60 protein-coding genes and 1 rRNA gene (1 of these 61 running past the window's edge) are annotated in these 57,671 nt (G+C 40.7%); 8 read left to right on the forward strand and 53 right to left on the reverse strand.

Features of this window, described 5'->3' with window-relative positions:
* The 15 genes from AYJ08_RS18940 to AYJ08_RS19010 form a co-directional block, all read right to left on the reverse strand.
* Positions 1 to 152, reverse strand: a 16S ribosomal RNA gene (locus AYJ08_RS18940); the annotation flags it as partial.
* Positions 153 to 609: 457 nt separating this feature from the next.
* Positions 610 to 2,136 (reverse strand): lysine--tRNA ligase, encoded by a 1,527-nt coding sequence (lysS, locus tag AYJ08_RS18945; protein WP_064019008.1) that lies wholly within the window; start codon positions 2,134 to 2,136, stop codon positions 610 to 612.
* A gap of 93 nt (positions 2,137 to 2,229) precedes the next feature.
* The gene (greA, locus tag AYJ08_RS18950; RefSeq protein WP_031412449.1) at positions 2,230 to 2,706 is read right to left on the reverse strand and encodes a transcription elongation factor GreA; all 477 of its coding nucleotides are present in this window, start codon (positions 2,704 to 2,706) and stop codon (positions 2,230 to 2,232) included.
* Between the two features lie 216 nt (positions 2,707 to 2,922).
* The gene (dusB, locus tag AYJ08_RS18955) at positions 2,923 to 3,951 is read right to left on the reverse strand and encodes a tRNA dihydrouridine synthase DusB (protein ID WP_064019009.1); all 1,029 of its coding nucleotides are present in this window, start codon (positions 3,949 to 3,951) and stop codon (positions 2,923 to 2,925) included.
* Between the two features lie 32 nt (positions 3,952 to 3,983).
* A complete protein-coding gene (locus tag AYJ08_RS18960; RefSeq protein WP_003343511.1) occupies positions 3,984 to 4,205 on the reverse strand; it encodes a helix-turn-helix domain-containing protein in 222 nt (73 codons plus the stop codon).
* Entirely contained in the window at positions 4,157 to 4,687 is a 531-nt protein-coding gene (gene folK / locus AYJ08_RS18965) for a 2-amino-4-hydroxy-6-hydroxymethyldihydropteridine diphosphokinase (protein WP_064019010.1), read from the reverse strand. The genes AYJ08_RS18960 and folK overlap by 49 nt, the downstream gene beginning before the upstream one ends.
* A 1-nt stretch (position 4,688) precedes the next feature.
* The gene (gene folB, locus AYJ08_RS18970; protein WP_064019011.1) at positions 4,689 to 5,054 is read right to left on the reverse strand and encodes a dihydroneopterin aldolase; all 366 of its coding nucleotides are present in this window, start codon (positions 5,052 to 5,054) and stop codon (positions 4,689 to 4,691) included.
* Entirely contained in the window at positions 5,047 to 5,910 is an 864-nt protein-coding gene (gene folP, locus AYJ08_RS18975) for a dihydropteroate synthase (protein ID WP_064019012.1), read from the reverse strand. The genes folB and folP overlap by 8 nt, the downstream gene beginning before the upstream one ends.
* A gap of 42 nt (positions 5,911 to 5,952) precedes the next feature.
* A complete protein-coding gene (pabC, locus tag AYJ08_RS18980) occupies positions 5,953 to 6,798 on the reverse strand; it encodes an aminodeoxychorismate lyase (RefSeq protein ID WP_064019013.1) in 846 nt (281 codons plus the stop codon).
* Positions 6,799 to 6,967: 169 nt separating this feature from the next.
* Positions 6,968 to 7,558 carry an aminodeoxychorismate/anthranilate synthase component II gene (gene pabA, locus AYJ08_RS18985; protein WP_003343507.1) on the reverse strand — a complete coding sequence of 197 codons (591 nt, stop codon included), beginning with the start codon at positions 7,556 to 7,558 and terminating at the stop codon, positions 6,968 to 6,970.
* Between the two features lie 456 nt (positions 7,559 to 8,014).
* Positions 8,015 to 8,947, reverse strand: a complete 933-nt coding sequence (gene cysK, locus AYJ08_RS18990; protein ID WP_064019014.1) for a cysteine synthase A — start codon at positions 8,945 to 8,947, stop codon at positions 8,015 to 8,017.
* A 77-nt stretch (positions 8,948 to 9,024) separates the two neighbouring features.
* Positions 9,025 to 9,918 carry a peptidyl-prolyl cis-trans isomerase gene (locus AYJ08_RS18995; RefSeq protein WP_064019015.1) on the reverse strand — a complete coding sequence of 298 codons (894 nt, stop codon included), beginning with the start codon at positions 9,916 to 9,918 and terminating at the stop codon, positions 9,025 to 9,027.
* A 122-nt stretch (positions 9,919 to 10,040) separates the two neighbouring features.
* A complete protein-coding gene (gene hslO, locus AYJ08_RS19000) occupies positions 10,041 to 10,919 on the reverse strand; it encodes an Hsp33 family molecular chaperone HslO (RefSeq protein WP_064019016.1) in 879 nt (292 codons plus the stop codon).
* 220 nt (positions 10,920 to 11,139) lie between these two features.
* The gene (locus AYJ08_RS19005) at positions 11,140 to 11,457 is read right to left on the reverse strand and encodes a winged helix-turn-helix transcriptional regulator (protein ID WP_003333851.1); all 318 of its coding nucleotides are present in this window, start codon (positions 11,455 to 11,457) and stop codon (positions 11,140 to 11,142) included.
* A 357-nt stretch (positions 11,458 to 11,814) separates the two neighbouring features.
* Complete coding sequence (locus tag AYJ08_RS19010) at positions 11,815 to 12,756, reverse strand: sigma-70 family RNA polymerase sigma factor (RefSeq protein WP_031412460.1); 942 nt, start codon at positions 12,754 to 12,756, stop codon at positions 11,815 to 11,817.
* Between the two features lie 687 nt (positions 12,757 to 13,443).
* Here AYJ08_RS19010 and AYJ08_RS19015 point away from each other — a divergent pair.
* Together AYJ08_RS19015 and AYJ08_RS19020 are read left to right on the forward strand one after the other, a co-directional pair.
* Complete coding sequence (locus AYJ08_RS19015) at positions 13,444 to 13,974, forward strand: RNA polymerase sigma factor (RefSeq protein ID WP_031412464.1); 531 nt, start codon at positions 13,444 to 13,446, stop codon at positions 13,972 to 13,974.
* Positions 13,964 to 15,298 carry a YjgB family protein gene (locus AYJ08_RS19020; RefSeq protein ID WP_064019017.1) on the forward strand — a complete coding sequence of 445 codons (1,335 nt, stop codon included), beginning with the start codon at positions 13,964 to 13,966 and terminating at the stop codon, positions 15,296 to 15,298. Before AYJ08_RS19015 ends, AYJ08_RS19020 begins: the two co-directional genes overlap by 11 nt.
* A gap of 544 nt (positions 15,299 to 15,842) precedes the next feature.
* On the opposite strand, the gene AYJ08_RS19025 is transcribed toward AYJ08_RS19020, so the two are convergent.
* From AYJ08_RS19025 to AYJ08_RS19080, 12 genes are all read right to left on the reverse strand, one after another.
* Positions 15,843 to 16,637: a hypothetical protein gene (locus AYJ08_RS19025; protein ID WP_064019018.1), complete on the reverse strand. Its 795-nt coding sequence runs from the start codon at positions 16,635 to 16,637 to the stop codon at positions 15,843 to 15,845.
* Between the two features lie 129 nt (positions 16,638 to 16,766).
* Positions 16,767 to 17,045: a hypothetical protein gene (locus tag AYJ08_RS19030; RefSeq protein WP_064019019.1), complete on the reverse strand. Its 279-nt coding sequence runs from the start codon at positions 17,043 to 17,045 to the stop codon at positions 16,767 to 16,769.
* A gap of 122 nt (positions 17,046 to 17,167) precedes the next feature.
* Positions 17,168 to 17,797, reverse strand: coding sequence for a DUF4046 domain-containing protein (locus AYJ08_RS19035; RefSeq protein WP_064019020.1), 630 nt, complete (start codon positions 17,795 to 17,797; stop codon positions 17,168 to 17,170).
* Positions 17,798 to 17,892: 95 nt separating this feature from the next.
* Positions 17,893 to 18,297: a hypothetical protein gene (locus tag AYJ08_RS19040; protein ID WP_231929175.1), complete on the reverse strand. Its 405-nt coding sequence runs from the start codon at positions 18,295 to 18,297 to the stop codon at positions 17,893 to 17,895.
* A gap of 116 nt (positions 18,298 to 18,413) precedes the next feature.
* Positions 18,414 to 18,836, reverse strand: coding sequence for a TadE/TadG family type IV pilus assembly protein (locus AYJ08_RS19045; RefSeq protein ID WP_081873094.1), 423 nt, complete (start codon positions 18,834 to 18,836; stop codon positions 18,414 to 18,416).
* Positions 18,826 to 19,311: an A24 family peptidase gene (locus AYJ08_RS19050; protein WP_064019021.1), complete on the reverse strand. Its 486-nt coding sequence runs from the start codon at positions 19,309 to 19,311 to the stop codon at positions 18,826 to 18,828. The genes AYJ08_RS19045 and AYJ08_RS19050 overlap by 11 nt, the downstream gene beginning before the upstream one ends.
* Positions 19,308 to 19,484, reverse strand: coding sequence for a Flp family type IVb pilin (locus tag AYJ08_RS19055; protein ID WP_003333862.1), 177 nt, complete (start codon positions 19,482 to 19,484; stop codon positions 19,308 to 19,310). The genes AYJ08_RS19050 and AYJ08_RS19055 overlap by 4 nt, the downstream gene beginning before the upstream one ends.
* A 72-nt stretch (positions 19,485 to 19,556) precedes the next feature.
* Complete coding sequence (locus AYJ08_RS19060; RefSeq protein ID WP_064019022.1) at positions 19,557 to 20,462, reverse strand: type II secretion system F family protein; 906 nt, start codon at positions 20,460 to 20,462, stop codon at positions 19,557 to 19,559.
* A gap of 12 nt (positions 20,463 to 20,474) precedes the next feature.
* Positions 20,475 to 21,386 carry a type II secretion system F family protein gene (locus tag AYJ08_RS19065; RefSeq protein WP_064019023.1) on the reverse strand — a complete coding sequence of 304 codons (912 nt, stop codon included), beginning with the start codon at positions 21,384 to 21,386 and terminating at the stop codon, positions 20,475 to 20,477.
* 17 nt (positions 21,387 to 21,403) lie between these two features.
* On the reverse strand, positions 21,404 to 22,900 hold the full coding sequence (locus AYJ08_RS19070) for a TadA family conjugal transfer-associated ATPase (RefSeq protein ID WP_064019024.1): 1,497 nt from the start codon (positions 22,898 to 22,900) through the stop codon (positions 21,404 to 21,406).
* Positions 22,897 to 24,312: a CpaE/TadZ family protein gene (locus tag AYJ08_RS19075; RefSeq protein WP_064019025.1), complete on the reverse strand. Its 1,416-nt coding sequence runs from the start codon at positions 24,310 to 24,312 to the stop codon at positions 22,897 to 22,899. The genes AYJ08_RS19070 and AYJ08_RS19075 overlap by 4 nt, the downstream gene beginning before the upstream one ends.
* Position 24,313: 1 nt before the next feature.
* Complete coding sequence (locus tag AYJ08_RS19080) at positions 24,314 to 25,054, reverse strand: CpaB family protein (RefSeq protein WP_064019089.1); 741 nt, start codon at positions 25,052 to 25,054, stop codon at positions 24,314 to 24,316.
* A gap of 349 nt (positions 25,055 to 25,403) precedes the next feature.
* Here AYJ08_RS19080 and AYJ08_RS19085 point away from each other — a divergent pair, with 349 nt between their 5' ends.
* From AYJ08_RS19085 to AYJ08_RS24115, 3 genes are all read left to right on the forward strand, one after another.
* The gene (locus tag AYJ08_RS19085) at positions 25,404 to 25,742 is read left to right on the forward strand and encodes a hypothetical protein (protein WP_231929176.1); all 339 of its coding nucleotides are present in this window, start codon (positions 25,404 to 25,406) and stop codon (positions 25,740 to 25,742) included.
* Positions 25,743 to 26,119: 377 nt separating this feature from the next.
* The gene (locus tag AYJ08_RS19090) at positions 26,120 to 26,755 is read left to right on the forward strand and encodes a hypothetical protein (protein ID WP_064019027.1); all 636 of its coding nucleotides are present in this window, start codon (positions 26,120 to 26,122) and stop codon (positions 26,753 to 26,755) included.
* 601 nt (positions 26,756 to 27,356) lie between these two features.
* Positions 27,357 to 27,512 (forward strand): hypothetical protein, encoded by a 156-nt coding sequence (locus tag AYJ08_RS24115; protein ID WP_197490756.1) that lies wholly within the window; start codon positions 27,357 to 27,359, stop codon positions 27,510 to 27,512.
* A gap of 329 nt (positions 27,513 to 27,841) precedes the next feature.
* Here the strand turns inward: AYJ08_RS24115 and cls are convergent, their stop codons facing one another.
* On the reverse strand, positions 27,842 to 29,257 hold the full coding sequence (gene cls / locus AYJ08_RS19095; RefSeq protein ID WP_064019028.1) for a cardiolipin synthase: 1,416 nt from the start codon (positions 29,255 to 29,257) through the stop codon (positions 27,842 to 27,844).
* A 299-nt stretch (positions 29,258 to 29,556) separates the two neighbouring features.
* A complete protein-coding gene (locus AYJ08_RS19100) occupies positions 29,557 to 30,150 on the reverse strand; it encodes a class I SAM-dependent methyltransferase (protein WP_064019029.1) in 594 nt (197 codons plus the stop codon).
* 438 nt (positions 30,151 to 30,588) lie between these two features.
* Here AYJ08_RS19100 and AYJ08_RS19105 point away from each other — a divergent pair, with 438 nt between their 5' ends.
* Positions 30,589 to 31,218: a DUF3885 domain-containing protein gene (locus tag AYJ08_RS19105; protein WP_064019030.1), complete on the forward strand. Its 630-nt coding sequence runs from the start codon at positions 30,589 to 30,591 to the stop codon at positions 31,216 to 31,218.
* 138 nt (positions 31,219 to 31,356) lie between these two features.
* On the opposite strand, the gene AYJ08_RS19110 is transcribed toward AYJ08_RS19105, so the two are convergent.
* The 7 genes from AYJ08_RS19110 to AYJ08_RS19140 all read right to left on the reverse strand — a co-directional run bounded on the left by AYJ08_RS19110 (position 31,357) and on the right by AYJ08_RS19140 (position 38,916).
* A complete protein-coding gene (locus AYJ08_RS19110; RefSeq protein ID WP_064019031.1) occupies positions 31,357 to 32,121 on the reverse strand; it encodes a type III pantothenate kinase in 765 nt (254 codons plus the stop codon).
* A gap of 40 nt (positions 32,122 to 32,161) precedes the next feature.
* Complete coding sequence (gene nadC / locus AYJ08_RS19115; RefSeq protein WP_064019032.1) at positions 32,162 to 33,010, reverse strand: carboxylating nicotinate-nucleotide diphosphorylase; 849 nt, start codon at positions 33,008 to 33,010, stop codon at positions 32,162 to 32,164.
* Positions 32,997 to 34,622, reverse strand: coding sequence for an L-aspartate oxidase (gene nadB, locus AYJ08_RS19120; protein ID WP_064019033.1), 1,626 nt, complete (start codon positions 34,620 to 34,622; stop codon positions 32,997 to 32,999). The genes nadC and nadB overlap by 14 nt, the downstream gene beginning before the upstream one ends.
* A gap of 267 nt (positions 34,623 to 34,889) precedes the next feature.
* On the reverse strand, positions 34,890 to 36,518 hold the full coding sequence (locus AYJ08_RS19125) for a hypothetical protein (protein WP_064019034.1): 1,629 nt from the start codon (positions 36,516 to 36,518) through the stop codon (positions 34,890 to 34,892).
* Between the two features lie 303 nt (positions 36,519 to 36,821).
* A complete protein-coding gene (locus AYJ08_RS19130) occupies positions 36,822 to 37,247 on the reverse strand; it encodes a Fur family transcriptional regulator (protein WP_018672296.1) in 426 nt (141 codons plus the stop codon).
* Between the two features lie 20 nt (positions 37,248 to 37,267).
* Positions 37,268 to 38,107, reverse strand: coding sequence for a metal ABC transporter permease (locus AYJ08_RS19135; RefSeq protein ID WP_064019035.1), 840 nt, complete (start codon positions 38,105 to 38,107; stop codon positions 37,268 to 37,270).
* Between the two features lie 35 nt (positions 38,108 to 38,142).
* Positions 38,143 to 38,916, reverse strand: a complete 774-nt coding sequence (locus AYJ08_RS19140; RefSeq protein ID WP_064019036.1) for a metal ABC transporter ATP-binding protein — start codon at positions 38,914 to 38,916, stop codon at positions 38,143 to 38,145.
* A 178-nt stretch (positions 38,917 to 39,094) separates the two neighbouring features.
* Between AYJ08_RS19140 and AYJ08_RS19145 the strand changes: the two genes are divergently transcribed.
* Positions 39,095 to 39,463, forward strand: a complete 369-nt coding sequence (locus AYJ08_RS19145; RefSeq protein ID WP_003333879.1) for an ArsR/SmtB family transcription factor — start codon at positions 39,095 to 39,097, stop codon at positions 39,461 to 39,463.
* A gap of 57 nt (positions 39,464 to 39,520) precedes the next feature.
* Here AYJ08_RS19145 and AYJ08_RS19150 read toward each other — a convergent pair whose 3' ends face one another.
* On the reverse strand, positions 39,521 to 40,507 hold the full coding sequence (locus AYJ08_RS19150) for a metal ABC transporter substrate-binding protein (protein ID WP_064019037.1): 987 nt from the start codon (positions 40,505 to 40,507) through the stop codon (positions 39,521 to 39,523).
* A 208-nt stretch (positions 40,508 to 40,715) separates the two neighbouring features.
* Between AYJ08_RS19150 and AYJ08_RS19155 the strand changes: the two genes are divergently transcribed.
* Positions 40,716 to 41,246 carry a PCYCGC motif-containing (lipo)protein gene (locus AYJ08_RS19155; protein ID WP_064019038.1) on the forward strand — a complete coding sequence of 177 codons (531 nt, stop codon included), beginning with the start codon at positions 40,716 to 40,718 and terminating at the stop codon, positions 41,244 to 41,246.
* A 162-nt stretch (positions 41,247 to 41,408) separates the two neighbouring features.
* Here AYJ08_RS19155 and nadA read toward each other — a convergent pair whose 3' ends face one another.
* From nadA to AYJ08_RS19235, 16 genes are all read right to left on the reverse strand, one after another.
* The gene (gene nadA / locus AYJ08_RS19160; protein WP_064019039.1) at positions 41,409 to 42,353 is read right to left on the reverse strand and encodes a quinolinate synthase NadA; all 945 of its coding nucleotides are present in this window, start codon (positions 42,351 to 42,353) and stop codon (positions 41,409 to 41,411) included.
* 101 nt (positions 42,354 to 42,454) lie between these two features.
* On the reverse strand, positions 42,455 to 43,351 hold the full coding sequence (locus AYJ08_RS19165) for a Cof-type HAD-IIB family hydrolase (protein WP_064019040.1): 897 nt from the start codon (positions 43,349 to 43,351) through the stop codon (positions 42,455 to 42,457).
* Positions 43,352 to 43,420: 69 nt separating this feature from the next.
* Positions 43,421 to 45,409: an ATP-dependent zinc metalloprotease FtsH gene (gene ftsH, locus AYJ08_RS19170; protein WP_064019041.1), complete on the reverse strand. Its 1,989-nt coding sequence runs from the start codon at positions 45,407 to 45,409 to the stop codon at positions 43,421 to 43,423.
* 82 nt (positions 45,410 to 45,491) lie between these two features.
* On the reverse strand, positions 45,492 to 46,031 hold the full coding sequence (gene hpt / locus AYJ08_RS19175; RefSeq protein WP_064019042.1) for a hypoxanthine phosphoribosyltransferase: 540 nt from the start codon (positions 46,029 to 46,031) through the stop codon (positions 45,492 to 45,494).
* A gap of 13 nt (positions 46,032 to 46,044) precedes the next feature.
* The gene (gene tilS, locus AYJ08_RS19180) at positions 46,045 to 47,475 is read right to left on the reverse strand and encodes a tRNA lysidine(34) synthetase TilS (protein WP_064019043.1); all 1,431 of its coding nucleotides are present in this window, start codon (positions 47,473 to 47,475) and stop codon (positions 46,045 to 46,047) included.
* Positions 47,438 to 47,902 carry a threonine/serine exporter family protein gene (locus AYJ08_RS19185; protein ID WP_064019044.1) on the reverse strand — a complete coding sequence of 155 codons (465 nt, stop codon included), beginning with the start codon at positions 47,900 to 47,902 and terminating at the stop codon, positions 47,438 to 47,440. The genes tilS and AYJ08_RS19185 overlap by 38 nt, the downstream gene beginning before the upstream one ends.
* A gap of 16 nt (positions 47,903 to 47,918) precedes the next feature.
* Positions 47,919 to 48,671 carry a threonine/serine exporter family protein gene (locus tag AYJ08_RS19190; RefSeq protein ID WP_003333889.1) on the reverse strand — a complete coding sequence of 251 codons (753 nt, stop codon included), beginning with the start codon at positions 48,669 to 48,671 and terminating at the stop codon, positions 47,919 to 47,921.
* A gap of 13 nt (positions 48,672 to 48,684) precedes the next feature.
* Complete coding sequence (locus AYJ08_RS19195) at positions 48,685 to 49,644, reverse strand: serine/threonine protein kinase (RefSeq protein WP_064019045.1); 960 nt, start codon at positions 49,642 to 49,644, stop codon at positions 48,685 to 48,687.
* Entirely contained in the window at positions 49,604 to 50,410 is an 807-nt protein-coding gene (locus tag AYJ08_RS19200) for a VWA domain-containing protein (RefSeq protein ID WP_081873095.1), read from the reverse strand. The genes AYJ08_RS19195 and AYJ08_RS19200 overlap by 41 nt, the downstream gene beginning before the upstream one ends.
* 29 nt (positions 50,411 to 50,439) lie before the next feature.
* Positions 50,440 to 52,917 carry a stage II sporulation protein E gene (gene spoIIE / locus AYJ08_RS19205; protein ID WP_064019046.1) on the reverse strand — a complete coding sequence of 826 codons (2,478 nt, stop codon included), beginning with the start codon at positions 52,915 to 52,917 and terminating at the stop codon, positions 50,440 to 50,442.
* Positions 52,918 to 53,316: 399 nt separating this feature from the next.
* Positions 53,317 to 53,628: an FtsB family cell division protein gene (locus tag AYJ08_RS19210; RefSeq protein WP_031412507.1), complete on the reverse strand. Its 312-nt coding sequence runs from the start codon at positions 53,626 to 53,628 to the stop codon at positions 53,317 to 53,319.
* A gap of 26 nt (positions 53,629 to 53,654) precedes the next feature.
* The gene (gene yabQ / locus AYJ08_RS19215) at positions 53,655 to 54,224 is read right to left on the reverse strand and encodes a spore cortex biosynthesis protein YabQ (RefSeq protein ID WP_064019047.1); all 570 of its coding nucleotides are present in this window, start codon (positions 54,222 to 54,224) and stop codon (positions 53,655 to 53,657) included.
* Positions 54,221 to 54,505 (reverse strand): sporulation protein YabP, encoded by a 285-nt coding sequence (gene yabP / locus AYJ08_RS19220; protein WP_018672314.1) that lies wholly within the window; start codon positions 54,503 to 54,505, stop codon positions 54,221 to 54,223. The genes yabQ and yabP overlap by 4 nt, the downstream gene beginning before the upstream one ends.
* Before the next feature lie 110 nt (positions 54,506 to 54,615).
* Complete coding sequence (locus tag AYJ08_RS19225) at positions 54,616 to 54,909, reverse strand: RNA-binding S4 domain-containing protein (RefSeq protein ID WP_003333896.1); 294 nt, start codon at positions 54,907 to 54,909, stop codon at positions 54,616 to 54,618.
* Between the two features lie 26 nt (positions 54,910 to 54,935).
* On the reverse strand, positions 54,936 to 56,402 hold the full coding sequence (gene yabN / locus AYJ08_RS19230; RefSeq protein ID WP_064019048.1) for a bifunctional methyltransferase/pyrophosphohydrolase YabN: 1,467 nt from the start codon (positions 56,400 to 56,402) through the stop codon (positions 54,936 to 54,938).
* A 29-nt stretch (positions 56,403 to 56,431) separates the two neighbouring features.
* Positions 56,432 to 57,671, reverse strand: the 3' portion of a protein-coding gene (locus tag AYJ08_RS19235) for a putative polysaccharide biosynthesis protein (protein ID WP_064019049.1). Its footprint extends 410 nt past the window's final position; the window shows 1,240 of its 1,650 coding nt (coding positions 411-1,650); its start codon lies off the right edge, out of view — the gene reads right to left on this strand; the stop codon is at positions 56,432 to 56,434.

Below are 57,671 nucleotides of genomic sequence, written 5' to 3' on the forward strand. Positions count from 1 at the left end.
ATAAGTTTCCCTATGTTATCCCAGTCTTACAGGCAGGTTGCCTACGTGTTACTCACCCGTCCGCCGCTAGGGTCCGAAGACCCTCGCTCGACTTGCATGTATTAGGCACGCCGCCAGCGTTCGTCCTGAGCCAGGATCAAACTCTCCATTAAAGTAGTTCTTGATCAAAGCTTCAAAACTTGCTTGGCTAGTGTTTCTATCAAACATTTTACTGTTCAGTTTTCAAAGAACAACAACTTTTTCATCTTATCAAAACCTTCTTAATTTGTCAACTGTTTTTTAACAGCGACTCAATCATCATAACACATTCAGTTTTGAAAAGCAATACTTTTTCTCATCCTCATCGTTTTGTTTCATCTGCTCGGTGAGGACATAAATTAATATAGCATATCTCTCTCACATAAATCAATACTTTTTTTAAATTTATTTTAAAAAGTTTAGTTTAAATGAAAATAGATCCTATCTCTATAGTATTTACAGCTTTATTAGTCTATCACACCTTACTATTAATGCAACAATAAACAACAATTTAATAGAAAGAAAAAGCAACTAAGGGAACCACTTAGCCTTAGTTGCTTTTTATTCACCAAAAGTCAAATTAGATCCCGCTTAAGCTTTACCCTTATCTCTCATATGAGGGAATAAGAGCACATCACGAATAGACGGTGCATCTGTCAAGAGCATAACTAGACGATCGATACCAATTCCTAGTCCCCCAGTTGGCGGCATGCCGTACTCAAGCGCTTCGATGAAATCGTCGTCCATTTCATGAGCTTCATCATTACCAGCAGCTTTCTCTAGCAGTTGCGCTTCAAAACGCTGACGCTGGTCAATTGGATCATTAAGCTCCGTAAATGCATTCGCGTGCTCACGAGCGACAATAAACAGCTCGAAACGATCTGTAAAGCGTGGATCTTCCTCGTTTTTCTTAGCCAACGGAGAAATTTCTACAGGATGTCCATATACAAAGGTAGGTTGAATTAATGTTTCTTCGATTTTTTGTTCAAAGAATTCATTAACAACATGTCCAAAGGTATGATGAGCTTCTACAGTAATCCCATGCTCTTTAGCCAAAGCACGTGCTTCCTCATCGCTCATGTGCTTCCAGAAGTCTACTCCTGTATGCTCTTTTACCAAATCCACCATGTGTACTCGTCTCCATTGCGGAGTCAAATCTACCTCATGGCCTTGGTACTGGATCTTCGTGGTGCCCAGCACGGTTTGTGCAATATGCGCAATCATTTCTTCTGTTAACTTCATAATATCATTGTAATCAGCATAAGCTTCATACAGTTCAATCATTGTAAATTCAGGATTGTGTCGTGTAGAGATACCTTCATTACGATATACGCGACCGATCTCATACACTTTTTCCATACCGCCAACAATCAGACGTTTTAAATGTAACTCAATCGCAATACGCATAAACAATTGCATGTCTAATGCATTGTGATGAGTGATAAAAGGACGAGCAGATGCTCCCCCGGCAATGGAGTGCAAAGTAGGTGTTTCTACTTCTAAATATCCTAGGTTATCCAAATAACGTCTCATTTCAGTTAGAATACGGCTACGTGCGATAAATGTTTTACGTACTTCTGGATTCACAATCAAATCCACGTAACGCTTTCGATAGCGTGTCTCGATATCTTTTAGGCCATGGAATTTCTCCGGTAATGGACGAAGAGATTTGCTTAGGAAAACTAAGCTTTTCGCTTTGACACTTAACTCGCCTGTTTTTGTTTTAAATAAAGAACCAGTAAGACCGATAATGTCCCCGATATCACTTAAATCAAAAACGTTATATAGGTCGTCGCCAACTGTATCTTTTCGCACATAAATTTGAATTTGACCAGAGCGATCCAATAGTTGCGCAAAACTTGCCTTACCCATTTTACGCTTTGCCATTAAACGACCGGCGATAGTAACTTCGTGATTCGCTTCTTCAAGTTCTTCTTTCGTTTTGTCTGTGAAGCTAGCTGTAATATCCGAAGCAAAATCCTTCTGTTCAAATTTCTTTCCAAACGGATCAATGCCCCATTCACGTAATTGATCCATTTTGTCATGGCGAACTTGCAGCAATTCGTGTAGTTCTTGCTCAGTTCCTTGCTCTTGTTGTAGGTCTTCTTCTCTTGCCATTCCTTCTTCACTCCTAACAGAACGCTCTGTTAAAGCCCATTGAATAGGACTAGGGCGTACCATCAAAAGATTGGTACGCCATTTAACGTGAGCTTATCGATTAATTTCAAGTACTTCGTATTGAATAACGCCCGCTGGAACATTTACATCTACTGTAGATCCTTTTGCTTTTCCAAGCAAGGCTTGACCCACAGGAGATTCGTTTGAGATTTTATTGTTTAATGGATCAGATTCAGCAGAACCAACGATAGTGTAGTCTACTATGTCTCCAAATTCAAGATCTTTTAGACGAACAGTTGAGCCAACACTTACCACATTGGTATCAACATCTTCGTTAGTAATAATGCGAGCATTGCGCAACATTTTTTCTAGAGTGAGAATGCGACCTTCAATGAACGCTTGCTCATTTTTAGCTTCTTCATACTCAGAGTTCTCACTAATATCTCCATAGCTAATGGCCTCTTTAATACGCGCAGCAACTTCTTTACGCTTAACGGTTTTTAAATCTTCTAATTCTTGCTCAAGCTTGGCAAGGCCTTCAGGTGTAAGAATGACTTCTTTTTCAGACATCTTCGTATTCCCCCGTTTATCAATTTTTAATCCCGTTATCAAAAAGTACACAGGATTATATGTAGATCACCCACTTAATATACTAGGGGTAATCGTTTTCTTTTTGTAATACAGTGGGTCATAGGGAAAGCTGCCAGATCATGATCTGGCAGCTTCAAGTACATAATACGATGAATTATAGGATATGAGAAATACGTTGTCAATGTTTGATTTCCATTATAAGGCAGAGATTTTTACAGACCCTTCTTTTTCCATCTCTGTATCATCAAACGCTCCGCTTTCTACCCAATCTACGTACTCATGCAATAAGCGATACAATTCTTCTTCTGTTTCAACAGAATTTATCAGGTTTTTCGTTTGAGTGGCACCTTTTAAGCCTTTTAAGTACCACGCAGCGTGTTTGCGCATCTCAAGTATGCCAACTCTTGGTCCTTTTAATGCAACTAAACGTTTAGCATGCAGCAAACAGATATTTACCTTATCACGAGCAGTAGGTTCATCCAGTAATTCACCTGTGGTTAGATATTGGATCGTCCGATAAAGCATCCAAGGATTCCCTAGAGCCGCACGACCGATCATAACCCCGTCGCAGCCTGTTGTATCTAGCATACGTTTGGCATCCTCTGGTGATGCTACGTCACCATTACCGATAACCGGAATATTAACTACCTCTTTAACTCGGCGAATCCATTCCCAATCAGCGTGACCCTTGTACATCTGAACACGGGTACGAGCATGCACAGAAACTGCCTTACCACCAGCACGCTCTACCGCCTGTGCATTATCTAAAACATATAGATGATCCTCGTCCCAGCCCAAGCGCATTTTGACTGTTACCGGTTTGTCCACAGCATCTACTACCGCTGACACCACTTCATAAATTTTTTCCGGATCTAATAACAAACGAGCCCCTGCATCACAGCTAACAATCTTAGGGACAGGACACCCCATGTTAATGTCGATAATATCGGCATTGGTGTTTTGGTCAACGTAACGAGCCGCTCCCACCAACGTCTCCTTATCACCGCCGAAAATTTGCAGACTCAACGGTTTTTCACGTTCATCTACGTATAGCATATCTAACGTTTTTTTGTTGCCATGCATAATCGCCTTGTCACTAACCATCTCAGCACAGACCAGACCTGTGCCAAATTCTTTAGCAATCAAGCGAAAAGCAGGATTACATACTCCTGCCATTGGTGCTAGGACAACATTGTTTTTTAATTCGATGTTTCCGATTTTCATATATAAAACCTCCTTAAGCGAAGGAACGCTGCCTACTTTTCATTCCCTTTATTTATAGCACATAATTCCTCATATTCAACTTGTAAAGTGTTGGCTATCTTCCGTAACACCAGTTCAGTCGGTGGTTTTGTTCCTCGCTCCAAGGTACCCACAAACGATAATGATACACCCATCTCACTGGCTAATTGCTGTTGTGTAAAGCCTTTTAATTTGCGGAACGCTCTGATTCGGCTCCCCAATCTAATGTCCCCCATACCTGTACCCCCTGCGTTTCTATACATTGATGGATTGCTTCTTCTATGGATAAATCTGTTCCCGGTATAACTCCATGCCATACCTCTTGAAGAGGAATTAGTACAAAAGCACGATGAATCATTTCTGGATGAGGAATGACCAAATTCGGCAACGCTACTTCTTCCTCTCCAAAAAGCAATAGATCAATATCAATATTGCGCGGCCCCCAGCGCTCAAGACGAACTCTCCCTAATTTTTGCTCAATCGATAAGGCTGTCTGCAATAGCTCGAGGGGCGTTAAGCTTGTCTCAATTTCAATCACCATATTTAAAAAGGCAGGCTGATTCATATAGCCCACTGGATCAGTCTCATAAACAGAAGAAAGGCGATACACTTGAATGAAATCATGTGCATGTAACTCGGTGATGGCACCTTTAAGCATAGCTTCTCGCTCTCCCTGATTAGATCCAAGGGCAATATATACTTTTGTAAGATTGCCCATGCTAGTTACTTCCCTTCTTCCTAATCATCTCAATTGCAACTGACTGGTAATGCCCTGCTATAGGAGGGTCTGGTTTTGTTACTTTTACTTTGACTTCATCTAAAGGAAAATCGCTCAATAAACCATCGCAAATCTGCACCGTCAATTTTTCCACTAACTGATAACGCTCTCCTTCAACGATAGCCTTCACTCTTTCGTAAATATCCGCATAATTAACGGTATATTCTAGCTGATCCGTATCAGCAGCCTTTTGTAAATCAAGTGAGAGCTCCAAATCAACATAGAACCTTTGACCTAGCCTAGCCTCTTCTTGAAAAACACCATGGTAACCATAAAAAGCCATACCATTAAAATAGATTTTATCCATTGTAACGCGCCCCTTTTTTTATAGCGTCCATCATCATTGCTGTTCGTTTTATGGCCTTAACATCGTGCACGCGCATGATATGACAACCTTTCTCAATGCCTAACGCTACCGTAGCTATTGTACCCTCTAGACGTTCATCCACAGGTAAATCAAGAACCTTACCAATCATAGATTTTCGTGAGGTTCCCAGCAAGACAGGGTAGCCAAGGGCCACTAAATCATCCAACCGACGCATAGCTTCTAAATTTTGCTGCAATGTTTTTGCAAAACCAATACCCGGATCAAGCACGATCATCTCTTCTGACACGCCTGCTGCTAAAGCTAGCTGAATAGATTCCTGTAAATCCTTTATGTAGTCAGGGAAGAAATCCTGGTATTCCATCTGCTCTCGATTGTGCATTAGGATAATCGGCACATTCCATCTAGCAGCTACAGCGGCCATTTCGGAGTCTTTTTTTGCACCCCACACGTCATTAATAATATGGGCTCCTGCCCGCAATGCTTCGTCGGCAACGCGAGCTTTATAGGTATCAACAGAGATCGGTACATCTATATCGCGGGAGAGGCGCTCGATAATCGGAATAATTCGCTCTAATTCTTGTTCCGCACTAACAAGCTGAGAACCTGGCCGTGTCGACTCTCCCCCTACATCGATGATATCCGCTCCATCCTTTACAAGCCTTTCAGCATGCCGCATAGCGTCATCTAGCTGGTTGTAACGTCCTCCATCTGAAAAAGAGTCAGGAGTAACGTTAAGGATTCCCATAATTAATGTTCTTTCGTGTAACGGCAGATTATATGTACCACATGATAGTGATGTAAATTTAGTCTGAGGGCGCTCATGATCATGTTTCATCTTATTCGAACTCCTTTTTATATTGTGGAAAGCATAACATAATCAGTTGGACAATTCTACCAATCGCCTGTAGGCTTCATGCAACTTTTGGGTAAGCCTTCCATAGACGTATGGAACTTCTACATTCTCAACAGTCGATACCGGTACGATCTCCTGAATCGAGTTGGTTACGAACACCTCATCAGCTTTTAATAATTCCTCCAGGGGATAAAGACCTTCCTCCACATTAAGACCACCTGTATGTGCAATGGTTAGGACAGCATTTCGGGTAATTCCTGCTAACAGATTAGTGTCAACGGAAGGCGTATATACGATATTGTCCTTGACCCAGAAAACGTTGCTTACAACCCCTTCACAGATATAACCTTCTTTCGTCAAAAATAGACCTTCTATATTCGGTGCGCCTCCTATTTCTTGTTTACCAAGGGCACAGTTTAAATAATTATGAGACTTAAAACGTAGGTTTCCTTCCTGAGTCTGCCTTGGAAAGGAGATTACTTTCAACCTTTTCGCAATAGGAGGATGTGCGATCGGCATTACAGATTTGACAAAAATATAAAGCGATGGCTGCTCATATACACCACTATGCAAGCCAACACCTTCCGCTCCTCCAGTAACACTAATTCGTACATAAGCATCCTCTAGCTCATTCTTCTCCAGAGTAGCCTGCACAGCACGATATATTTCACTACGCTCCCACTTGTGACGAATGCATAAATCAGTCATTCCATTTTCCAAACGCAGCATATGCTCATTCCAAAAGCATGGTTTTCCTTGATATATTCGAATGGTCTCAAATAGACCGATACCATATAAAAAGCCATGATCCATGGCTGAAACTACCGCTTGTTGATCGGGTACAATTTTATCATTAACAAACACCCACATCCGCTTAATCTCCTAGCTATAAGACGTTTATCTCTCTTCTGTAGCACATAAAATCATAGTATCATAACTAAAACTTTCCTCGAACCACTCTCGCTGTGATTTTGGTTTATTCCTTTCCTGAAAAAACCACCTGCAATCATTTTTGCAAGTGGCTTTGAAGTAAGGTTCATTATTTGATAGGTTGAGTCTCTTTTGCATAAGCCGTCAAAAAGTTTTTCAACATTTGCTTTCCATATTGAGTAATAATTGATTCAGGATGAAATTGAACACCTTCGATAGGTAGCTCTCTATGACGAATCGCCATTATCTCCCCTTCAGGTGTACGAGCTGTAATTTCTAATTCTTCCGGAATTGATTCTTCCTGGATCACCAGCGAATGGTAGCGCGCAGCTTGGAATGGGGAAGGTATGGATGCAAAAATGGTCTTACCATCATGCAATACCTCCGAGGTTTTTCCATGCATAAGACGATCTGCTCGCACTATTTTCCCGCCAAATACTTGCCCTATTGATTGATGACCAAGGCATACGCCAAAAATCGGAATTTTACCTGCAAAATGACGAACGACATCCATACTAATCCCAGCTTCATTCGGTGTGCAAGGACCTGGCGAAATCATCAGGTAATCTGGATTCATATTTTCGATTTCCTCTAGCGTGATTTTGTCGTTACGAAATACCCGTAACTCCTCACCCAGTTCCCCAACAAATTGTACTAGGTTGTACGTAAAGGAATCATAGTTATCAATCATAATAATCATACTCGGCTCTCCTCTCGGCACTTCAGCCTCTCATTCTCAAATTCTTCACTCAGCTCAACTACTTTCCACAAGACCTCTGCTCTCTTTCCACTACTCATAGCACTCTTTCCACTTAATCAAGAATAATCATGCCTGATACCTATAACAGCTTGGATACGGCCTGCTTTGAGCTTTATTAATGCGTGTATGGACAGAAGCGTTTCTTTCTCAAGTCAATTGGTCAAAAGCAATAGGTCTTGATATATCATAACATACAGACTTGGTGGCTGTAAGTCATGATTTGGAAGCTTTTGTAAAATTGTTTCCGAATTCACTCATTTCATAACAACGATTCATGGGCCTTCAATAAAGATAGCAGCTCCTGCACTATTTGATTCTATAACAACAAAAAGAAGTGGCCCTCAACGCGTGCGAACCACTTCCATAGCATTATTTGCTGAAAAGCCTGAAGCAATATTAATCCTCAAAATGATAAAGTGGCGTAGACAAATAGCGTTCACCATTGCTAGGAATAATAACTACAACTTTTTTTCCTTTTCCTAAACGACTCGCTACATCGAGAGCCGCTGAAATAGCCGCACCTGAAGAAATTCCACCTAGAATTCCTTCTTCCCGAGCCACACGACGAGCTGTCTCAAAAGCAGCTTCATTTTCAATAGGAAGAATTTCATCATAGATAGACGTATCCAAAATCTCCGGTACGAATCCAGCACCAATTCCTTGAATCTTATGAGGCCCTGGTTTGCCTCCAGACAAAACCGGGGAGGCCTGAGGTTCCACCCCATAAATTTTTACCTCTGGGTATTCCTCTTTCAGCACCTGACCCACGCCTGTAATAGTACCGCCTGTACCGATACCAGCAATAAAAGCGTCAATACCACCGATCTCTTTTCCCTGTTCAAGCAACTCTTTTGCTGTAGTTTCTCGATGTACCTTAGGATTGGCTTTATTATTAAATTGCTGCGGGATAAAATAGTTGGGGTTCTCGCGAGCAAGTTCTTCTGCTTTACGAATCGCTCCTCCCATTCCTTCCGCTCCTGGGGTCAAGATTAATTCCGCTCCATACGCGCGTAGCAAATTACGTCTTTCCATACTCATGGTATCTGGCATAACCAAGATAGCACGATATCCCTTCGCTGCAGCCACCATCGCTAATCCGATCCCTGTGTTACCGCTAGTTGGTTCAATTATGGTATCGCCAAGCTTCAATTTACCTTCCGCTTCGGCTGTTTCAATCATAGAAAGTGCGATACGATCTTTCACACTGCTACCGGGGTTAAAGAACTCCAGCTTTAAATAGATATCAGCCATGTCTTCCGTTACGACACGATTGAGTTTGACTAATGGCGTATTTCCAATCAGTTCTGTAATAGATTGTGCAACCCGCATGTTTTTGTCCCCCTCAAGTAATCACCGAGTAATTTGCTAGGATTTGTAGGTATTATAACAAATCATATTCATTAGCGTCAACGATATGTTAAGTCCTTCACTTCTACTTTAGTCGTTTTGCGTAAACGATTTAAAATTTCATCAAATGACTCCGCTTTAGCAATCGCCATGTCCTCAAAAACCTTTTCCTTCGACTGTTCAAAGGTTGGAACCACTTCTTGCTTCCGTTCCGTTATATGCAATAATGCATAACCATCTTCAACAGGAATGGGAGCAGATACTTCCTTGATTTTCATATCCTGAAGAGCGAACTGTTCATTTTCCGTTAAAGAGTCGTCCTTTAAAACAACGATCCCCATATCTCCACCATTGGGAGCTGTGTGAGCGTCTATGGAGCGCTCTTTAGCCAATGTAATAAAATCTGCTCCCTTTGATAGCTCCTGGAATAAATTTTGAGCTTCGGCTTCAGTTTTTACTAACAAGCGATAGAGATGTACGGTGGTCGGTTGAATATAATCGGATTGGTGTTGCTGGAAATAAGCTCGTAGCTCATCATCACTGATTGTTACATTCTTAGTAGCGAGCTTTTTCAACAATAATTGATAGCGAACCTCCTGCTCCATTTGGGCCGGAGTCTGTCCCAATCGATCCTGCACCTCACTAGGAATATCACCCTCATGCGGGAAATGACTTCTTATCCTTTGAATCTCTTCCTGAACTCGCTGATCAGAAACAGTAATTTGTAGACGATTTGCTTCCTGGAAGACGAGCTGGTGATCAATCATTCGATCCAACATCTGCTTTCCATAGCGCTCTTTTAATTGTGAGATTAGCGCTTGTTCTGTAACGTTTTCATCTCCTACCTTAGCTACCGCCGCCAGACCTGCACCTTTGTACCAAGCACCCGATACAACAGCTAACAACAAGATGAGCGCACCAATCAAGCTCCACAAAAACCGAACGTTACGCATCCATTTCTCTCCATTTCATTGAAATTCTATAATATTAGGGCAAGAAAAAAACGGTAGTTGACGTGTCGTTAGCAATCGCACATGTCTCATGCTCTAGTCTCCACCGTTTTGTCTCTTATTCTTTATTTATCCAAATCATTAATGATTTCCTGCAAATCATCATAGTCGAACTGGTAAAGTTCATTGCAAAAATGGCAGTGAACCTCAGCTCCGCCCTCTTCTCTTTGCATACTCATTAATTCTGCCTTACCTAAGCTAGCTAATGTATTGCCCACTTTTTCAGCAGAACACCCACAATTAAAGGTAAGATCCAGCTTACTATGAATAGTAGGGTTATCCAATACCTTAGCAATTAATTCTTCCGGTGTAATACCTTCTGCAATTAAGCGTGATACCTGCGGCAATTTACTAATTTTCTCTTCAATTTTCGCGATATCCTCTTCAGGAGTACCTGGAAGTAATTGCAGAATGAATCCACCTGATCCAAAAATGGAATGATCTTCAGGGTTAACCAGCACACCTACAGCTACAGCCGACGGAGTCTGCTCTGATACCACAAAATAATAACTAAAATCCTCACCAATCTCACCGGAAACAATCGGCACACTGCCTTGATAAGGTTCTCGAAGACCTAAATCCTTTGTTACGTATAAAAACCCATCTGTACCTACTGCACGTCGAACGTCTAGCTTACCTAGTTCATTTAGCTCAAAGTGAACCTTTGGATTTGTTGCATACGCCCGCAATTCACCATGGGCATTAGCCTCCGCAAAAATGCTGCCGATCGGACCGCCGCCATTAATCTTGACTGAAATACGTTCGTCCCCTTTAAGCATAGCACCCATCATAGCTGTTACTGTAAGCGTTCGCCCTAAAGCTGCACTAGCAGTGTTCAGCATACCGTGTCTTTTTCTAATGTCTTCTACAATTCCTGTCGTGCGGGCAGCAAATGCTCGAACATTCCCATTAAAACCCGTTGCTCTTACTAAATAGTCACTCATACGCGTCCTCCTTGCATATCCTCTATTCCTCTTAGTTCAGTGTGCCTCGTGTGCTCATTACGCATTCGCTAGTCTTAGCACTCTCTGGTTACCGTCGTCTGACTGTAGGTAATTGATTGCACCAAAGTATTTCTCTTGTTTTTATAACTTTGATCCAATCAATTAGCTATTCATGAACAACAAAACTCCCGCGTATGAGGCAGGAGTCCTCCATCCAGTCTTATTTAGAATGTACCCATGATTCGGCCCAAGTTTGCACAGCATCCATGACAGTTTTTAACCCTCTTCCTTTATCTGTCAATTCATATTCAATACGCACAGGGGTTTCAGGATAAACATTCCGCGTTAAAACACCAGCTAGTTCTAACTCCTTAAATCTTTCCGCCAACATCCGATCACTCATACCGGGTATGACTTCAGATATATCTTTAAAGCGCTTAGGCCCTGTCATCAATACACAAATAATTAACCCCGTCCAGCGTTTTCCCAACAATTCAAAAGCAGTCTCAAGCTTTGGGCACAATTGGTGGTCACTCATCTTTATCACTCCCTTATAGTTATTTTACCATAGCTACTTGACAAAAATAAGTTTTCAGAAGTGGAGATACCTTTCAAAGTGTAGTTTTCCCGCTTTCTAATAAAAAAATGGGCTACTTGCCTACTCACTTATTTACTTTCTTCATATAAATAGTATAATGCCTTCTGCCTATAAGACAAACCTTTGGGGGTTAACTCCACTAAATAATAGAATTTTCAGTTTATTTAACTTAAAAGAAGTTACACAGACGTAAGAAAAATAGACAATAAAAAGGAGCATGATCATGCTTCTTAGCATGTAGCTCCTTTGACCTCCAATTATGGGGACAATGAATGAATTATGTTCTTTTGACATACCTTAGGAAAGGTACTCCATCAAGTTGCGTGAACATTTCTGTTTGCGCAATCGCTCAATCGTAGTCGCTTCAATTTGACGTATACGCTCGCGGGTAAGACCAAACATCTTGCCTACTTCCTCTAACGTATAAACCTGATCATCATACAGTCCAAAGCGCATCGCAATGATTTCTTGCGAACGTGGACTTAATACGGATAAAGCATCAAAGACCTGGTCTCTTAGATCAACTCGTTCAATCCAGTCGTCTAATGAGCTTTCTTTGTCATCAACAATTTCAGCGTAGCTTAGCAATTCTTCGTCATCTTCCATGTGGAGCACGACAGGTTGCTCATCGATTGATTCCATTTTAATGCGAAGAGCATACTCGATGGTATCCATTTTTTCCAAGGGAATATTTAAATAGTTTGCAATCTCATGTCGTTCAGGATTGCGGTTTAGCAAATGAGCCAATTGCATTACTTTCTTTTGATAGAGACGTATTTGCTCATGCATGTGTACAGGTATGCGAATAAGACGGCCTTTGTCACTGATAGCACGTGTGATGGCTTGTGAAATCCACCAATGCGAATAGTGATATAAACGGACGCCTCTTGTAATATCAAATTTTTCTATTGCGGTAAATAACCCAATTGTTCCTTCTTGAATCAGATCAAGGAACGGCATTCCCTTTTTTAAATGACGAAGTGCAGTGTTTACGACATAACGAAGATAAGCACGTACTAGAATCTCGCGAGCTTCTAAATCACCATCACGCTGATACTGAATCAAATATTGCATTTCTTCATCTTTATCCAACATAGGTGTTGCTGCTACGCCCTCCAAAAACAATAACGCGGAAGTATCTGATCGTAAAGATTTAGGAACAACAATTGATAATTCGTTCTCGACTTCACGCCAACGCCGGGCACAATCTTGGAAAGAGGTGTGACTCATAGTGGTCATGTGCAACCCTCACTTCATCGGAAATAGAAATATTCAGTTATCTCCTGTTGACACATTAAAACATATTGTATAATCCTTATGTTAACAGAATATCAGGAAAAAGGTGAACAAAATTTTTGAAAGAACTAGAACTTTTTACATCTAGTTATTAATTCCTTAATTATGCTATACCTTTCATGATATACATACGCACTGGCAGTAAGTTTATCGTACGTAAGAGATAACGTTCACATTACTACTTACCGGAAAATGTTTTGTAGCGAATCATTAGTACAGCGGTATCGTACTAGTGTATTTTTTATGCCAACTGATCCTCTGTTAATCAGTGTACACCAATTTTACCTTGTACCAACCCTCTAAGTTAAAAACTTTTTGAATTAACTCGCTACTAATATTGACTCCTCAACCCCCAAAAAAGTTGCATTTTTTCCTATATGTAATATCTGGATGCCCATTTGTTGGCTACTTATAAGAAAATAAATGAAACGAGCGAAAAAAGTGTAAGCAGGCTATGATCGTCTCGTCTATTTACATACCCAGTATTTTTGAGGGTTCAGGTAATGCAAGTAAAGTTGAGGATTGGCTTTTTGGCTTTTTGGCTTTTTTGATTTGTTATGTCGAACATTCAACTGATTTTACATCTAGGACTATCTGAGGGTAATTCTTTTAAAAGAGGTGTCACACAAATTGACTAGGCGCGAACACATTGAGGAGTGGTTTGTTCGTTATAGTGACGATATATATAAGTTTTTAGTTTACTATACGCGTAACCGCGATGTAGAAGATTTGGTGCAGGAAGTTTTCATGAAAGCTATTAGAGGATATGAAAAATATGAAGGAAGAGCCCAACCTAAAACCTGGCTTTTTTCAATTGCACGCAATACAGCAATTGATCATGAACGAAAGAAACGCTACTTGAGTTGGCTACCAGATACCTGGTTAAAACAAATCAAGTCACCTGATGGAACACCTGAAGAGATTGTAGGTAAACAGGAAGAAAATCAATTGCTCTATGCCGCTGTACAGCGATTAAAGCCTTCCTATCGGGAGGTTGTGATCTTACGCGGCATAAAGGGGTTATCCCCTAGTGAAACCGCAGAAATTCTACAATGGAGCGAAAGCAAAGTAAATACAACCTTGCATCGTGCTTTAAAAACATTGCAAAGAAGCTTAGGCAAGGAAACTGATGTAGATGGGGTGATCAATCGTGTCATCTAATAAATTTTCAAACCTAGATGAGCAATCGAATCAAACATTAAAGCATCTGCAAACACTCCCAGATCATAAGCTGGATGCTACAAGCAAACAACACATGCTGGCTCATTTACTAAGAGAAGAGAAAAAAGAGGTACACAGAACTGATCTGTCTACTTATTTTACTTGGATCAGTAAAGGAATTGTGTGCAGTTCATTAATTCTAGCTACCTTCTGGTTAGGAAATGCGTGGGTGCAAAAGGATCAGCCAATCAATTCAAACAAAAGTCTAGTATCTGCAACTATAAGTGATTATAAGGAGTCACGTAATACTGATTTACGCAATAATGATCCACTCAATTCTTTACATGATAGCAAGACAAGTGTGGAAAAAAATATCCAAACAGTGACTCCGGCTCAAAACAAGCTTTTAGTAAATGTAATGGAGCGAGCCAGAAGCGGCAAAGTGATAAATGCAGATATTGCTGTAAAAACATCATTAGCCGATGACATAAAAAAAATATGGGGTGAATCAAAAGAGCCGGATCAGGTACGATTTGGTCTACCTACTACTCATTACCCTGAGAAGTCATTAGCATTTGCTTACAATAAAGGCGAGCAGCTAGTAGAAATCATTTCAACAGACACTCGATTAAAGGCTCTAAATAAAGAACAAGTGGAACAGGTTCTTGGGAAGCCCCAATTTGTCCAGCAGTTCACAGATCAACTGAAATACAGCTATCCTGCTGGCGGAGACTATCAATTAGTATTTTATTTTACCCCAATCAGCATCAATAATGGTTCGAACACAACTGAACCATCTGCTAGGAATCATGATGTATCTCTGCAAATCGAACATGTAAGTGTCGTCTATCCAGACGGCCGTAAAAACCTCATGCTTGGAGATAATATTGATTTCTTACAAAGAATAAATGAATCCGCTTCTAAAGGATTGCTAGTAGAAGACTTTGTAGTGGGACGAACCACTAAGGAGCAAATAGAGCAACGCTGGGGTAAAGCTGACAAAATGGATACCCCCTATAAAACTACCTATGCAATCTATCGCAAGCACGGTACTGTCGTAGGTTATGATTCTAAAGGTCTACTGATCGAAATCCGAAGCTTTGATCTTCGCTTACAAGACATACATCTAACGGAGGTCAAAACAGCATTGGGCGAAAAATTAAAAGGATACTTTAATAGAAACAAAGAACAGATCTTCACGTACCCGTTAAATAGTGAGTTCCAGCTTCAAGTGGTTATATCTCCTGTAGCAAATAAGAATACTGACCCATTAGTAGATCATATAAATGTCATACACAAGCAATCCGAGAGCTGGGAAACATAAAATCTTGAATAAACCATGGTAAATAGGGATTTTAAATAGAACAATGCTTGGTTTGTTATGACTTTGCCTGGGATAGGAATCAGGCAAAGTCATTTTTGCTTTCTTGATGCCTTTTCATTAGCCTTTATTTATTAGATCGGGTATCTTAATTTTTATCTTCAGTTTAGAAGATTACACCACCTTACTTTTACCCAACTTAAAGCTTCTAAACTGCTGGTGGGGAATGCTTGCGGTTATTGAAAAAGAAGGATAGAGGGCAGATAACATCTGAACTTTCTTTTTTTGTTTTCTTTTTATCGATTAATTCTTAGAGAAAAGTAGCTCTCCTTTTCGAGGTTTACTACCTGATTAGATACGTAATGAAACTATAGCCTGCTGAAGGATATACTAATAATAACAATTACTTCTAATGTTACTTCAATTGCTTTTATCAGGGAGTATGTATTAATTTCTGTTTCATGTAGAAGCCATGGCTTTGATTCAAGCTGACGTAGTGGAATTTTCCACTCTAACTCTCTAAATATTTCGAGAAATCGTCTGGTTTTCATCTAGTTTGACTTGATAAATTATTTTCTAATCGATTATTCTCCTTCTTGTCACACTGATTTTTCCGATCTTTAGCTTCTATATAATTAAGGAATTTCGATACCATTCCATTAATCTCTAGGTGATTGCGATAGTAATAAAAAATCTTACGTATACGCTCTCTTTCTTTCCGATTTAGAGCTGGCTTCATTTGTTTAATTTGATCGATGAGCCTACTTAGTTGAACGTTATTGGGCCTGCCTCGTCTAATTGGTCTTTGATAATAAGCTTGTTGATATTCATCAAAGGCTTGAGGATTTTCAATAAGCCATGAATCAACTAGTGCTTCAATATCTTTAACATTACGGATTCCTATTTTATATAAATAATGAAAATACATCACTTTAGTTCTTTTCCCTTTCGAACGCCATTGCTTCATATAGCCGTTTGAATTGGTAAGCACATGAGTTACATGCTTGATTAATTCCTGTCTGTTTCTTATCTTATACATCCCTATCGTTCTACGGACAATAGAAAATAAAATGGAGTGAAAGCCCGTACTTCTGTTGTTACCTAGCCTTTTTTTCTCATACCAGGCCTCTACAGCCTGATCAAAGTCTTTTCGGCAACGAACTAACTGTAACTTTTGCAAATGCTGATAGAAAAAATCTGCATCATACTCGGCTACCACCTCTTCCTGATAATCAACGAATACATAATCAATAAATTTATTTTTTAAATCCTCCTTCCCCAGTAAGCTGCAGACTTGCTCGTAACAACGTTCCACTAGCTCCATAGAATCACTGGCTAACATAGCAATTAAACCTCCTATAATAGTTAAAATATTTCGGCTATATTTTGTGTGATTATAAGAGACACGTCATAAAAACTAAGAATTTGCTACCGCCTCTTACTGATATAAGAAGAGGCGGCAGTAGGACAATCACTGAATCATAAGATACAGTTCTTCCCCCGTCGGCAATAGAAATACAATTCTTCCATTGCGGATTATGACGGTTGGAGCACTCTCCATCATGATTAACCCGTCATTGATAACCATGCGCTTTCCAAACTGGTGCACTGACTCAATTGGAAAGGTACCTTTTGTCATTCCCTCTACTGAAAGAAATGCTCCTGGTCTGTGTTTCTGATAACGAACCTGAAGACCAATTATCGCTTCCAATGCCAAAGCTTGCGTCGTGTGAGCAATTCCCGTTGCCATAGCAACCCTCCTTCTCACCAACAGATTAACGGCCGTTTCATACGCTTATAAGCTTATGAAACTATCTTTACGGTATAAAAAGACAGAGGGTATTCGCAAATATTTCTTACCTATGCTCTAATTTATTGAAAATACCCCTCCTCTCCCCATAATTTTGGATCAACTAATTCAGGATATATCTCAGTAATGAGATCAAAAGGAGAAAAATATAAAGTATCCACCAAAATTTTTAGCTTGTATGTACGTAGAATTTGATAGGCTTGTTCCGTTTTTCCAAAAACCTTCGGAAGTTCAAGGATGCTGGTAATCTTTAAAAGCTCTTCGCACATATAGATAAAACAAATTTTAGCTCGTTCCTCTCCTAATACGCTCTGAAAATAATGCATTGGGAAATGTCTGCGGCTACCATTAAGAACTTCTTGGTACACCCAAAGCACCTTTTCTTTTTCTGATAATTTAGGTAAGTAAGGATAAGCATAGTCGATCATATAGTACACATCTGTCCCTTTCGCTTCGATTGGAGGTTTAATGAATTCAGTAATTAAGTGTAGCTTTAGCTTTTTAATATCTTGTAAAGAAAGCTGAGTTTTAGCTTGCTCAGGTGTCCACTTCATTACTTGCTCAACTGCATACCGAATAATGAGCTGAATTTTTTTCTTTCGAAACTGGATATCTTCAAACTCATAAGGTGAAAAACGTTTTTGTGTTCCAGCTAATATTTTCTTATATTTCGTGATAATTAATGAGGGCATGCCGATACACTCCTTACTTCCAATCGGTTTCCCTAAAATTAGCACGTTAAATTAGGACAAAAATATCAAAATTATCCTATTTTTATCAAATTATTCTATTTTGCTATTTTTCTTATTCCAGCCTGAGATGTTCTTCGAAAAGGGAATTCTCGTTCCTCAAATAGCATATAAATCTTCTTTTTCAGTTCAATAGCTAAATGATAGATTCCCTGAGAATATAATGAGGCTTTCTCACCTTTTTGATGAGTGATGCTAATATCTCCAGCTATTTGATCCAGCCCTGGTTTATTTAAGCGATATAGAATGTCCGCTTCTTCTCTAGCCCCTCGAATAATACTCGCCTTTTTTCTCTTAGCTTCCTCCGTTGTAGCTATTAATAAAGCTCGTTCCCTTTTTGTTTCCGGATCCACTTCGATCCATTGCCCTGCTGTTCTTGCTCCTTTAACGATAATATCCGCCGTGTGTTGCATTCGCATTTGTGTTACATCTACTTGTTGCATAAACAACACCATAGATAACAATAAGCAAAGACAGATAAGAAAAAAGAGCGAGGTAGGTAAAATACTTCCTCGCTCTTCCTCTATGATTCTTCTTAAAGACATACAAGTCATATACATCAGCCTCGATTTCTTCCATTTTCAATCATCATCGAATATGATTCTTCTACAGTATAGGACTTTCCTGATCCTAAAAGCGGAAATGTAATGCTTACTCTTGCCTCTACATGATTTCCTTGTGACCATCCACCCTTGACTATCAATTCAATCTGTTTATGTTCAAAATAAAGAGCCTGTTCTAACTCCTTTTCAGCAAACTTATTCGCCATATAGACGGCTAATCCATAGTTAGGCTGTACACATGCAAATCTTCCTGCCTCATACGATGCAGCTAAAGCCTTCTGTTTTTGATACATAATACTAAATTGATCACACCCATAAATAAATAAAAACCAGAGAAGAGGAAAAACAAAAACATACTCGATAATTTGACTCCCTCGCTGATTTCTTACATATCCAAAGCTTCTATATCTATTCAACATAAGGCTTCACATAATAAACCAAGTATGCTATTAAAAGACTTAACGCATACGGAAGAGCTAAAGCCGATTTTCTTACCTCAGGTAACCAAATCCTACGATGAGCAAACCACATCCCAGCGCTACTCTTCAAATGATAATGAATTAAACCAAGACGTGAAGGAAAAAACAAAAGCATGCAAATACTCACTACTAACGAACAACAAAAAATCCAATAGATAGTGGCTGGAGTTGTATAACTGCCTACCAGCATGAGCAATTTTTGATCACCCATTCCCATTCCCTTTACTAGTACAGGTAACAATGTTAGTAAAAACCCTGTTCCTACTGCTATTACCATTTGCCACACTTCTCCAATCGCTCCTCTTTGTAGACAGGCTATACATAACGTTAGACCGACAAGCCAATTAGGGACCTTCCGGTATCGTACATCGTAATAGGCAGCTATAGCCAACACTGAAATCAGTACAAGACTCATTTGCTTATTTTTTCCTGCAGTTCTTTTAGTTTCTGATCTTCGGCTGTACGTAGCTCAACCAATGTGGGGATTAGAAAAATTAATATTACTGCTACAATAATAACCATCTCTACGATCGTCACAGCATCTTCCTCTTTCCAAAATCGTCTAGCATAATGCGTAATATAATTCATATTTTCCAGCCTCCCTTCTTATAATCTTACTTTCACAAAAGATAGAGACCAGTCGCAAATAAATTTTTACTATTAAAGCTGATTTTTTATCCCAATAAGAGACGGCCCAAGCACTAAAAACATCAGAGGGACCCCCATAAACAATACTACTAGGGGTAACAGCCTTACACTCATTCGATTTACCTCATCTGTCATTTGGTCTTCCTCCTTTCGTAATTGCTCCTCAATATGCATTCGCATTAAATGAGAAATATTAGTTCCTTTAGTCAATGCCTCTTGTATATCAGTTACAATTGATAAAAAAGAGGCCAGCTCCCAACACAGAGCCAGCTCCTCTAAAGCTTTTCGCCAATTACCATACCTCTTTTGCTCTACTTCTAAACGAGCTATTTCTTGTCCAAGTCGTTTAGGATATCTACTTGCAGCCCTACTCATTGCCAAATGAACGGGCATACCCGCTTCCACAAGTGCCAATACAATGCTAAAAAAAATAGGGATTTGCACCTCTATCTCCCTTTGAGCACGTTTGTCATACCAATCGATAATAAGGTTAGGAGAAAAATACAACAGAAGGGAGAGAATTAGTCCGATTTTATGAAAAATGTCTATCTCTCCATCTCGCAGGTACTGGTAGCCTAGAAGAATCACTGCACACCCTAAAAATAATGCGCCTAGGGCTTTTAAAATGAACCATTCCTCTACTTTTGTTTTCCAACGCAAACGCTGAAGCTGTTTTTTTACGCGAAACAAATCAAATCCTAATCTTCTGGCCAAAGCATCTAAGCGTTTAGGCGCTGTCATCCACAATATGATACGGTGGCCTCTTGAATACAGCCTTGTCTCTCGCTTTTCTTCTTGTTCTTCTGAAAAAAATCTTGTAAATAAGCTTAGTTTCTCTCCTTTATGAACTACATGAAAAAAAGGAAAGACTACCATCATTATCAAAATTCCAATGCATACACTTGCTAAAAGAGCCATTCCCTTACCTCCCTATCCATCATGTCTTCCTACTGACAGGGCTAAATAACGAATAATCTCTCCCCCAGCTATAATTAATAAAAAGCTCCCTAGCATGGCATAACGACCACTCAAGCTCTCCGTTAATGGAGCAAAATGATTAGGATTGTTCACATATAAAATACCTACAAAAAAGAAAGGCATCGCACTGAGTAAATTAACCTGCGATAAAATGTGGGACAAAGCGGATACCTGTCTTCTTCTTACTTGCTTCCTACGAATCAAAGAAGAAACAGCAATATCTAACGTTTGAGCCATATCACCGCCTAATTCCCGCTGAACCTGTATAATTGTCGCTAGATATTGAATATCTGGTGATCCGGTTTTTACATACAACCATTTCATTGCATCCTCTAATAACAGTTGTCCACGCAATTTTTCAACAACCGTTCCATACTCCTCTGTAATACTTTTATCAATAAATTTACTAGTAGCCACTTGTTCAAAAGCATGAATATAAGAGGGATTCGCACGAATAGAGCTTGAAATAATCCGTAGTGCCTTCTGATTCTCCTCTTCAAAGCGCTCCCTTTTCTTATTTCGCCAAGCTGCCAGCCAACGATGAACAACTAAAATTCCAATAAACCAAAAGGGTAAAGCAAGCCACCAAGAATCTAAAACATATAGAGTGAGAGCATAAAAAAATAAGCCCGTAACAAAACAGAAGAATATATATCTTTTAATTCCGATATCTAAACGTGCCTGCTTGAGCTTATCCTCCATTCGCATGTTCCAGCTTTTCCGATTCCGATGCATTTCTGAGATTATCATATGCGTGGAGCTATTTTCGGCTTTTAGATTCAAAAAATCAGCGGGTATCAAAATGCTCAGGATAAGTCCACCCGAAAGTACAGCCACACAACGGGCGGTCCACTCAACTAACATTAGCTCACCCTCCCTTGTTACAGCTTAATCGGCTCCCTAAAAAACATCTCGTCTATTTCCTCTTCACTTATTCCTTTTGCTTTCCAGCACTTTATCAGGCCCTCTGGTCTATATCCCGTCCACCTATATTGACCAACAACCTTGCCTTTTTTTACACCTAGTGGTTCATAGATGTAAATATCTTGAAGATATACTCGATTCGGTATCACCTGCTTAACGGACAGCATTCTTCTAATTTTGTCCTCATCTGACTCGCCAGTGCCTATCACCTCTGTAATGGAGACAACCTTCCGGCTACCATCCTCTTCAAAACGTTTAACCTGCACAATTAAATTAAGAGCTGAACCAATCATCAGATTTCTCTCTAAGGAACTGTAGGATTCTTCTGCCTTTCCAAACAAAATTGGCAAAGTGGAGTCAACCAAAGCACGTGGAGAATTGGCATGGGCGGTGCTCCAGCTACCTGGATGGTCTGTATTCATAGCCCAAATAATGTCGACAATCTCTCCTCCACGAGTCTCTCCTACAATGATGACATCTGGGCGCTTCCGCAGAGAAAGCCTGACGCAATCACGTATGGAAAATCCACCTCTCCCCTCATGATTAGCTGGCTTCGTTAAGAATCTACGAACAAACGGATGCTGTAGCTTTAATTCCAAGACATCTTCAATCGTAATAACACTAATCTGTGGAGAGATAAATTGAGAGATAAGATTTAATAGGTGGGTTTTCCCTGAACCTGTACCTCCACTCACAATTCCAGAGGCTCTCGCTATCCCCACGGCATACTTCAAAAATGACAACATCGGTTTACAGATGGAACCATACCGCAAGTAATCCGTTTGAGATAGAAGGTCACGATGCTTCCGAATTGTGAGCATATGCCCATCTGGTGAAATAGATCGATGCGTAGCGGTAACCCTTGATCCATCGGGAAGTTGAGTATGCAAATCAGCTTTGGATTCGTTAAACTCTCGTCCCATAGTTGCTGCAATCTGCTCTATCAAACGCAACAACTGCTCCTCATCAAAGAAATACTTCTCAGTCAGACGTTCCAGCCTGCCGGTACTTTTTCGTTCCACTACTACATCACTAAATTTTTGTACAATGATTTCTGTAATATCTTGGTCTTCGAGCAATTCATCCAGATGCCCCCAGCCAATTAATTCGTGTAAAATTCGATGTACCTCAAGTTCCAATTGATGGGTTGGCAGCGGGGCTTGCCGTTCTACCAATCGTCGCAATTCCTCCTTTACTTCCTCTATCAAGGCAGGTGAGCTTTTTTCTTCCCATAATCGTTTTCCAAAGGCTTCAACAATTTTTCCCTTTACATGTGCCTCCTCTTCCTGAGATAAAAACCATTCCCTTTCTACATACTTACTGGTACTCTCCTGAACAACATGACCTACTTTCCTGCGGAGGTTTGAAAAATCATGAGCCTGTCTCTTTATTTCAGATATATCTAGCCGCTTCTGTCTTTCTGTTCCCAATAGCTTTTGGCGTGAAAAACTCATCGTATCAAGCCTCCTTTACTAAACCATTTAAAAAAGCTTGCCTTCTTCGTTTTATTTGTAGAATCACCATAGATTTGTCCTTCTTTTTCGGTATGAGGAATGAGTACCTGCCCCAATTTTTCGATAGCCAGCTTAGCTTGGGACCTAGATGTGGTGAGCATAAGTGGGACTCCTGTATTAATTGATCTTTTCACTTCGTCATCATCAGGAATTGTTAGTAACATCTGACTGGGGTGTAGCTGGAAGTATGCTTTCATCTCTTCTAAAGTAAACATCTCTCGCTTTTGCAGCCGATTCATACAGATTTGAATTTTTTGTTCGGGATACTCAGCTTCACGCAGCAGCTTTAAGACTCTGTGAATATTTTCAATTGCATCTACCGCAGGACTCCCTACCATTACCACTCGCTCAGCGAAAAATAATGCCTGAATGGTTGCATCCGTAGTATCTGGCGCCGTATCAATTAAAACAACATTGTATACACTTCGTTTAATGGTTTCGAGAATGATGTATAAATGGTAATCCTTAATTTGAAAGCTTTGTCGTATGTCTCTTGGGGCAGTAAGAACATGTAGCCCTGATTCAGGATGTATCGCAATGTAACGCTCAATCTCTTCTGGATAAAGAGCCATCGAAGCTGCATACTCCTGCCATTCCTCATGATTAATAAAATCAGGATCTCGTCCGTCTCTTTGAACTATCTGAATTAATCTGTCTTGTATTTCTTGAACCCATGTGAACAGATTCGGAGTACGCGGCAAATTTAATGACGTAGCAAACGTACCCAAATCTAAATTAAAATCAATGGCAAGCACTCTATTCTTTTCACCTTCTAAGGGGTGACGCGAGTAATAGATTGCTAATTCCCGCGATATAAATGTTTTACCTACTCCTCCTTTTGGTCCATATACAGTAATCAAATGCTGGCGATGTCCTACAGACTGACCGTCACTCGATAGATTGCGAGATGATATTACAGGAGTTTGCTCAAATTGGCGGTTGAGAGTATCCAACGATTGTAGAGTCCCAGAGGGTAATATTCCTTGAGTGGTATCTTGCTTTACAACCATTTCAATCATTGAGGGGGAAATTGGTTTTTGTAATACAAACACACCGAGATTCCTTATCAAGGCTTCCCACTGCGTCGTTTGTAAATCGCAAGCAGCTATACAAGTAATGGTTGGAAAGTAAAAGCGAATTTGATGACATAACAGACTTAAATCTGTTTCATGAAAAAAACCAACCAGAACTATATCTGGTTGCACTGCTTGTAAGGTATGGAAAATCTCTTTATAGTCACTTACCACTCCGCATACCCTCACATACTGACTCTCTTTTAGTTGTTCTACGAAATCACTTGTGCATTTCTCATCCTCATCGACAAGCAACAATCTCTTAGGCCAATCCTGCATTCTAGCTTCCTCCTTCTCCTTCCGTATCTGTCCAGCTTTTATTACTTTTCATCAATGCTTTAGCAAAATGAGTGTCTCCAATGCCTGATTTTAAGTCTTTGCCATAACCTGCTTTTCCTAGATGCAGCTTGCCATAGTGGAGGGCATGGGTGAGTAGCCTCCCTTCATGAAGCGTTACGGAAATCGTCACTGCTTTTAGAATGGCACCCTCCCCGTCTAAACCACGCTGTACCCCGACTACCGGCATTGCCTTCAACAAAAGTCCAGTATGTGCCCCCTCCTCATCTTTAAAAGAAGCATATATATGAACACGCTCTCTCTCCTGTAGCTGTGCTGATACTCCACTGATGTTATCAACTGGTATTGTCATCGCCGTGTGATTGGGATTGTTCTCTTGTAGCTGACTTTCTTCCGTGCTTGTTGGAATATCACCCTTTAGTAACGGGCCCCCCGCCTTTACGTGTCGGATCACTGGTATTCCAATTAAATGGCTGACCTCTTCCCAAGGAATAAAACCGGGTACCTCAACCGAGCTACTAAAAAAGCGATTCCCCATTTCTAATACTCCCTTTTCAACATGATCAAGGGACAGAGGGGTCCCTATTTCTAGTTCGCTCTGCTCCTTTACCTTGATGTAATAAAACAGCTCAGGCCGTACTGCCTGATAGCTTAGAAAAGCACATGCAATGGCCAACAGCGTGATAACTAGCAGACGAATATAGCTAAACCGATAGACTCTCATTGAATCCCCTCCCCCTTTTTCCATATCTATCCGGTAAAAGAAGTGTACTAACGCTTTGTGGGACAAAAAAAGCCATGAAGAAATCCCCATGGTGTTAAAACATTCTTTCATTCCTACCTTTTCCATGTTTAACATAGGAAGTTCATATGGTTTTTTTCTAAAGAAATATAGAGTACTTAAAGGAGCATCTACAATAAATCTTTGATGATTTAACCATTTTTTTAGCCAGATGTTTAATAAAATTATATTTTTTTCCAAATTGACACAAAAAGTTCACTTACACTAACTTGAAATATTTGTTAAATAATTATATTCTAATTAAAGTTTGTTTCATAATATTTCCAAAGGAGTGTTTTTCTATGAAACAATTATTTCTTCTCTTATTGTTGCTGTCATGTTAACCAGTGGTGTTACAGGAGCCTTTGCATCACCTAATCAAGTTATAGAGGCTAAACAGGTAATAGTAACTGAAGATTTCGAAACGATTACATTTGAAAAAGATAAGGTAGTAACAACCATTACGTTTAATAAGCAAACTCAGACATATACTATTAATGTCGTGGATAAAGAAACCGAAGAGGTACTTCTTGATTTAAAAGATAGCTCTGCTGATGAGGTAATGTCCCAATTACAAAAAGGGAGTACTGGACGACAAAAAAGAGCGGTCTTTCTAATTCCATTAGCTTAGGGCGCTGCTGAAATCGCTGCATACGTAGCTGGTGGTGTTGCTGCTGTTACAGCTGGCCTTTATGTAGGGGAAGAGTTAGATAAACAAAGGAAAAAAGATAGGGATTTTTATTTAAGTACAAAGCAAGAAATCGAAGATGCTGCCGATGACATCCCGAAAAAATTAAAAAAGAAAGATGATGATTACTCCGTAGATGTAGATAAATTTACTGAGAAAGTAAGGGGAGAAAAAAGTCTTACTTATAAAGATCCTGGATGGACAATTCAAAAAACTAAAGGAACTGGAGGCAATAAAGTAGGACATAAAGGAGATGTATGGAAATTGAGAAATATTCAAAGGTAAGAAAATTGCTTCTTTGACGAAAGAGGGGAAAATTGTTGGACAGTAAGAGTTTTGTAACGTTCCAAGACTACATTTCACATTATGCCATCGACATGGATTATCTAAAAAAGGGTTGTGAACGACCTGATGATTGGGATAAAAATGTTCTATTTGTTGATAAGTGGGATAAATTTGATATTCAATATACGAATAAAATGTATAGAATCAACCGATTTCCTACATTAATTCAAAATTGGGATAAATATAATCAAGCAGAGATTTTTTATGATACAGATAAGGAGATCAAGGAGCAACAGAGCTATTTAGAGCTTGAACGCAAATTTCTAAACGTTTTTAGAAATTTATGGACTTGCTCTCGCACTTTCGTGGAAAGTAGCATTTCATATAAAGATATATTTCCCGAAGATATTGATCAAAACAAACTGAAAGAACTCCAAGAGAAGCTATTTAAATCAATCATTGAAGTATCTGAATTGGAAGATCTTGAATTCCTCCTCAAATTAAACCTTCGTGATTATATTTCAACTTGCCTTTACTTTGTAGATTTGAATCTCATTATATGGCCTGGTGACTTTGCTTGCCCTACCTATTTGACAGACCAATCTAACAGGGAATTTCTAGAAAAAATTTGTAATGTTGAAGGGGTTTATCTCTGCCCTTTGGACTCATAAAACCCATAAAGAAGCACCTCCTTCGAATCTTATTCAAAAATATGATTCAGGAGGTGCTTTTTCCTGGTCTCAAAATTACTGAGTCACTTCAGTTATTTATGAAACTCAACTGCCTATTTTACGAGCAATAGAAAAACATTGGGGATTTATAGCAGATTAATTCCTGTTATTAATGTTGCAGACCAATAGTATGGTTTATCAAAAGGAGGTAATAGAAGCGAGTTATAACAATTTACCTTTATACGTTTCCTACATGGCTCAAATGCTGCGAATCTCTGGCTTACATAAATATCAAGGAGGTTCGCTCCGAAACTAGTAAAGGTTTATTCAATGATTACTCTACATTTGAAATGTCTTGCTGTTCATTCGAGGTTCGCAATTAATGCTTTATAAGACCTTACCATATGCTGGTTTTTTCTGATACTATTGCTCCTTTCCGTAGGAGCGAGATTTCTTCACAAATAAGCCTTCCTTTAAAACTAAGGAAAGGCTCATTTGTTTGACATTGATGAGGCTTGCTTGTTTGAATTATCATTTCCAATACTGATATAGAATTTGCATGAATGAAAAAAGGGCTAAAAAATACTCGGGAGGTTTTACTATGAATGAAGTAACAAAAGATCAAATCAGAGAATCGGTTCGAGATAATTATAAAAAGGTAGCACTTAGTGCAACTGATAATTCAAGTTGCTGGGCACCTGGTAAAAATGTCGATGATTATATTGCATCAGCAGTTATTAAAGCCATTAAATCATAAGACAATGAGAAATAATAAGGTAAAATTACGATGTGTGCATTAAGATGAACTTAAATACTGTGACACAAATGTGGTTACCATTAAACAATGTGGTAACCACATTTCAGCGTGTAAACAAAGTTCCGAAAGGTATGAAGGTCTGCAAGCCGCAGAATGAAAGACAAGAAGGATTATTGTACGAGTTGTGCTAGTAAATTTGTAACGACTCGTAGCATAAATTTTTATAGCATTATCTCATTATGGGGAAACCCGCGTAGGGTTCTTGCTCTAGTTACTTTGCTCCTTTATCTATGAAGTAACCCTAAAGCGACTATACGTAAATACTTTGACTAAAACAAAGATGAAAGTAGTCGGGCTAAGGCTTCTCTTACCTTTTGGAGCCATGGTCGATTTTTAATTTCCGACAGAATAATCTCCTCACTATCACTTTTATCACGATAAAAATCTTGAACCAGGCGGTCAACCACCTTTTCATCAAAAAAAACAGCATTTATTTCGAATTGGTCGTAAAAGCTGCGCATATCCATATTTGCTGTGCCAGAGCACGCCAAGTCATCAGTAATCATTACTTTGGCATGGATAAATCCTTTCTTATAGCAATGAAACCGAACCCCTGCCTCCATCAATTCGTAGGCATAGGACAAAGTAGCGCAGTAAACAAGATTACTCTCAGGCATGGTCGGTATAATGACCTGAACGTCAACTCCTCTGCTAACTGCTGTTTTTAAAGCCAATAAGATACCGGGATCAGGAATAAAGTAAGGGGATTCAATATAAATCCGCTTTTTCGCCGAATTGATTAAGAAAAAAATAAGTTGAAGGATTGTTTCGTCCGGACTGCTCTTTACAATTTGTAAGAGTTCCCTCCCTTCACTTTCCTGTAAGGGAAAATAAACGGAGTCAGTTAATAGTTGTCCTTTGACAAAATACCAATCAGTCAAAAAGGTATATTGAATCCACAATACCGCATCGCCTTTTAAACAGAAATGCGTATCCCGCCAGTAGCCGATTTTTGGTTTCTTCCCTACGTATTCATCTCCAATATTTAAGCCGCCAAAATACCCAATTTTACCGTCTACCACCAATATTTTACGGTGATTCCGGTAATTGACCCGTTTACCGATGAAAGCGGATAAAATTGGGGAAAAACATCCAATCTCAACACCCGCTTCCTGTAATTGTTTTAAATAAGTCTTTCCTAACCGACGGCTGCCGACCCTGTCATATAAAAATCGTACTTTTACTCTTTCCTGTGCTTTCCGAATCAACAGTTGCTGGAATTTAGTTCCCAGTTGGTCATCGCGAATAATGTAAAATTGAATATGAATATGGTGCTTGGCTCTAGCAATCGATTCTAACATCGCTTCAAAGGCTTGTTCACCTTCGCTATAAACAATCGTTTCATTACCAACGTTAATGGGAAGGGACACAATCTTTTTGAGCGTTGCATGCAATGTGTCATTCTGTAGAAGGGTTTGGTCAAGCAGTTCTTCCGACATTGGCCGATTGCACCGATCTATCAGTTTTTCCTTTATTCTAGCCAACTTCGTCTTTTCTTTTGGGTGTGCGTGAAGGATACATGAATATTCTTTCCCGATAAAATAATATTGCAGGTAACCGATAAACGGAAAAATGAACGAAATGATAATCCAAGTAACTGCTTTTTGGGGACTGCGATATTCCCTAAATAAAATGATTCCAATTTGAATGAGAAACAGTAAGAGGGCAAAGATGATCCATAGCAATGAATTCGTTTCACCTCCTTTTTATGGTGTTCCTATTTTAATAAATTCATAGAAACAATTGAGAAAAAGGCTGTTCAAGAGGTTTAGGAGAAATAACAGCCATGTTCATAGAAAATATGGCTGTGACTCAGTATCTACAATTATTATTGCGGCTCCTCGCTTTCCAATTCTTGCTCCAGACTATCAACTTGTAAACGACTTCTTTAATTTATGGCGCTTCATTCGTAAAAAAATTTCCCTGAGATGTATCGTTCATGGGTATCACCCCTTAATCAAAAGAAGGGTTGGGGAAAAGATTATCATTTTGTGTATAGTTTAGGAGCAGCTGTAAAAAAGATTTCGTTATAAAGAAATAGCTTTTGAAACTTTTTGAGTACTGTACATTCATATCTTTGATTGTTGAATAACTGAAGATAATCATCCTCATTTCGGATAAACTCACCGTCATCATATCGGGTCATAAACCAGTTATTAAATTTCTTCTTGCGGGATAAATAGGGCTCAATGATGATAATTTTTCCATCAGGCTTCAAAACTCTGTGAAATTCGGACAAATACTCTGAGATTTGCTCATTTGAAATATGGTGCAGAACCGCAACAATTAATAATAAATCAACAGTCTGATTGTCCATTGGTATTCGTTTACCGTCAAAGACCGTAAAGGTATGATTCGGATATAAGCGTTTAGCAAATTGAACTCTGTTCACATCAGGATCGATACCATAATAATGTTCGGTGCCAAACATACAACAGTTCGCCCCTGTTCCACAACCAAAATCTAATACGATTTTATTTTCTACTGTGAATTGACTTTTAATATGATCGTGGATATATGTTTTAGTGAACCATCGCGGACGGATGATTCGGTGATATAAACCCGGAGACAAATACATGATCTTGGACTCACCTACCATTCAGCATTATGAACATAATTATTTCTCATTAATCCAAAAAAAATACAAGGAATAATTGTGGCTCTTAAAGGTGGCGCAGGGATGGCTTGGAAAAAATTGAAGTATGAAAGTGTATTACAAGCGTTATCACCAGAAGAAATAGAAGAATACAATTAACGAGCAAAATTGAAGAAAGTGAGGAAGTCGAATGAGCTATATTGAAAAATATGAGGACATGATAGAATACTTGCAGGTTGAAAATCGTTGGACTGCCTGAGGGGAGAATATAAGATTTTTCTAGAAATTTTGAGTGATTTACGTGATGAAAATGATGAAAAGTCAATGATGGAATTTGTTGATTTGATAGTTTGACGAACGAGACTTTATGTAACGGATCTTTTAGAAAAGGGCAGCAAATCAAGAAGTAAGGTGGTATATATGGAATTAAAAAAATTTATGGAAGAGAATTATAACAATTTAAAGTTAATGCCTGATTTTTATCATCTTTGGGGACTAGGAATCCATGTTGAATTAGGCGATCATATATATCAATTTGATGAAAATGGTCAACTTAATATGGATATGTTTTATAGGGTGTATGAGCAAGTTTCTGAAATTACTTCCTTATTATTTCAACAAAAGGATGATGTCATTGTTGTTGTGAACTCATATCCGAATAAAACAAAAAAAACAGTATATCCGAACTTTTTTAAACGTTATGTAAAAAATCAAAAGCTAAAATATTCATTACGTCTTCATGAATGTTATTGGCAGGTTGATGGAGATAATGAGTTTGTGCAGCAGATGGAATTGTTCTGTAAAGTATCTGACTTAAAATTAGAGTGGTTATTAAAAACATTGATTCATAAAGATTTTTATGAATTACAGCCTCGTTTAAGAAAAAAAGGTAGTTTTTATGCGCCTGATGTATTCTTAGTAAACATTAATACAAATTGTATTTTCCATCTTTATGACGATAGAGGTTGCGAAATCATGAATACAAATAGGGCATTTCATCAAGAACTAATGAATTACTTCAAAGAATGGGAAACCCAATCGAAGTCTTAATTTTTCAATTAACGGGCGGTTTTTCTATGCAATCAACTATGCTATCCTACCTGTTGCAGCAATTTCTCTAGGTAATGGAGGCGCGGTGTATGCACAAAAAAGCCACAGGAGCAAATCCCATGGCTTTCGAGAACAAGCTTACACATTTCGTTCATAAATCAAACGTAAGCCCTTCAACGTCAAATGCTGATCGACCACATCAATACAATCGGTCTCTTTCGAAATGAGCGGGGCAAGTCCGCCTGTTGCAACCACCGTTGGCTTGCTGTTGCACTCCTGCTTCATTCTGCTCACAATACCCTCAACTTGACCAATAAAACCATAAAAAATACCGGACTGCATGGAAGCAATGGTATTTCTGCCAATCACAGTCGCAGGCTGGGCAATCTCAATACGCGGCAGCTTTGCGGCACGGGTAAAGAGCGCCTCAGTCGAAATCCCGATACCCGGCGCAATTGCTCCCCCCAAGTATTGATTCTTTCCATCTACATAGCAAAAGGTCGTAGCCGTACCGAAATCAACAATTAATAAAGGAGCTCCATATTCATGAATCGCTGCAACCGCGTTGACAATTCGATCTGCTCCCACCTCTCTTGGATATTCTGCTTTTATATTTAGCCCAGTTTTGATGCCTGGCCCAATCAATAGCGGCTTCTTGGAAAAATATTTTTCACACATACTCTCTACCGCTTTATTTAAAGGCGGGACGACCGAAGAAATAATAATTCCCGTTACAGCTTCGAGCGTAAGCTTTGCGTTTTGAAATAAATTGAGCACGAGCATGCCAAACTCGTCCTCGGTCTTATTGCGGTCACTTGCAATACGCCAATGGTACACTAATCTATCGCCCTGATACATCCCGAGCACAATATTGGTATTGCCTATATCCATTACGAGTAGCATGGGTAGTTCCTCTTTTCTCTATCTTGTCGCCTAACACTGACTATCTTTTCCGTTGATTTAAATCTAAGCTGATATCCAAGGCAGCAACGGAATGCGTGAGTCCACCCACTGAAATCACATCTACACCAGTCTCAGCAATACCTCTTACCGTCTCCAACGTAACTCCACCAGATGCTTCAATGATTGCCTTTCCAGAAATGATTTGGACCGCTTCTCTCATCATATCGCAGGACATATTATCCAGCATGATAATATCTGCTCCTGCTTCCAATGCTTCATGTACCTGCATGAGTGATTCAGCTTCTACTTCTATTTTCATGGTGTGGGGAATGGCTTCACGCGCTTTCCTCACTGCTTCCTTTATGCCACCTGCGCCTTTACTATGATTGTCTTTGATCATCACTGCATCGTAAAGAGCAAACCGGTGGTTATGTCCGCCACCTACACGCACCGCGTATTTTTCTAATAATCGCAAACCCGGAGTTGTTTTACGTGTATCTACTATCCTCGCCTGTGTATGTGAAATCTCCTTCACAAATAATTGGGTACATGTCGCAATCCCTGAGAGACGCTGCAATAAATTAAGGGCTAAGCGCTCACCGGTTAAAATAGCCTGTACCGACCCGGTAACTTCAGCTATTACGTCCCCTTTTTGCACCTGACTGCCTTCTGTTACGAAACGTTGAAAGCTAAGCTCATGATCCACGGTATGAAAGACCTGCTCAGCAATATCTAAGCCCGCGATCAGACCTGGTTTTTTCGCATACAAGATTCCCGTACCTTTTTCATCTGCTGGAATCGTGGTCATGGTTGTGATATCCCCATGACCAACATCTTCGAATAGCCATTCCTCTATTTTTCGTTGTAATTCGCGTTTATTCCATAGCATAACGGATTTCACTCTCCTCTTGTAGCCCTGAATGGATACCTTGCGTAATATGCTTGAGCCATCTCTTTTCATTTTGCTCAGGATAATCAACACGATAATGGCCACCGCGGCTTTCTGTTCGAGCTAAGGCCACTCTAGTAGTAAGGATGGCTGTTGTCAGCAGATTTTTCAGTTCCAAGGCCTCACGTTTGACAGTATGAGTCGATAGGATTGTTTGCATGCTCTCAAGTTCCTGCAACGCTGCTCGCAGACCCTGCTCCTCACGCTTTACCCCTACTTTACGCAGCATAATCTTTTGTAGCTGTAGGCGCATTTTTTTCCAACTGCCTACTTTGCCAGTAGTGCGTAGAGATGATTCACTAAGCGAAATGGCTGACATCACAGGCGGTAGCGTTTGTAAACGTTCTACGATGCGATGCCCAAACACAATTGCTTCGGATAATGAATTACTAGCTAGGCGGTTAGCACCATGTACTCCCGTGCAAGAGACTTCTCCACATGCAAATAATCTCGGTACATTCGTTTCACCGTATAAATCAGTCTTTACGCCGCCCATCATATAATGGCAAGCAGGTGCTACCGGTATCCAATCAGCTACCATATCCAGCCCATAGCTCAGACAGAAATCATAGATTGTCGGAAAGCGATGTTTAATCAGCTCTTCAGACTCATGTGTAATATCAAGATACACAAAGGTAGATTTCGTTGTTTCCATTTCTGATACAATAGCTCGTGCCACAATGTCTCTCGGGGCTAATTCCTGCTGGGGATGATACTTGTGCATAAAGCGCTCACCCAGCACATTGCGCAAATAAGCCCCTTCTCCGCGAACAGCCTCGGAAATTAAAAAACGCGGGGCATCTGGATAGCACAGAGCCGTAGGATGAAATTGAATGAATTCCATATCTTTTACCTCTGCACCAGCCCGATAAGCCATCGCTATGCCGTCTGCTGTCGCAATGTCAGGATTGGTGGTGTAGCGATATAGCTGACCAGCACCGCCTGTTGCCAGAATAGTAGCGTGCGATCGTATGGCAAACAGCTCTCCGCATGGTTTAAGAGCTAGCACTCCCACACATTCTCCTTGATGCGTAAGAATGTCGATAGCGAAATGCTCCTCTAGTAAGGTAATGTTCGTTGTTTCTGCCACCTTTTTCGCTAAAGCTCGAACGATCTCGGCACCAGTAGCATCTCCTTGTGCATGCAGAATACGCCGCTGGCTGTGCGCGCCTTCCCGTGTTAATTCATATTCACCATTGCTATCTTTATCAAATTGAGTCCCGTAGGTTATTAGCTCCTGTAATCGCTTGGGCCCTTCATGCACCAATACATCTACTGCTTCATAGGTACAAATTCCGGCGCCTGCCAGCATGGTATCTTGACGATGTAATGCGGGAGAATCATTTTGGGCGGTAACCGCTGCAATGCCCCCTTGAGCCCAGCGAGTATTGCTATCCTGCAAACCCTTTTTACTGATTAGTACTACCTTTGCTTTTTTGCTTGCTTCTAACGCTGTATACAAGCCTGCAATTCCACAACCAACTACAATCACATCGGTATACATGTTTGGTAAATGATCAGTCTGGTAGTTCAGTACATGTCTCGGGAACATCACACATCACCATCTCCTGTGATTCTCTACTTTTTTCCTCATCATTATAGCAAATGCCTCTTATGAGCAGAAGCCGATAATCACTGGAGAAAAATCTTTAAGCTTATACAGGTGAGAGCATACGTAAAAGCGGCAAAAGCCCAAAGGCTCCTGCCGCTTCTTTGTCCAATCTATTTACTTTTCAACACCAAAACTCATCATCAGCTTTACTTACAAGGGGGGCACTTCATTACAGTTTATACCAGTACCATCTTTACAATAAGAATGTTATTTTTTTAATTCTAGTGCTTCATTTGTAAGCTCAAGCTTGCCATTTTTCAATGTCCATGTTGTTTTTGCTACACCTAAATGGTCAGCATGGTATGCTCCGGAGATATTTTGTACAGCTTGAAGCTCTAGTACACCATTTTTGTCCACATCAACCGGGGTCAACACAGACAGCCCATCAGCCCAACCTGTTGTCTCCTGCAAAAGTTTTCCGTTATTATCATAAACTTTAGTTTCTACATACTCTTTTTTGTTCTTACTTACATCAATGGTTTCCTTTTTACCAGTAGCTTTGCTAGAAACCTCTACTTTAAAGCCATCTTTAAATACGACATCATATTCTACACCTTTATTTAATAGCTCCTGATCAGCTAATGGAACAATTTTGTTATCAGAGAAAGTCAACACGCTAAAGGTAGATAGGCCACCGCTGCCACCTGTTGGGGCACTTACAAGGATATCCTTCTGTTTATCGGATTTAAATGCGCCAATATATAACGTAGCTTCATCAAAGCCAGCGTTTTCTTTTCCTACTGTACCCATAGTGAGTTTTTTGGTTTTACCATCTTTTACAGCCACTGTTAGCTCGGTAGCAAAGAGGTCCTTTTCTCCTTCTTCCTTATGACCGATCAAAATCACTTCGTCACGCACGCCGTCACCATTTACATCAGCGTATTTAGAATCAATGACATAGTTATTTTCTTTTGTAGAAAGAGCTGCTTCTGTAAATTTGTCGCCTGGTGCATAGTTAGGAGCAATGGAGAAATTATCATGGTCAAATGCTGTTACTTCTGTTTTTTCCAGCTTCAATTGGCCGTTATCAATTTTCCATGTGCTTGTTGCAATAGCGATGCTGTCAGCGTGGTAGCTGCCCCAAATGTGCTGTGTTCCAACCAATGCAAGTCCACCGTCTGCTTGTTCCACTACTTCTAAGGAGCCAAATCCGTCTTGAGCGCCCTTAACTGCTTTCAATAGCTTTCCTTTAGCATCATAAATTCCGTTTTTGATATAAGTATCTTTATTTTCACTGATATCTACTGTTGTTTTTTCTTTTGTAGCTTTATTTGTAATTTCCGCTTTGAAGCCTTCTGTGAACTGAATGTCGAAGTCAACGCCTGCGTTCAGCTTCTCTTGGTCAACCATTGCTGCACCTTTTCCATCTTTAAAGGATACCAAGCTATATGTAGAAGTTCCGCCGCTTCCGCCATCTCCCATTTCTACTAATACGTCCTGCGCACCATCCTTATTAAAATCGCCCACTGTTAGCTTTGGCTCATAACCGCTATTTTGTTTTCCAACTGGTGCCTGTGTGAATTTCATTGTTTTTCCATCTTGCATAACAACCATGATATTGCTTACGAAAATATCATCTTTCTTTTCTTTTGTACCGATCAAGGTTACTCCGTCCGCTACACCATCACCAGTAAGATCAGCTTGTGTGTAATCAAGCACATAGGTGTTTGGCTTTACTTGCAAATCCTTCAGTGAGAAAGGCGCTCCTGCTTCAAAGGCTTGCAGTGCTTTTTGGGTATCCAATGCAAACACTGGTACATTAGCTACTGCTCCCACTCCTGCAAATACTCCACCGCAAAGCGCTACGCTTGTTACTACTTTTACTAATGTTTTCATATATCATTACCTCCATCAATTAAGTGAATAAATGTGATTTCATTTGTTTTTTGAGCTGTTGTCTTCTTGTTGTTTTAATCATACACCCCAAAAAATGCTAAGTAGTTACAAAAGGTTTACATTTTATTTTCCTCAAATAGAACAGGTATTTTTTATTGGGACGTGCCTTTGTTACTTCCGTTACATATCGAGCCATTGGCGTTTCTTTGTAATATAAACTCATGAATGGGCTTCTGAATCTCTTCTTTAGGCAAATAACAAAATAAAAAAGCACCTTACCGGGTGCTTTTTATCTCATATCTTTTACATAGCTATATGTTCATTACAATCTTTGCAGGTTCCATATACTTCGAACTTATGGCCTGTTACGACAAATTCCTCGGAAATCTCAGGAATTACGGTCATCGGACAGTTCGGCAATGATTTTGTCTTACCGCATACTGTACAAATGACATGATGGTGATGTCCATGTGTAGAGCATGAGAGCCTGAACTTTCCTTCGCCATCTAGCTCGGTCTCTTCTAAAATGCCCAATTTAACGAAGGTAGAAATATTCCGGTATACCGTATCAAAGCTCAAGCTTGGATAATTATCCTTCATCCGCCCCATGATATCTCGTGCGGACAAATATCGCTTTTCCTCAGCACAAATACGCAGCATCTCTTCACGCTTACCTGTGTATTTATATCCTTTATCTTTTAACAACTGGAGCGCTTGTTCCAAATTCAACTGCAATCTCCTCCTTTACTTCAACGTAAGATTGCTCGTAAACGTTTGAAGCCCAACACAATCATTAAAATAAAGACAGCTACTAATACAATCGTACCGCCAGAAGCCCAATCAAGCATGTAAGCAAAGTATAAGCCTGTTAACACAGAGATTTCAGCAAACAAAATCGAGTAGAAAATAGCTTGTCGAAAGCTCTTAGCAATTTGCAAGCTGGCCGCTACTGGAATAGTAATCAACGCAGAGATCAATAGTACACCGACAATTCGCATGGATGCGGCAATTGTTAGAGCTACTAGCACCATGAACCATAAATTAATACTGCGTCTAGCCACACCTGATACCCGTGCGAATTCTTCATCAAACGACACAGCAAATAATTCTTTGTATAACAGGATAACTGTTCCTAGCACTACAACAGCTACCCCAATTAAGGCGAATAAATCCTCAACAGTTACTGTTACAATCTTCCCAAACAAGTATGAGTATAAATCCTGGTTAAACCCGTCAGCAATACTCACCAAAACTGTAAATAAGCCTAGGCCTGTAGATAAAATGATCGGTATCGCCAAATCCTGATACGCACGATATACCTTACGCAATCGCTCGATAAACAGTGACCCAATCACAGAAAATAGCATCCCAAAAAATAAAGGATTCACTACGCTAAAGAAAGCTACCTTTTTCGATAAAAGCATTCCTGCTGCTACTCCCGAAAGCGTCACATGGGAAAGTCCATCCGCCATCATAGATAAACGGCGAACAATTAAAAATGTCCCCAGGATCGGGCAAACCAATCCGATCAGCAGTCCTGAAAACAAGGTATATCGTAAAAACTCATAATTCCACCAATCGGCTAGCATTCTTTCTGTCCTTCCTTCTTCCGCCCAGCGGCAGATTAATGATGATGGGTTAAAAGCCTTACGCTCTCACCGTACATCGATTGAAAAATTTGCTCCTGTTTATGCTCGAACTCTTCTGCGGTGCCATGAAAGTGTAAACGACGTTGTAAACATGCTACTTTATTTACCCACTCAATCATGACGCCAACATCATGGCTTACGATCATCATCGTCATTCCCGCATCCTCTTTAAGGGAACGTAAGAGCTGATAAAATTGCTCGATAGATTCCTGATCTACCCCTACTGTTGGTTCATCTAGTATCAAGAGTTCTGGCTCTGCTACCAAAGCACGAGCGATAAACACCCGCTGTAGCTGACCACCAGATAAGTTGCTAATACGCTCGTTTTCCTTTGCAGACAAACCAACACGCTTAATTACATCGGAGACCTGCTGATGATGTTCAGAAGACAAGCGGCGAAATAAACCTACTTTGCCAACCAGCCCGGAAGCCACTACTTCACGTACAGTCGCCGGAAATCCACTGGCTCCATGAGCTGCCTGCTGAGCAACATAGCCGATCTTCGTCCAATCCTTAAATTTTTGGATAGGCTCTCCAAAAAGCTTAATCTCGCCTTTGGTAGGTAAAATCAAACCTAAAATTAATTTCATTAATGTTGATTTTCCTGAACCATTGGGGCCAACAATACCTACAAAATCGCCCTTTTCCATTGAAAAATCTATATCTTCCAGAACCGTTTTTCCATCCTCGTAACGAAAAGACACGGATTTCAGAGAAACGACACTCGCATGCTTTTTTGCATTGTGCATATAATCAACTTCCTAACTTTTGTGGCATAATCGTAATTATTCTTATTTAATATTATCATGGTACTATGAAATGGGCAGGGACTCAAGGCTTTCAAAAAAGTCTCTTTGCCTCTTTTCTGCTATCCTTGTGAAGTAGCTTTTCGTTTTCTATAATTAATGAAAGGAAGAGGTGATCACTTTGGCTTATGAAGATCAAACGGAAAAAGACGTATGTGAGATAGAATGCGTTGAAGTCGAGAAAGTAAATCAATTAAAACCGAGAATAACAGAGGCAGACGGAGTAGCCCCTTTGTTTAAGGCCTTAGCTGATGATACACGCTCCAAAATTATTTATGCCCTCTCCCTCGAAGATGAACTCTGTGTATGTGATGTTGCAGCCGTAATTGGGATTAGCATGGCGACCGCTTCGCATCATCTCCGACTACTACGGAATATGGGCCTGGCTAAATATCGCAAGGTAGGGAAAATGGTGTACTATTCTTTGGATGATGATCATGTTCGTATGCTGATACATGCAGGAGTTGAACATGCGAATGAACACAAATAATTGTATTGCTGAAAGAAACCGCCGCCCCAATCTAGGAGCGGCGATCTTTATTTAAGCTTATCGCAGGGCCTCTCGTAACACTTCCAAGTTTTCACGCATAATGGAAATATAGTCTTTGCCCGCTGTCTGTTCTTCCGTAGTCAAGCCCTCTAGTGGATTTAGTATCGCTGTTTGTGCTTTTGTTTCACGCGCGATTACTTCCGCTACTTTTGGAGAGGCCAATGTTTCGAACATAACATATTTAATTTCTTTTTGTTTTACCTTCTCCACTAGATTCTTTAGCTCAGAAGGCGATGGCTCATCATCAGGAGAAATACCGGAAATCGCAATCTGCTCCAGTCCATAACGAGCAGCTAGATAGGTAAAAGCCTTATGCGAAACTAAAATCTCCTTTTTAGATGAGTGTTCTACCATTGTTTTAAAATCCTGGTCTAGCTTGTTCAAGTCATCTACTAGCGCTTTATAATTTTGTTCAAACTGCTCCTTATGTGCCTGATCGGCCTTAACAAATGCGTCCTTCACCTGTGCAGCTTGCTTCTCTAGCATTGTAGGATCAAGCCATACATGCGGGTCAAATTCCCCGTGATCATGATCATGCTCGTGTCCTGCCGATTCACCTTCGTGCCCTTTATCACCTTCATGATGATGATCATGTTCCTCTGAAGCTAGAAGAGTAAGTCCTTCCGTCGTATTTACAGCTAGTAAATTAGCTTGATTTAGACTCTTTACAGCTTTCTCTACCCATGCCTCTAAACCGCCACCATTATAAATGAGAACATTAGCCTTAGAAATGGCCACCATATCCTGAGCAGTAGGTTCATAATCATGTGGTTCGACTCCAGCCGGAACAACATTTTTAATGGAAACATACTCCCCACCAATTCGATCTGCTACATAGTACAATGGATATATAGTTGTATACACAGAAAGTTTTCCACTCTCTTGCACTGAACCTGCTATATTCGTATTGCCACATCCACTTGCAAACAAGGCCATACTTGCAACACCTAAAATAACTCCCCATTTTTTAACGAACCGTAACATATAGTCCTCCTCCATGCTCTCTTCTCTGTCTGTATTTGTTGTTTATGTCTTACGATATTACTATAATTCGTAATCATTCCTATTTGCATCTCTCATTATACTTATATGCGAGTAGTTTGTAAACAAGAACCATTACGATTTAATAGTATCATCTACAGCCAGAAGAATGGATTATGGTATAATCAAGGGAAAATAAGGGGGAATTTACGTGAAAATAGCAAAACTATTGTCTATCTCACTCCTTGGTATCGTATTGCTCACAGGATGCGCGAATGGCAGTTCGGTAGGAACCTCTTCGTCTTCTCAGGCTATAAGCCAAGAACAGACTTCTGACGCACCCCATGCGTCACACGCACCTAATGGCGATCTACAGGAAATAACCAATTCCATCTCCACTCTCCCAACTTTTTTGGATACGGTTGACCCAAATATTAAAGCTGTATATCGTATCGCAGCGGATCATAATGACCTGCTTCAATCTATTCCCTGTTACTGCGGATGTGGAGAGTCTGCTGGACATCAACACAATGGAAACTGCTTTATAAAAGAAGTGAAGGAAGACGGCTCTGTCACATGGGACGATCACGGCACTCGTTGCAAAGCATGTATGGATATAGCTATTACTTCTGCAAAAATGATGCAGGAAGGTAAAACTAAACTGGACATCCGTACATATATTGACGAAAATTTTAGCAAAGGCTATGCAGACCCGACACCTACTCCTATGCCGACTGCATAAGCGATCAAAAGTTTACAATCCTAAATGAATGCTCTCTACAAGACGATTCTCACTATCAAAGGTAAATCGAACAATATTTCCCAATAGTACAAAAAAAGTCTACGCTTCTTTAGCGCAGACTTTTCTTTCTATCAGCATCTATGATTTATCTTACCTTTAGGATCAGCCAGGTGCTACCTCCAGCATACGTTCCAACGAAGCCCGCGCCGCATTTGCCACATGCTCGGGAACATAAATTTGCGGTTTTAAGGACTCTAACGCTTCTACACACTTTTTCAATGTATTTACCTTCATATTTGGACAGACCAAATATTTAGAAGCAAAATAAAACTGTTTCGTTGGACTCTCTTTTTCCAGCATGTATCTTGTTCCGTCTTCTGTTCCAATGATAAATTCTTTTTGGTTCGATTCCTTACAGAACTTCAGTATTCCAGTAGTGGAGCCTACATAGTCTGCCAATGCAACAATCTCTGGACGGCATTCAGGATGCACTACTACAAGCGCCTCTGGGTGCTCTGCCTTCATCAGCATGATATCCTGCACAGATAGCTGGTCATGTGTGTTACAGTACCCTTCCCAAATAATCATTTTTTTGTTTGTGAATTGTGACACATAGTGACCCAAATTTTTATCAGGAACCCATATAATCTCGTCACTATCTACCGACTCGATAACCCTTTGTGCATTGGAGGATGTACAGCAGATGTGTGTTTCTGCCTTCACATCAGCCGAGGTGTTGATGTAAGCGACCACTTTTGCATTGGGGTGTTGAGCTTTGACTTTACGCAATCCTTCCACGTTAACCATATCAGCCATTGGGCAACCAGCTCGTTCATCAGGAATGATAACCGTTTTGTTGGGATTGAGAATTTTTGCACTTTCCCCCATAAAATGCACACCACAAAATAAAATCACGTCTGCTTCTGTTTCTTTTGCCTTTTGTGCTAGTCCAAAGGAATCTCCGATAAAATCAGCTACTTCCTGAATCTCTGGACGTTGGTAAAAATGAGCTAAAATAATGGCATTGCGTTCTTTTTTTAGCTGAAACAATCGTTCTCTTAATTCGGCATTGCGTTGCTCCTTCTTCTGTAGAGCTAAAGCTTCCATACCCTTACCCCCTGCTAGGTGATGTAGACGATTTCGGCGCTATTGTACTGTCTCCGTCGGCTGTTTGTCAATTAGCAAGGGGTGGGCCAACTGTAAAATGATTACTGATTCGGCAACATATATTCTCGAATAAAACATGCCACCCCATCTTCACAGTGATGCTTTGCCATATATCTCGCCAGCTTTTTAACCTCATCCTCGGCATTTTCCATTACAACTGGGTGCCCCACATGAGACAGGATTTCAAAGTCATTCATTGCATCCCCGAATGCTGCAATTTCCGTTGCAGGTACATTCCATTTCTGCATAAAGGTTTGTAAGCCGATCCATTTACTTAACCCAAGTGGAATCACTTCCATATTAAACGGTCCAGAGCTAGTTAAACTCACTCTTCCAATAAACTCTGCCGTCTGTTCACGCAACCATTCCAGCACACTCGTATCCTTATGCCAAAAGAACATTTTGCTAATCACAAACTCTCCTGAAGCAATGTTATTTAAAAGCTCATCTTTGGGCATAAACTTCGCTAATTCATTATAGGAAAATTGACGATTGGCATATTCACGCTTTGTGTGCTCCAAGGTAATCCCCTCTGTAATGAACGGTTCTGAGAAAAGCATCTGTCCAATACGTTCTTTGTCTTCTTCAACCATCCAACGATTGCTGTTCTGGTCATGAACCTCATAATAAAGATCTTTTTGTCTGCCTATTTCTACAAGAGAAATAATAACTTCTTTCGGTAATTCAGCATATTTTAATAATGTTCCATCCTCCGCAAACAAAGCAGCTCCATTACTGCACACATAACCATCAAAAGGGTAGTAGTCTGATGCAATACGAGCTGATACAAACGGTCTGCCTGTAGATAGCAAAAGCTTGACCCCTCGCTGTTGTAATTCTTCGCATGCCTTCCATGTTTCTCGGGAAATTTTTGCTTCGCCATTTAACAAGGTTCCATCCATATCAAACGCTACGATTTTACAATCTGCTACACTCATGCTGATCCCCCCACTGTTGTCATTGACAAAATATCATCGAGAAAAAAATAAGAGCACCATCCGGCGCTCTTATTTCGGTTCTTGGTTATCAGGATGGTCTACTGTTTCATCCGTTTTTGTAGCTTCTGGTTTTGGTTCTTGGTTCAGTTTATCAATGGTTACTTGATTGACTGGCTCTTCAGGCTTGGATTGAATGTTTACTACAACATCCTCCCCAGGTTCTTTATCCAGCTTGCCGTTTTCAATGATCTGTTTGATCTGTTCAGCATCAAGTGTTTCCACGCGAAGCAAGGTTTGTGCAACCGCTTCTAACTGATCTCCATATTGAATCAACAATTCCTTACAACGTTGATATTGTTCATTAATGATCCGTTGCATTTCTTGGTCAATTTCGTAAGCGATTTGTTCAGAGTAGTTACGCTCGTGTCCAAAATCGCGTCCCAAGAATACTTGACCTTGAGATTGACCGAATTGCATTGGTCCTAAATTACTCATACCATATTCGGTAATCATGCTACGCGCAATTGCTGTAGCACGTTGGAAGTCATTATGCGCTCCAGTAGAGATATCGCCCAGAACCAATTCTTCCGCAACACGTCCACCAAGCAGACCCACAATTTTGTCTTCCAGATCTGTTTTGGTAGCAAAGAAGCGATCCTCTTTTGGCAGCATAACGGTATATCCGCCTGCTTGCCCACGTGGGATAATAGTAACTTTGTGTACCATATCAGCACGTTTTAAATGGTATCCAACAATTGTATGACCTGCTTCGTGATAAGCTACTAGACGACGCTCGTCTTCGCTTACGACACGAGATTTCTTAGCAGGACCAGCGATGACGCGGTCAATCGCTTCATCTACTTCCAGCATGTTGATTTGCTTCTTATTTTTACGCGCTGTAAGCAATGCAGCTTCATTCAACAGGTTCTCAAGATCAGCGCCTGTGAAGCCCGGCGTACGGCGAGCAATGATATCCAGATTCAAGTCCTCGCCTAATGGTTTGTTACGTGCATGCACCTTCAGAACCGCCTCACGACCACGTACATCAGGGCGATCCACCGTAACTTGACGGTCAAAACGTCCCGGACGCAATAAAGCTGGGTCAAGAATGTCAGGTCTGTTGGTTGCTGCAATCATGATAATTCCTTCATTTGCTCCGAAACCGTCCATCTCGACGAGCAATTGGTTTAGCGTTTGTTCACGTTCATCATGACCACCGCCAAGACCAGCACCACGTTGGCGACCAACGGCATCAATTTCATCAATGAATATGATACACGGAGCATTTTTCTTTGCATTTTCAAACAAATCACGTACACGTGATGCCCCAACCCCGACAAACATCTCTACGAAGTCAGAACCTGAAATGCTAAAGAATGGCACGCCTGCTTCACCAGCAACGGCACGTGCAAGCAATGTTTTACCTGTACCTGGAGGACCTACTAAAAGCACCCCTTTAGGTATGCGGGCACCTACAGCAGCAAATTTGCGTGGGTCCTTTAAGAATTCTACGACCTCTACAAGCTCTGCTTTTTCCTCATCAGCACCAGCTACATCTTCAAATGTAACTTTTTTCTTTTCGTCGTTATATAACTTCGCCTTGCTCTTACCGAAGTTCATAACTCGGCTTCCGCCGCCCTGTGCCTGATTTAACAGGAAGAAGAACAAGATAAAGATGATCACGAATGGAATGATAGAAGTTAGGAATGTTAGCCAGATGCTGTTACCCTCTGCTGGTTTATACTCCACCTTATTAATCTTCTTGGCATCAATCTTATCATTGATCAGTTTAACTAGTTGTTCATCATAAATCGGTGCATTGGTATAGAATGATTCCTGACCGGCTGGAGTTTGTTTGAGCTTACCCTCTACCCGATATGTACCTCCCTCAACACGAAGAGATGCCTCTGCAATGTTGTCTTGATTGAGGTGATTACGTAGCTCCTGATAAGAAATTGGAGCCATCTTATCGGTTCCGGAGAGGACAAAATTCACAATCCCTACCGTGACAAGGAAAATCAGTAAATAGAAACCTGTATTCCGAAAAAAACGATTCATTGCTTACCTCCTCTCACGAAAAAAGACACTTCCATTATTTTAGCATAGAGTAAAACCCATTCACAACCTAGCTAGCTCTTGTCTATTTCGAATAAACTTCAGGTTTTAGAACACCGATATAAGGAAGATTGCGATAGGTCTCAGCGTAATCCAGACCGTAACCAACCACAAACTCATCAGGAATAGTAAAGCCACTGTAATCAGGAGAAATATTTACCTTACGACGCTCCGGTTTGTTTAGTAGCGTTACTACTTTCACGGACGCAGCATGACGTTGCTTTAATAGCTCTACCAAATGGCTTAACGTCAAACCACTGTCCATGATGTCTTCCACAATTAGAACATGACGATTCTGAACAGTTGCATCTAAATCTTTCAGAATACGCACAACACCAGAGGACTCCGTACTGTTGCCATAGCTAGATACTGCCATAAAATCCATCTCGCACTTAATATCCATCTCACGCAGAAGATCGGCCATGAAAACAACGGCACCTTTTAAGATACAAATAACCAACGGATTTTTATCGCGATACTCATCTGCTAAGATTTTACCCAGTTCTTTGACTTTCTGATCAATTTCTTCCTTCGAAAGCATAATTTCTTTTATATCATTATTCATATGTAACCTCCTGCTACTCTTCTCTGAAATCCGCCTGTATGATAACAAATGCACGGGATTTCTCATGTATCATGGCATGCGTCGATCGCTTTACTCCAGGTATCCAAATAATTCGGTCCCCGACTACTAAGATAGGAATTCGATCACGCCTGCTTTTTGGTACTTTTTCATCAATAAATAGCTCCTTCAATTTTTTACTGTAGCCATGCTGAGCCGTACCGAGTTGAATACGGTCACCCGGCATTCTACTGCGAATGATGCAGTCGCCTACCAAAGCATCGGCGTCACATACAGCACTATAAGGAGATAAAGATAACAAATCTGGTAAATCAGTTAATGAATCATACCGTTTTGTATGTATGAACATTCCCGCCTCTTCTATCCATATCGTACCAGGTATGGTAATAGGGTATGAATACGGCTGGGAAAAATCTTGAGCAGTGGCTTTTTGCCTACGAAAACATACCTGCTCATAGACCCTCTCTACAAAAATATGGGAGGGTAGATGTAGTACAGCAGAAGGATTTTCCTCGAAAATGATACGCAAAACGGCCTCCACATGCTGCAGAGACCACTCCGTTTCAGTTGCGAGATAACTTAATATTAGAGGAATCATTCTCCTTTGTAAAGCAAGGTCAAAAGTTTTTAAGCACTTCCTATCTAGGATAATTTTGTCAGATTCCTGCCTTACAATTATCCTATTTAGCGCCTCTTGACTCAGCTTTTGCAGGTAGTCGTCATCCACTCTGGCCATCTCTGCTAGCTGAAGCACGTGTTCTCTGTATCTTAGGTTTACTTGTTGTAAATGAGGTATCACCTCGTGCCGTAATAAGTTGCGTTTATATTTGCGCGAATCATTGCTGCTATCGTGTCGTGGTTGCAGGTTATTCGCCTCGCAGTAAGCTTCTAGCTCCTCGCGGAAAACATGCAGAAGCGGACGAACCAATTCGATTTGCTCTGCATGAAGCCATCTGCGTTGCGGCATGCCAGTAAATCCATGTAGACTAGTACCTCTCATCATGCGAAACAGAATAGTCTCTACCTGATCATCAGCATGATGGGCAAGCACTACTTTAGTAGCCCCTACTTCTTTTGCTACTTGCCGATAGTATTGATAGCGTAATTCACGACTTGCAACTTGCGGTCCTTGACCGGTTTCCTTCATTATTTCAGGCACGCTTTCATAGAAGGAGTAGCACTTAACTCCTAATGTATGACACAAGTCCTCCACGTATGCGGCATCTTGGTCAGACTCTTCTCCACGAAACCCGTGATTCAAGTGAACAGCGTACAGCTTCCAACCGTACTGATATTGTTCATTCATTTTGCTTAAGATATGCAGCAGCGCTGTAGAATCTACTCCGCCAGAAACTCCTACCACAATCGATTCATGTGGCAAAAGCAACCTATCCTGCTCCATTCGCTTTTGTACCTTTTCGTACATAACGTGCCTCGATTCCTTTCCATAAAGAGAAGATGGAGAGACCAAGAATTAAACCTGAAGCAATAGCCCCAGCCAGCATCATCGTCTTGACCCCAAGCGTAATTCCTTCCAAGTAGTCAGCATTAATGAACGCTAACATTGATTTATAAGCAGTCGAACCTGGAACTAATGGAATAATTCCCGCAATACTAAAGTTAGTAGAAGGAACACGCATCCTCACAGAAAGGATTCGGCTGCTCAGCGAGATGAATGTTCCCGCTGCAAAAGAAGAAAGCGTAAGCTCAGCTCCAAACATCGGCAGCATTTTATAGATTATCCAACCCATCAGTCCAATTAAACCTGCAAAAAGAATGGTGCGTTTTGGTGCATTAAACAACATAGCATAGGCAATGGTAATAATAAAACTTAACAGCATACCCAGCAACATATGCCTAATCCCCCTCCTATAATGACAAGACAGCTGCGGCCGCAACAGCTACAGCTAAGGCGGTTAGGCCTGCCTCAACTCCTCTCGCCATTCCGGCAACCAAGTCGCCTGCCATTAAATCACGCACAGAGTTCGTCAAAGCTACACCTGGAAACAAAGGAATCATCGCTCCTATAATCATAACACCAAGATGCAGATGATTGGGAAAAAGCCATGAAGCAATTAATGTAAACATTCCTCCTAAAAAAGAGGCTGATAATTCGGCAAAAAAGGGTATTTTAAGAAAGCGATACAAATAATTAGCGCTGGCAAAGACGATTGCCCCTGCAATAGCACTGGGGAAAAAATCAAGAAAAGTCCCACCAATCAAAACAGCAAAAGAGCCGCTGCCTATACCAGCCGCTAGATTTAACACTCGATCTGAAAATTGAAAGCGCATTCTCTGAATCTCTTCTAATTGAATATGCGCTTCATCCAAGGTAATCTCTCCCGACACAAAGTGACGAGATACCTGATTGACCAACGTTACTTTGTTCAAATTGATCGTTCGGTCACGCATTCGAATCATTCGGGTACGATCCACACCATTATTATCTTTAAAGGAAAAAGTAATACTGGTTGTCGTCACAGAACTATGGACGCTTTTCATGCCTGCAGCATGTGCAATATGAGTCATCGTCTCTTCTACACGATACGTTTCCGCTCCATTACGAATCATAATCTCTCCAGCTAAAAGGCACGTCTCCATCACATAATTATTGGACGTCATGCAGAATGATCCCTCACATCCATACATAATACAACGAGCCAGCAAGCAAAAGCATAGAGGCTACAAAGATTCCTCCAATAATTTTGCTTCCTATTCCTTCCCCAGGCTTCTTGGTGTTGGGTACATCTCCCTTCGTTTCTGACTTCTGTCGAAACGCTTGCAAGAGTTCAGCTTTCATGTGAGTAGCTGTTGAATATTTCCCAGCCAATGCCTTTACTAATACGGGGCGGTAAGGAGCTAACAATTCGTTGTCCCGTATTATATCATAAAGCTTTTGAACATGTCGCCCTGATACCGGAAGTGTTGCCCATTTCTCTTTTTCAATAGTAAGCTTAATCATCATGATGGCTAATGAAAACAGATCATATCTAGCATCAGCCTTTCGATCTCCCGCTTGCCAGGTGGCCCGATCATACTCTTCTGTAAATTGACGTACGGCATGACCCGATTTGGTTACCCCGCCAAAATCAATTAAACATACCTGCTTACCAGCCTGTACAACAATGATATTCTCTGGCTTTAGATCACCAAAAACATATCCCAGCTCATGAATGATTTGTAAATGAGACAGGATTTGCGTGCACAACAAAATAAGCCACTCTTTGCCTACTCTCTTCAAGCTATGATCCAATCGTTCCCCTTCAATATATTCCATAGCGTAATAGGCATACACCTTGCCTTTTACAATCATATCATCTACATCATATATGTTTGGCCCAATTTTTTGGTTATGGGATTGTAAACTTTTGAGGACGTTTGCTTCCATTAATAAGTCAATAGAATCGGCACCTACTTTAATCGCTACCTTTTTACCTTCATGAAGAACTAGGTAGACGACACCATTGGCTCCTCTACCTAGTTCTTTTACCACTGAATATGTTTGACGGTGCCATTTTCCCGTAAAATAATGGGGAGCATCGGGTAACAAGGAATTAGAATACATGGTCTTGCAAATAACCGTCATCTTCTTCATTCGCTTTTTTCTTCGTACGGTAGCGATCCGCTAAAGGTTTAGGTAGCTCCACGTGTTCAAACAAGGCAATTGCTTCCGTAATGGCGGGACCCGTCGGAGTAATTCCGCTCATCGTTAAACCAGCCGTTAATTCGTATGCCTTTTCGATTTGATCCGTCCAGGGAATACGTACTTCTAGGTGCTTTTCTTTCCCAGGAAATGAGCAAACGGCCATTCTGCTACTCCCGCTGCGGGAACGTAAGCTAATGCTAAAATCATAGATAGCTTGCTGTACGGCTGACATTTTATTTTTCATGGATGCAGATGTATCAACGATCATAACCACTTCTAAAGCACTCTGTTCGCCCAATTCATCTACCATGCCTGCCACCTGCATTCTCTTTTCAGGAGCAAGACCTTCCAATTCAGCATCGCCAAGAATATGCTTTAATTCTTTGTTCACCACATGTTGAATGGTTCTAGTCATCGCTTTTCGCGTTAACATTTGGACAGTTTGGGCTAGCTGGGCAGGATAAACAATATCGCTTAGTCCTCCCCCCGCTTGAGCCATTTCACGGATTTCCTGTTCCCCCTGCTCACCCATTTCATGCTTATCTACCACTCCAATCACATTTACTGTGATACCTTGTTCTCTGGCTAAGGTTGCAGCAGCAATCGGGCTTATTCCTACATTGGAGCAACCATCTGTCACAACCAAAATCTGACGAAGCGTCGCTGGCTTTGCCATACAGATACCTCCCCTTTCTTGGGTAGCATTTTTTACCATTATGGGCGAGGGAGGAAAAAAACATACCTTTAGCTTACTACGCGCGGCCGCTCCATCTTCTCCATTCCCGAGACCTGTATCGCCGACCATTGTGGTACAAATCGATCAATCCGAGCGACTAGAACCGTCATGTCATCTACGATTTCACCACAATGCTCTCTAATCACTTTTTCTAACAGCAAGTCAGAAATTTCTTGAGGGTCTTCTGTTTCAAGTTGCGAGATTAATCGCTTCATCCACATCGGTCTATTTTCGATATGGCGGGGAGCCTCAAAAATCCCATCTGACATCATGATTAATAGATCACCTGCCTTTAGATTTCTTGTTACAATATCCACCTCAATATCCTCTAAAATACCAACCGGCAAATTATTGGCCGATACCATGAACACATCATTTCCTCGCTTAATAAACGAAGGAGTGGAACCAATTTTAATAAACCGCGTCATTGCAGTTTGTAAATCAATGACAGCCAAATCCACTGTTGCAAACATTTCATCAGATGAGCGTAATGCCAAAACCGAATTTACTGTTTTAATAGATAATTTTTCATCCAACCCCGATTTTAAGAGCTGTTGCAGCATGTCCAATGCTGATTGACTTTCCAGAAAAGCGCGTTCCCCATTTCCCATTCCATCACTGATCGCCACAGCCACCTTTCCATTTCCTAAATCCATTGTTTTAAAGCTATCTCCCGACAGTAATTTGCCGCCTTTAGCAGCTCCTGCCACTCCAATTTCAATTTCATAGGTTTTGGCTGAAGCCAGACACATTTTGCAATGCTGATCCTTAAAGGCTTCACAGTGTCGTTCCTTCACAATTATGTTCTCTCCTAAAATCTCGGTAAGCATCGGAGCCACAATCTTGGCGCATTCATCCCTCCCATAACAACTAGGCTGACTGATTTCTATATCCACCTTCCCTTCTTCTAAGCTATGAATATCTACACGTCTTACGGATAGGCCTAAACCCTCCAGCGCTTTTGAAACCTGCTTCTCTTGCAGGCTTAACGCAACTCCTTCCCGTTGGATTTCCCGTGCAAAATCACTCATGACTCGTGATACCCCCGATAGTTGATCGGCTACCAGCTTACGACTATCTTGAATTTGTTTTTTTAATTGATTATGTTCAATCATCTGGTGGTACTCTTGCTCCATATTTTGAATTACTTTTTCTGTTTTCACGCATTTCTTTTCCCACTCCTTTGGTATAGTTGCCCCTTCCATCGTCCCATGCTCAAATACCGTAATCAGCATGCTACTCATCGCATCGTAGGTCATTTGAGTATCTCGTTCCCAGCACTGCTCCTTTTTCCAGCAAAGCTGACATGTCCTCTCCGCTACTTTGCTCAAGTAAAGGTCTACCTCCTCCTCTTCCACCGCATTTTTGATTTCGGCTGTTTGAGCAAATGAATGGGATAACTCGGTAAATAAATCGGAAAACTGCTGAATTTTACCTGCTGTCATGTCACGTATTCGCCGCATATATTCCTGATGAGATTGCATGTGCTCTGAGGTCCCCGGAATGAAGCTGGCTACTCTTTTCCAAATAGAAGCCGGCGTTAATAAAAATAGGAAAGAGGCGATCGAGGTCTCCACTAAAGAGAGATACACCCCACTGTGAGTACCGCCATAGATGCCTAGAATCGAAGTTCCAATTAAGAGTCCAGCTACTACACCAATTTTCCCTCCCTCTTTTAATAGTCCGGCTAATAATCCGGCAAAAGCGAGTAAACTAATTTGTTGTAAGGCACTCACGTCAGCTAAACTGAGAATGAGCCCGGTAACCACCCCCACTGCGGCCCCGACCGTCCCTCCTCCAACAAAAGCGAATAGCAGTAGAAAATAGCGTGACAGAATATGCTCCATGGAGATTCCTTGTATGACCCAGCCTACTGTTCCCGTCATTAAAGAAGCTAATAAAATAACCAGACATATAATTTCTTCTGTTTTTAATGGCTCAAATGGTTTATTTATGTGAATAATGGATAAAGACTGAATAAAAATAAGTGTTAAGACAAAGCTGAGAATGGCTTCAACCGCAATCATAGTCACACTGTATGTGTTGACCTGACTCTGAATGACCTTGCCTAATAGGTGGCTGGCAAATACGGTCCCTACAACCATAAATGGAGTATAGGAAAAATCTTTTCGTTTCCATTTCTCCGCAATACGGCAAACAACAGCAGCAAGTATGATACTAAGCAACGTCTGTATGCCTAAAGGGATTGAGTGAGCTAATGAGCCTGCCAGCATGCCCAATGAACTTACTAGCAACGTATCCCGGCGGAGAAAGTACATCACAATAAAGTAAGGAACAACAAAAGGAGATAATTCATCAAGAATAAGAGCTCTTCCTAATAAAAAACCCATAGTAAGTGAAAGAATATGCCATTTTTTTAGAAAAGCAGCAACTTTATCACCGAAGCTCCCCATCGTTTGTGATACTTGATTAGATAGTTGTTGAGTAAAAACATTCGGAGAAACTACTTGGCTTTTATTGAACATGGACTAGCACCACCCGTTTTGAGTTTTGTGTACCCAATTATACGAATGGACAGTTGTAAATTTTGTCAAACGGTAGAGGCATATTCCTAAAATCGTCCGACAAATTCAAACGTATCTCGTTTATTTATTTGATGGTTCATGGATTTATGCCCAAGGCAATACGATTTGATTGAAGTACCTGTCGAGGATTGAATAGAAGATATCGCTTTATCACTTTAAAATAATAAAGTGTAGAAATAAAAAAAACCGACGTCTTGCGTTCAACGTCGGCCATCAGGTGATTCGCGCTCGGCGAAACGGGCTTGTTATATTATATTCGCCATTTGTTTAAAATGACCTTCCTCTTTTTAAAATCTATTGTACGTTTTCGTAAATTTATTTTAGCTAGACCCAATTGGCTTAATTATCAGGGATCAAAAAGATGATCTCACCCGGCTTGGACATAAAATTATTTTTGCGTGCAAGCTCTGCGATGTATTCTGGATCATCTAATCGTTTCATCTTATTGGTTAGCTCTTCCTGTTGCTCTTTTACTTCCTCTGCCTCTTTTTGTAGTGCTTCTACTTGTTCTTCCGTCTCCGCAATGACAGAGCTTTGAAGATATGCTGTATAGCACGTCCAGATAAGGAAGCAGAACACGAAGAACATAATAAAACGAAGTCTGCGCTTACGACCTAGATTATTCGATTGAGAGGGACGTTCTTTGGCCATGTCTGCTCTCCACCTTTGCTACCTTTTTACTCTTTGTTTTCCTTGGTAAACCATTTCTTCAGTATTTCCTTTGCTCCTGCCGTTTTGCCCCTAATACTTTTCCACAAGTTACGACTCCATGGAACAAATGGTGACAATGGCCAAGAAATGATTCGCCAAATGAACAATCCTATCTTTGCCAGCACAGTAAAAAGGAACCCGAGAATAATCCAGATAAAATGAAAAATTATCTCTATCGGTTTAATCAATAGAAAGTCAATAATTTTAACACTGATCTGAAATACCCATATACTCCATTCTAGCACAGTTAACAAAAATCTGATATAAACCTTACTACCTATAAGGAAATAGAGCCATGCTCCTATAATAATCCCTAGATAGATCGGAAATCTCACTATTCCATCGTTAACCCATACCAGCACATAAAAAACAATTCCCACACTACTTAACCAAAATAACAAATCTAATATGAAAACGGCCCAAAGTGGGAAGCGGCCCTTGCCTTTTATGACATGGTACGTATCAAACCCCATCCCCATAAAAATTCCGCACAGGGACATGAAAGCCATGGTTTGAAACTGAATACTGATACTCACTTAAATAATTTGCCGAAAAATCCTTTCGATCGATCTCCGGCCTGCCCCTGTTCTATATACCCCATGTCATGAACGAAACCCTCAATGGCCACTTCTCCGGTTTCAAGACTCAGGTTTTTCATATGAAGATTCTGGCCGCGTATAGTAAGAAAACCGCCTTCTGTTTCTAACAAAAATTCTTCACTATCAAAGCTTTCCACCTTTTTTACCCCGGATATAGCCAAACTGCGCCGATTGATCATGACAATTTCATGGCGAGGTCGTTTATTTGGTTCGATCATATAAAAACCCTCCCTATCTTGGTGGTCTGGAGTACGATCCAAAACGCCGGGAACAAAATGTTCCTCTTTGTACCAAGATATGGAGGGGGATGTCCTTTTAGAACTGTTGCTTATGCTCTTAGGTATTCATCTTCTTCTTTTTCATCGCGCGGCACTGGTACCTCACCAATTACTGTGTAAAGGGAAGCAGCCTCATCCTTACGCGCATTTTCTTTGATCTCTTCAACTTTTACTGTAACGATCTTTTGTCCAAAACGAATGGAGATAGAATCGCCGACTTTTACATTGCTGGAAGCTTTTGCAGCACGTTCATTAATTTCGACACGTCCTTGATCACAAACATCCTTAGCTAACGTACGTCGTTTAATTAAACGAGACACCTTTAGAAATTTATCAAGACGCATAGTATTCCTCCTCTATGTAGCTGTGGCTACTCTTGAGCTTTAGCCTCATTCCAAAAATGATCAAGCTCTTCTAAAGTCATATCGGCAAACTGCTTATTCTTTTCTTGCAGCTTTTGTTCAATATAGTGAAATCTACGCTTAAATTTCAGATTGGTAAGCGCTAAAGCTTGTTCAGGATCAACCTTCATGAAGCGAGCTAGGTTGATTACAGCGAAAAGCAAATCCCCTAATTCACCTGTTCGTTCCTCTGGAGTTGCTTGCTGAACCTCCTTGTACTCTTCTTCAATTTTAGCGTAGACATCTTTCACTTCGTCCCAATCAAACCCAACTTCTGCGGCCTTCTTTTGAATTTTGACGGCTGCCAAAATCGCTGGTAAATCCTTTGGTAAAGAATCAAGCAAGGAGGCTGTCTCTGGCACAAGCCCTTTCTCTGCTTTCTCTTGAGCTTTTATCTGCTCCCAATTCACCACCACTGCATCGGCATCAGCTACCTTCGACTCTCCAAATACATGCGGATGGCGTCGAATCATTTTGGCTGTCAGAGTGGAAATGATGTCTTCAATGGTGAAGTAGCCTTCCTCTGAAGCAATCTGTGCATGAAGCATAATCTGCAAGAGCACATCCCCTAATTCCTCACATAGCGCATCCACATCAACCAGATCGATCGCTTCCACTGTTTCATAGGCTTCTTCTAATAAATAACGACGCAGGCTTTGATGCGTCTGCTTCCGATCCCATGGGCAACCTTCTGGTCCACGCAAGGTTGCGATCACTTCTTTTAAATAAGAGAATTGACGTTGCTTTACTGACTCTTCAACGGTAGGTGGTACATAGATGAGACTTAGATTTCCCAGATGCTCCACTCGATCTAAATCGTATAATGGTAGACGCTCCACGATCTCTTGACCCTCTATCCCAACCGCTGTAGCGACGATAACCTCATATTCGTCTGGAAGGACTTCCATTAAGGTGAGCTTCGCGTCTGAAGCAGACATTTGATCGTAGACCTGAGCTATAACTGTGTGCAGACCCGGATTTACTTGATCTGCTGTCATACTTGTGGCGTCTAACAAGGTAAATCCTTCGATCGGATCAATAGCCAGACGAGCGAACAGTGGATCTAAGAAGCTTTGTCCGCCCAATACCTTTACCTCTATCTGCTCCTCTACCGCATGACTTAGCAGCAGTTGCACCGTCCGTTCTGCTACTAAAGGATGTCCCGGAACTGCATAGGTTACTTCACCTTCTGTTTTCACCTTAGATAACAGCTCGCGTGCAATCTCTTGATATACCTGTTCAAATGAGTCATGTTTTTCGTAAATAGAATCAAAGGACATGTAAGTAAGGCCCTCTTCAGCCAATTGATCTAATACTGGATGATCAGCTGTACGGACATACAAATGCGTGGTCTGTTTTAAGCGTTTATACATACCCAGAGGCATTTGATCTAGATTGCCTGCCCCAAGTCCTACGACATAAATGGTGTTCACCATGTAGGAATCCTCCGTTCTTTAATCCCTGACTATTTTCGAATCTGTAAAAGCTTATACCGCTCCAAAAGAGAGACTAGTCTCTTTCCTTTTGGCAAATACAAAATTTCCTCGCGTTTGATGCCCCCTGTATATAAAAGGGAAAGCATATATACTACTAGTCCCACAGTAACTGCAAAAACTCCGACGATCGTTTGACCCAAACGCTCGCTATCGAGCAGAGAACCCACAATTAGATTCATTAGGCCTTGAACGAGTAAAACCATGATTGACATAAGAGCGACACTTATCAAAGGCTTGGTCAGCATTTCCTTTATGCTAAAGGAAAGCCCCAGATAATGGCGAATCGACCTCATGTTTAAGCCCATTGATGTCACATAGGCAAGGACTGTGGCCACTGCCGCCCCCTGTATGCCCCACAAAGGCGTTAATGCAAGATTGGCCAACAATTTTACCAGTACACCAATCAGCAAATGTCGAGCTGGTAATTTAACATGTCCCAAGCCCTGCAAAATTCCAGAGGTAGAAATACTTAATGTCGCAAACACAATGACAAAGGCTTGAATAGCAAGTGACCAGGTTCCCTTATCATTTCCATATACCATAATATTGACTGGTTCAGCTAACAAAGCCAGTCCGATTGAGGCTGGTAGCCCTAGCATCAGGGTTAGGCGTAGAGCCATCTCGGTGCGATTGATGATCATTTTATCCTGGCTTTGTGCTACAGCCTCACTAATAGCAGGAACTAACGCCAAGGAAAGTGATGTGGCAAAAAACGTTCCAAATTGAATGAGTGGTTGTCCACGGTCATAAATTCCTTTTAATTCTTTTGCTATATCAAGTTCATATCCGTTCCATTGCAGCAAATTAGAAACTGTCACCGAATCAATTAATGGAATCATCGGCAACACCAGAGCACCGATACAAATCGGAATTGCGTAATGTAAAATGCTGATCAGCACTTGCTTGTTCGTTACTGTATCGGTAAGCTGTTGAGCACGCAATTTTTTACGATACCCTCTGCGTCGATAATATCGTCTGGACTTCCGATAATAATAGTACAAAACCAAAAAGGCTGCTAACGCCCCTGGAAAAGCAGCAAATACTGCTCCTGTACCGGCAAGGTAAGCATCCTGATAGGCACTCATCATCCAGTAAGCAGAGACTAAAATAACGATTACACGAATAATCTGTTCGACTACCTGTGATACACCCGTAGGCACCATGTCTTGCTGTCCTTGAAAATAACCACGCAATATGGATACCAACGGA

The sequence above is a fragment of the Brevibacillus sp. SKDU10 genome (genome assembly GCF_001645205.1).
Lineage (GTDB): Bacteria > Bacillota > Bacilli > Brevibacillales > Brevibacillaceae > Brevibacillus_B > Brevibacillus_B halotolerans.

Bases quoted from the DNA above. Each gene is read 5' to 3' on its own strand.
- AYJ08_RS19125 (WP_064019034.1), bottom strand. From the start codon at position 36,518: ATGAAAACATTAGTAAAAGTAGTAACAAGCGTAGCGCTTTGCGGTGGA.
- AYJ08_RS19190 (WP_003333889.1), bottom strand. From the start codon at position 48,671: ATGACGTCCAATAATTATGTGATGGAGACGTGCCTTTTAGCTGGAGAG.
- folB (WP_064019011.1), bottom strand. From the start codon at position 5,054: ATGGATAAAATCTATTTTAATGGTATGGCTTTTTATGGTTACCATGGT.
- nadB (WP_064019033.1), bottom strand. From the start codon at position 34,622: ATGTTCCCGAGACATGTACTGAACTACCAGACTGATCATTTACCAAAC.
- AYJ08_RS19165 (WP_064019040.1), bottom strand. From the start codon at position 43,351: ATGAGTGTAGCAGATTGTAAAATCGTAGCGTTTGATATGGATGGAACC.
- AYJ08_RS19040 (WP_231929175.1), bottom strand. From the start codon at position 18,297: ATGCAACAAGTAGATGTAACACAAATGCGAATGCAACACACGGCGGAT.
- yabP (WP_018672314.1), bottom strand. From the start codon at position 54,505: ATGATCGAACCAAATAAACGACCTCGCCATGAAATTGTCATGATCAAT.
- AYJ08_RS24115 (WP_197490756.1), top strand. From the start codon at position 27,357: ATGAATGAAGTAACAAAAGATCAAATCAGAGAATCGGTTCGAGATAAT.
- AYJ08_RS19140 (WP_064019036.1), bottom strand. From the start codon at position 38,916: ATGCACAATGCAAAAAAGCATGCGAGTGTCGTTTCTCTGAAATCCGTG.
- AYJ08_RS19210 (WP_031412507.1), bottom strand. From the start codon at position 53,628: ATGGCCAAAGAACGTCCCTCTCAATCGAATAATCTAGGTCGTAAGCGC.
- folK (WP_064019010.1), bottom strand. From the start codon at position 4,687: ATGGGCAATCTTACAAAAGTATATATTGCCCTTGGATCTAATCAGGGA.
- AYJ08_RS19035 (WP_064019020.1), bottom strand. From the start codon at position 17,797: ATGCCCTCATTAATTATCACGAAATATAAGAAAATATTAGCTGGAACA.
- hpt (WP_064019042.1), bottom strand. From the start codon at position 46,031: ATGAATAATGATATAAAAGAAATTATGCTTTCGAAGGAAGAAATTGAT.
- AYJ08_RS19050 (WP_064019021.1), bottom strand. From the start codon at position 19,311: ATGAGTCTTGTACTGATTTCAGTGTTGGCTATAGCTGCCTATTACGAT.
- AYJ08_RS19005 (WP_003333851.1), bottom strand. From the start codon at position 11,457: ATGAGTGACCACCAATTGTGCCCAAAGCTTGAGACTGCTTTTGAATTG.
- pabC (WP_064019013.1), bottom strand. From the start codon at position 6,798: ATGTGGGTGTTTGTTAATGATAAAATTGTACCCGATCAACAAGCGGTA.
- AYJ08_RS19075 (WP_064019025.1), bottom strand. From the start codon at position 24,312: ATGCAGGATTGGCCTAAGAGATTGTTGCTTGTCGATGAGGATGAGAAA.
- pabA (WP_003343507.1), bottom strand. From the start codon at position 7,558: ATGATTATTATGATTGATAACTATGATTCCTTTACGTACAACCTAGTA.
- AYJ08_RS19105 (WP_064019030.1), top strand. From the start codon at position 30,589: ATGGAATTAAAAAAATTTATGGAAGAGAATTATAACAATTTAAAGTTA.
- ftsH (WP_064019041.1), bottom strand. From the start codon at position 45,409: ATGAATCGTTTTTTTCGGAATACAGGTTTCTATTTACTGATTTTCCTT.
- lysS (WP_064019008.1), bottom strand. From the start codon at position 2,136: ATGGCAAGAGAAGAAGACCTACAACAAGAGCAAGGAACTGAGCAAGAA.
- hslO (WP_064019016.1), bottom strand. From the start codon at position 10,919: ATGAGTGACTATTTAGTAAGAGCAACGGGTTTTAATGGGAATGTTCGA.
- AYJ08_RS19010 (WP_031412460.1), bottom strand. From the start codon at position 12,756: ATGACCACTATGAGTCACACCTCTTTCCAAGATTGTGCCCGGCGTTGG.
- AYJ08_RS19185 (WP_064019044.1), bottom strand. From the start codon at position 47,902: ATGTTGCTGGGTATGCTGTTAAGTTTTATTATTACCATTGCCTATGCT.
- spoIIE (WP_064019046.1), bottom strand. From the start codon at position 52,917: ATGTTCAATAAAAGCCAAGTAGTTTCTCCGAATGTTTTTACTCAACAA.
- AYJ08_RS19080 (WP_064019089.1), bottom strand. From the start codon at position 25,054: ATGAGAGTCTATCGGTTTAGCTATATTCGTCTGCTAGTTATCACGCTG.
- AYJ08_RS19100 (WP_064019029.1), bottom strand. From the start codon at position 30,150: ATGTATTTGTCTCCGGGTTTATATCACCGAATCATCCGTCCGCGATGG.
- AYJ08_RS19070 (WP_064019024.1), bottom strand. From the start codon at position 22,900: ATGAGTTTTTCACGCCAAAAGCTATTGGGAACAGAAAGACAGAAGCGG.
- AYJ08_RS19195 (WP_064019045.1), bottom strand. From the start codon at position 49,644: ATGAAGAAGATGACGGTTATTTGCAAGACCATGTATTCTAATTCCTTG.
- AYJ08_RS19110 (WP_064019031.1), bottom strand. From the start codon at position 32,121: ATGCTACTCGTAATGGATATAGGCAATACCAATATTGTGCTCGGGATG.
- AYJ08_RS19060 (WP_064019022.1), bottom strand. From the start codon at position 20,462: ATGGCTCTTTTAGCAAGTGTATGCATTGGAATTTTGATAATGATGGTA.
- AYJ08_RS18995 (WP_064019015.1), bottom strand. From the start codon at position 9,918: ATGCGTAACGTTCGGTTTTTGTGGAGCTTGATTGGTGCGCTCATCTTG.
- nadC (WP_064019032.1), bottom strand. From the start codon at position 33,010: ATGCTATGGAATAAACGCGAATTACAACGAAAAATAGAGGAATGGCTA.
- yabN (WP_064019048.1), bottom strand. From the start codon at position 56,402: ATGGTGAACACCATTTATGTCGTAGGACTTGGGGCAGGCAATCTAGAT.
- tilS (WP_064019043.1), bottom strand. From the start codon at position 47,475: ATGTACGAAAAGGTACAAAAGCGAATGGAGCAGGATAGGTTGCTTTTG.
- AYJ08_RS19135 (WP_064019035.1), bottom strand. From the start codon at position 38,107: ATGCTAGCCGATTGGTGGAATTATGAGTTTTTACGATATACCTTGTTT.
- AYJ08_RS19055 (WP_003333862.1), bottom strand. From the start codon at position 19,484: ATGAATTATATTACGCATTATGCTAGACGATTTTGGAAAGAGGAAGAT.
- AYJ08_RS19025 (WP_064019018.1), bottom strand. From the start codon at position 16,637: ATGTTAGCCAGTGATTCTATGGAGCTAGTGGAACGTTGTTACGAGCAA.
- AYJ08_RS19150 (WP_064019037.1), bottom strand. From the start codon at position 40,507: ATGTTACGGTTCGTTAAAAAATGGGGAGTTATTTTAGGTGTTGCAAGT.
- AYJ08_RS19030 (WP_064019019.1), bottom strand. From the start codon at position 17,045: ATGGCAACGGGAATTGCTCACACGACGCAAGCTTTGGCATTGGAAGCG.
- AYJ08_RS19200 (WP_081873095.1), bottom strand. From the start codon at position 50,410: ATGGTAAAAAATGCTACCCAAGAAAGGGGAGGTATCTGTATGGCAAAG.
- AYJ08_RS19045 (WP_081873094.1), bottom strand. From the start codon at position 18,836: ATGTTGAATAGATATAGAAGCTTTGGATATGTAAGAAATCAGCGAGGG.
- AYJ08_RS19065 (WP_064019023.1), bottom strand. From the start codon at position 21,386: ATGTTAGTTGAGTGGACCGCCCGTTGTGTGGCTGTACTTTCGGGTGGA.
- greA (WP_031412449.1), bottom strand. From the start codon at position 2,706: ATGTCTGAAAAAGAAGTCATTCTTACACCTGAAGGCCTTGCCAAGCTT.
- dusB (WP_064019009.1), bottom strand. From the start codon at position 3,951: ATGAAAATCGGAAACATCGAATTAAAAAACAATGTTGTCCTAGCACCA.
- AYJ08_RS19225 (WP_003333896.1), bottom strand. From the start codon at position 54,909: ATGCGTCTTGATAAATTTCTAAAGGTGTCTCGTTTAATTAAACGACGT.
- folP (WP_064019012.1), bottom strand. From the start codon at position 5,910: ATGAAACATGATCATGAGCGCCCTCAGACTAAATTTACATCACTATCA.
- nadA (WP_064019039.1), bottom strand. From the start codon at position 42,353: ATGGAAGCTTTAGCTCTACAGAAGAAGGAGCAACGCAATGCCGAATTA.
- cysK (WP_064019014.1), bottom strand. From the start codon at position 8,947: ATGCGGGTTGCACAATCTATTACAGAACTGATTGGAAATACGCCATTA.
- AYJ08_RS18960 (WP_003343511.1), bottom strand. From the start codon at position 4,205: ATGGGGGACATTAGATTGGGGAGCCGAATCAGAGCGTTCCGCAAATTA.